Genomic DNA, 55,650 nt, shown 5'->3' with positions numbered 1-55,650 from the left:
CAACTGCATCAGACCGCCGATGGCGTTGCGCGCGCGGTCCAGCGAGCGCGCTTCGATAAGCTCGGCGACGGTGAAGAGGAACATGACCATGGCCGCTTCCGGCCACTGGCCGATCAGCACCGCGCCGGTCACGGCGATGCTCATCAGTGCGTTGATGTTGAGGTTGCCGTTCTTCAGGGCGATCCAGCCCTTTTTGTAGGTGCCCAGACCGCAACTGAGGATCGACACCAGGGCGACCAGGGCCACTACCCAGGACGGCGCTAGCTCGGCAAAGTGGATTGCTTCGGCGCCCAGTGCCGCAACACCGGCCAACGCCAGCGGCCACCAGTGTTTTTTCACCGGCGCAGGCGCAGCGCCAGCTTCTTCGCTGGCCTCGCTCAACGGGTCGGCCTGCATACCCAACGAGGCGACCGCCTGCTCGATGGCGACAGTGTCGGCATGGGTGTGGCGCACGCCGAGGATGCGGTTGATCAGGTTGAATTCCAGCTGCTCGACCCCGGCCAGCTTGCCCAGTTTGTTCTGGATCAGGGTCTGTTCGGTCGGGCAATCCATGGCCTCGATGCGAAAGCGGCTCAGGCGCGCACCGGCGCTGCTCGCCTCGCTCAGTTGCACCAGCGCCGGTGCGGCGTCGTGGGAACAGCAGCTGTGGGCGTGCTCGGCATGTTCATGCCTGGCGTGATCATGGCTGTGGTCATGATCGTGAGGAGCTTTACCGGGGGTGTGGCTGACAGGCTGATTCATGGGTTCATCCTTAAATGTCCTGTTGCCAAGTGAACACCCTGTAGCCACTATAGGGTCAAGCCACTTGTCGAGGTATTTGCAGATGAAGATCGGAGAACTGGCCAAGGCCACCGATTGCGCGGTGGAAACCATCCGTTACTACGAGCGGGAAAACCTGCTGCCGGAGCCGGCGCGCAGCGAAGGCAACTACCGGATGTACACCCAGGCCCACGTCGAGCGCCTGACCTTCATCCGTAACTGCCGCACCCTCGACATGACCCTGGAAGAAATCCGCAGCCTGCTGCGCCTGCGCGACAGCCCGGATGACCAGTGCGAAAGCGTCAATGCGTTGATCGACGAGCACATCCAGCACGTCAAGGCACGCATCGATGGGCTGCAGGCACTGCAGGCGCAACTGCTGGAACTGCGTCAGCACTGCCATCCCAAGGAGGTCCAGTGCTCGATCCTGCAGCATCTTGAGGTCAATGGCGCAGTAACGGCGCCAGAGGCGGAGCATTCACATGTGGGCAGAAGCCACGGGCACTGATTAAGGTACCTGTAGGAGCGGCGGTGCGGCGACCCGACTTGACCCGCGATGCGGTCTGTCAATCACATCGCATCGCGGGTCAAGCCCGCTCCTACAGGATCAGACCGCCATCGGCGCCGTCATTGGCGCGTGGTGCTCGTAGCCTTCGAGGCTGAAGTCGCTCGGTTCGATCTTCTCTAGCCACTCTGGCTCGTACACGCCAGTCTTGGCGAATTCCGGCACGCGATCACTGATCACCAGCTTCGGCGCAGCCAGCGGCTCGCGCTTGAGCTGTTCGCCCAGCATGTCCAGGTGGTTTTCGTAGACATGCGCATCACCGATGAAATAGGTGAACCAGCGCGGCGTGTAGCCGGTCAGGCGGCCCATCAGCGACAGCAGTGCGGCGCCTTCGGTGAGGTTGAACGGCGTGCCCAGGCCCAGGTCGTTGGAGCGGATGTAGAGGGTCAGGGAAATTTCCCTGGTCTCGACATTCGGGTGGAACTGGTACAGCAGGTGGCACGGCGGCAGGGCCATTTCGTCGAGCTGGGCGCAGTTCCAGCCGTGGAACAGGATGCGCCGGCTGCCCGGGTCGTTGTGGATGGTGTCGATGCACTGGCGGATCTGGTCGATGGCCTTGTACAGCACCACGAAGGCTTCGCCGTCTTCCTCGGCCTGGGCGATCTGCTGGAAGCCCTGGCTCTTGGCCAGTTCGATGGCCGCCGGGTTGCTCAGCGGGATGCGCTTGTAGGCCGGCCACTGGCGCCATTGCACGCCGTAGATCTCGCCGAGGTCGTCATGGCCCTGGCGAAACGGGTTGGCCAGCCACTGGGCGTTTTCGTTGGCGTTCTGATCCCAGACCTTGCAGCCCAGCTCACGGAACTCGCCGGCGTTCTTCACGCCACGCAGGAAGCCGACCATCTCGCCGATGGCCGACTTGAACGCCAGCTTGCGGGTGGTGATGGCCGGGAAGCCCTTCTGCAGGTCGAAGCGCAGCATGGCGCCAGGCAGGCTGATGGTGCGGATACCGGTACGGTTACCTTGAAGGGTGCCGTTTTCGATGACGTCGCGGACCAGATCTAGATACTGTTTCATGGCTTACCTGTAGCAAAGACGGCAGGGGATCGCCCTGCCGTGGAAATTCAAACGGCGGCCTTGACCGTGGGTTTGCGGTTGTAGGCCCACCAGATCAGGAAGATGCCACCGACAATCATCGGCACGCAGAGCAACTGACCCATGGTCAACCAGCCGAAGGCGATGTAGCCAAGCTGGGCATCGGGTACCCGCACGAACTCTACGATGAAACGGAAAATACCGTAGAACAGCGCGAACATGCCGGAAACGGCCATGGTCGGGCGCGGTTTGCGCGAGTACAGCCAAAGGATCAGGAATAATGCCACACCTTCCAGGGCGAACTGGTACAGCTGCGACGGGTGACGCGGCAACTGCGCCGGGTCGCTGAACGGCGGGAAGACCATCGCCCACGGCACATCAGTGGCCTTGCCCCACAACTCGGCGTTGATGAAGTTGCCGATACGCCCCGCACCAAGGCCGATCGGTACCAGTGGCGCAACGAAGTCCATCAGCTCGAAGAACGACTTGTTGTTGCGCTTGCCGAACCACAAGGCGGCGAGCATCACGCCGATAAAGCCGCCGTGGAACGACATGCCGCCCTTCCACACTTCGAGGATCAAGGTCGGGTTGGCCAGGTAGGCGTGCAGGTCATAAAACAGCACGTAGCCCAACCGCCCGCCGACAATTACGCCCATGGACAGCCAGAACACCAGGTCCGAGAGTTTTTCGCGGCTCCAGGTCGGGTCGAAGCGGTTCAGGCGACGCGAGGCCAGCAGCCAGGCGCCGCCGATGCCGACCAGGTACATCAGACCGTACCAATGGATTTTGATCCATTTCAGGTCAAGGGCTACTGGATCTATCTGCGGATAAGGCAGCATGGTGACTCCTCTCGTTAAAGCAAAAAGCTAAGACCGACGCAAAACAGCAGCGCGGCGAACAGCCGCTTGAGCAGGCGTGGCGACAGTTTATGTGCCAGGCGCGCGCCGAAGCGGGCGAAAAACATGCTGGTCAGGGCAATCCCCAGCAGCGCCGGCAGGTACACAAAACCCAGGCTATGGGCGGGCAGGTGCGGGTCGTGCCAGCCGAGCCAGATGAAACTCAGGGCGCTGGCCACCGCAATCGGAAAGCCGCAGGCCGACGAGGTTGCCACCGCCTGCTGCATCGGCAGGCTGCGCCAGGTCAGGAACGGCACGGTCAACGAACCGCCGCCAATGCCGAAGATCGCCGAGGCCCAGCCGATCACGCTGCCGGCGAGGGTCAGCCCGGGCTTGCCAGGGATGCCGCGGCTGGCCTTGGGCTTGAGGTCGAGGGCCATCTGCGCGGCGATCACCAGAGCGAACACGCCGATGATCTTTTGCAGCATTGGCCCCTGAATGGCCGAGGCGGTCTTGGCACCGATACCCGCACCGACCAGGATCCCCAGGGTCATCCAGACAAAGATCGGCCACTGCACCGCGCCCTTGCGGTGGTGCTCGCGGATGGCATTGACCGAGGTGAAGACAATGGTCGCCAGCGAGGTACCCACCGCCAGGTGGGTCAGCACCGACGCATCGAAGCCTTGCAGGGTGAAACTGAACACCAGCACCGGCACGATGATAATGCCGCCACCAACCCCAAACAGCCCGGCCAGCACGCCTGCGCAGGCGCCCAGCGCCAGATAGAGCACGAATTCCATTGTCGCCCCCGTAAATTCAGTCCGGCATGGTAACGGAAGGTAGGCCTGCGGCTCTAGTGAAGACACATTAAGTCGATGGATCGCGTCGGACGCTATCGGTAGAGTGGGCAAAAACACAGAGGTCCACCTATGTGTCTGATCGCCTTTGCCTGGCGGCCTGGGCATGCCCAGCCGCTGATCGTCGCGGCCAACCGTGATGAGTTCTACGCCCGCCCCAGCCGCGTACTGGGGGCCTGGGAAGATGCGCCCGGGGTTTACGCCGGGCGCGACCTGGAAGCCGGCGGCACCTGGCTGGGGGTCGGCCCCAACGGCCGCTTTGCCGCGCTGACCAATATCCGCGACCCGCAGCAACCCCAGGGCACGCGCTCGCGCGGCGAGCTGGTGGCGGCGTTTTTGCGCGGGGAGCTTGGGGTTGAGGCTTACCTGGATCAGGTGGCCAGCCGCAGCCAGCAATATTCGGGGTTCAACCTGCTGGTCGCCGACAGCACGCAACTGGGTTACCTGAATGCCCGGCAAGCCACGCCGCAGCTGCTGGGCGCCGGGGTTTACGGGTTGTCCAACGCCGGCCTGGATACGCCCTGGCCAAAGCTGGTCAAGGCGCGTGCGGGCTTGCAATTGCAACTGGCCGATCCACAGCCGCAGCGCTTGCTGGACTTACTTGGGGATAACCTGCCGGCGGCAGACAGCGAGCTGCCAGAGACCGGCGTCGGCCTGGGTACCGAGCGGTTATTGTCGAGCGTGTTTATTGCCAGCCAGAACTACGGGACGCGGGCCAGTACCGTGCTGATTGTCGAGGCCGATGGCCGGCGACATTTAGTGGAGCGCAGTTTTGGGCCGCTTGGCGGGCATCTGGGGGAGGTGTGTTTGCAGGTCTGACGCTATCGCTGGCAAGCCAGCGATGGGCTGCAAAGCAGCCCCCAAACCTCACAAAGGCTTGCCCACTCCTGGCCCGATCATCCGCGCAAGGCCCAGGTTCTTCAGGGCCAGCTGCAGCGAGCTGTGGATAACTTGCGGGTTGTCGATGCCCATGGCCTGGGCCAGCAGTTCCTTGGACTTGCTCATGCTGACCTGACGCAACATCCACTTCACCTTGGGCAGGTTGGTAGCGTTCATCGACAGGCTGTCGAAACCCATGGCCATCAGCAGCACCGCCGCCGCCGGGTCACCGGCCATCTCGCCGCAGATGCTCACCGGCTTACCTTCGGCGTGGGCATCGCGCACCACGTTCTGCAGGGCCTGGAGCACCGCCGGATGCAGGTAGTCATAGAGGTCGGCGACGCGCGGGTTGTTGCGGTCGACCGCCAGCAAATACTGGGTCAGGTCGTTTGAGCCGACCGAGAGGAAGTCCACCTGGCGCGCCAGCTCGCGGGTCTGGTACACCGCCGCAGGGATTTCGATCATCACCCCCACCGGCGGCATCGGCACGTCGGTGCCTTCGTCGCGCACTTCGCCCCAGGCCCGGTGGATCAGGTGCAGGGCTTCTTCGAGTTCGTGAATACCGGAAATCATCGGCAGCAGAATGCGCAGGTTGTTCAGGCCTTCACTGGCCTTGAGCATGGCGCGGGTCTGCACCAGGAAGATTTCCGGGTGGTCGAGGGTGACGCGAATACCGCGCCAGCCGAGGAACGGGTTGTCTTCCTTGATCGGGAAGTACGACAGCGCCTTGTCGCCGCCGATATCCAGGCTGCGCATGGTCACCGGCAGCGGGTGGAAGGCCGCCAGTTGCTCGCGATAGATCGCCAGCTGCTCCTTCTCACTGGGGAAGCGCTGGTTGATCATGAACGGCACTTCGGTGCGGTACAGGCCGACGCCTTCGGCGCCACGCTGCTGGGCGCGAGCGACATCGGCAAGCAGCCCGGTGTTGACCCACAGCGGCATGCGGTGGCCATCGAGGGTCACGCAAGGCAGTTCGCGCAGGGCGTCAAGGCCCTGGGCCAGCTGGCGTTCTTCTTCAACGACTTCGGCGTACTGCTTGCGCAGCACTTCGCTGGGGTTGGTGTAGACCTCGCCCTTGTAGCCATCGACGATCATGTCGATGCCGTCGACCTTGGAATACGGCAGGTCGACCAGGCCCATGACGGTCGGAATGCCCATGGCCCGGGCCAGGATGGCAACGTGGGAGTTGCCCGAGCCCAGTACCGAGACCAGGCCGACGAGTTTGCCTTCCGGCACTTCGCCGAGCATCGCCGGGGTGAGTTCTTCGCTGATGAGAATGGTGTTGTCGGGATAGACCAACGACAGCTGACGGGCCTCCTGCAGGTAGGCCAGCAGTCGCCGGCCCAGATCCTTCACGTCCGAAGCCCTCTCGCGCAGGTAGGCGTCGTCCATCAGTTCGAAGCGATTGACGTGCTCGCCGACCACCTGGCGCAGCGCGCCCTGGGCCCATTGGCCGGTCTTGATCACCTGCACCACTTCACCGCCCAGGGCCGCGTCTTCGAGCATCATCAGGTAGACGTCGAACAGCGCGCGCTCTTCCGGGCGCAACTGGGTGGCGAGTTTGGCGGAGAGGTTGCGCATGTCTTCGCGCACCCCTTCCAGGGCGTTGTTGAACAGTTTCAGTTCGGCGTCGATGTCATCAACGGTCTTGTCCGGCACCACATCGAGGTCGGCCGGTGGCAACATGACCACCGCCTTGCCCACCGCAGCGCCGGGTGAACCGGGCACACCGACGAACTTGGCCTCCTGGATACCCTTGCCCTGACGGCCCAGGCCACGGATCGAACCGGTGGCCTCGGCATGGGCGATAACCCCGGCCAGCTGCGCGCTCATGGTCACCAGGAAGGCTTCTTCGCCCTCGTCGAACTGGCGCCGCTCCTTTTGCTGGATGACCAACACCCCGACCACGCGACGGTGGTGGATGATCGGCGCACCGAGAAAGGAAGCAAAGCGCTCCTCGCCGGTTTCAGCAAAGTAGCGATAACGCGGGTGGTCGGCGGCGTTTTCCAGGTTCAGCGGCTCTTCGCGCGTGCCGACCAGGCCCACCAGGCCCTCGTTGGGGGCCATGCTGACCTTGCCGATCGAGCGCTTGTTCAGGCCCTCGGTGGCCATCAGCACGAAGCGGTTGGTCTCGGGGTCGAGCAGGTAGACGGAGCAGACCTGACTGCCCATGGCCTCTTTTACGCGCAATACAATGATCCCCAACGCCGTCTTGAGATCCTTGGCGGAGTTAACTTCCTGGACGATCTTGCGCAGCGTATTGAGCATGGCTCGGGGTCGAACTCCGTCGTCAGTCGCGCGCCAGCAGGCGCGGGGCAAGCTCTTTGAGAGCGCGGCGGTAAACCTCGCGCTTGAATGTCACCACCTGGCCCAGCGGATACCAATAGCTGACCCAGCGCCAGCCGTCGAACTCCGGTTTACCGGTCAAGTCCATCCGCACCCGTTGCTCGTTGGAGACCAGGCGCAGCAGGAACCATTTCTGTTTCTGGCCGATGCACAGCGGTTGGCTGTGGGTACGGACCAGGCGTTGGGGTAAACGATAACGCAACCAGCCGCGGGTGCAGGCAAGAATTTCAACATCATCTCGCTCCAGCCCCACTTCTTCGTTCAGCTCGCGGTACAGGGCATCTTCCGGCGTTTCCTCGGGGTTGATACCTCCCTGGGGAAACTGCCAGGCATCCTGGTTGATCCGTCGAGCCCATAGCACCTGCCCAAGATCATTCGTCAGAATGATCCCGACATTGGGGCGAAAACCATCGGGGTCGATCACGGCAGCAACCTCGCAAACGCATGTCACGGCATTGTTCCACAAAGGTCACAAGGCCAGCAACGCGCCTGTTTACCTTATGTGCACCGATGTGAAAAGTCCGTATTCTGTGGGACTTTTCAGATGTTATGCGAGTGACTTAAATGCGCCTGGCTTTATTCGATCTGGACAACACGCTCCTTGGTGGCGACAGCGACCACGCCTGGGGTGACTACCTGTGCGAACGCGGCATTCTCGACCCGGTCGAGTACCAGAACCGCAACGACGCCTTCTATCAGGACTATCTGGCCGGCAAGCTGGACCTGAACGCCTACCTGAACTTCAGCCTGGAAATCCTCGCGACCACGGAAATGGCGCAACTCGACGAATGGCATCGCGACTTCATGCGCGACTGCGTCGAGCCGATCATCCTGCCCAAGGCCCTGGCCCTGCTGAAAAAGCACCAGGATGCCGGCGACAAACTGGTGATCATCACCGCCACCAACCGTTTCATCACCGGCCCGATCGCCAAGCGCCTGGGCGTACAGACCCTGCTGGCGACCGAATGCGAAATGCTCGACGGCCGTTTCAGCGGGCGCAGTACCGATATACCCTGCTTCCGTGAAGGCAAAGTGACGCGTCTGAACCGCTGGTTGCTGGAAAACGGCTACAGCCTGGACGACAGCTACTTCTACAGCGACTCGATGAACGACCTGCCGCTGCTGGAGAAGGTGGCCAACCCGGTCGCCGTCGATCCGGACCCGAACCTGCGCGCCGAAGCTGAAAAGCGCGGTTGGCCGGTGATCAGCCTGCGCGATTGATCGCCGCTATGGGAGCGACTGCTCGCTCCCACCGAAGCCCGCATGATCAGACCGGCTTGGCACCCATCAGCCCGGCGATGGCGATAAAACAGACACCGCTGAACACCGCCAGCGCCAGGGTGAATTTCGGGTTGCCCACAGTCGGCGCCGTGCGCAGGCGGTTGACCCGCGCCAGCAGCCAGAACCAGCTGAACGCTGCGAAGGTGTAGATCACGCTGGACCCCAGCACCCAGGTCTGGCCCAGCGGCCAGCCGATCAGGTGCACCAGCCACCAGCCGGTAAAGGGCATGCTCACCAGGCAGATGCCCATCAACAGCCAGACAAACACCAGCGGCCGGGCCATCAGCCGGGTGTGGGCACTGGCATCGCCCTTGCGGCGCGCGATAAAGGTCCAGATCGCCAGCCCCAGGGCGCTGCCCAGCAGCAACACGGTGGCCAGGATGTGGGCGATTTTCAGGGTAGTCAGCAGTTCCATTTCTTATTTCTTCCTCAGGCGTTGCCCAACAGCGTAGACGCTCAGCCCAGGAACAGCCGGTACGCCGGGTTATCGGTTTCGTCCCAGTACGGGTAGCCAATCTTGGCCAGCGCCGCCGGCACCAGGTGGCGCTCATCATCCGGTACCTGCAGGCCGGCGACCACGCGACCATCGGCCGCGCCATGGTTGCGATAGTGGAACATCGAGATGTTCCAGCGCCCGCCGAGCTTGTTGAGGAAGTTGAACAGCGCCCCCGGACGCTCCGGGAACTCGAAACGCAGCACCAGCTCGTCGCTGACCCGCGCCGCATGGCCGCCGACCATGTGGCGGATATGCAGCTTGGCCAGCTCGTTGTCGGTCAGGTCGAGCACCGGGAAGCCTTGCTCGGTCAGGCTCTGGATCAGCGCGCTACGCGGGTCGGTATCCGGATGGGTCTGCACGCCGACAAAGATGTGTGCTTCGCCGTCGGCATGGTAGCGGTAGTTGAATTCGGTGATCTGGCGCTTGCCCACCGCCTCGCAGAAGGCCTTGAAGCTGCCCGGCTGCTCGGGGATGGTCACGGCGATGATGGCTTCGCGGCCCTCGCCCAGCTCGGCGCGCTCGGCAACATGGCGCAAGCGGTCGAAGTTGACGTTGGCGCCGGAGTCGATGGCCACCAGGGTCTGGCCGGCCACGCCATTGAGTTCGACGTACTTCTTGATCCCGGCAACACCCAGAGCCCCGGCAGGCTCGGTGATCGAGCGGGTATCGTCGTAGATATCCTTGATGGCTGCGCAGATCTCGTCGGTACTGACGGTAATCACCGCGTCGACGTAGTCCTTGCAGATGTCGAAGGTGTGCTGGCCGATCTGCGCCACCGCCACGCCATCGGCAAACAGCCCGACCTGCGGCAATACCACGCGTTCACCCGCAGCCATGGCGGCCTGCAGGCAGTTGGAGTCGTCCGGCTCGACGCCGATCACTTTGATTTCCGGGCGCAGGTACTTCACGTAGGCGGCGATGCCGGCGATCAGGCCGCCACCACCGACCGGGACGAAGATCGCGTCCAGCTGACCCGGGTGCTGACGAAGGATCTCCATGGCCACGGTGCCCTGCCCGGCGATGGTGTGCGGATCGTCATAGGGGTGGATGTAGACATAACCCTTCTCGTCCACCAGCTTCAGCGAATAAGCCAGCGCTTCCGGGAACGAGTCACCGTGCAGCACCACCTTGCCGCCGCGCGAACGCACGCCTTCGATCTTGATCTCGGGGGTGGTCTTGGGCATCACGATGGTGGCCTTGATCCCCAGCTCACGGGCCGCCAGGGCCACGCCCTGGGCGTGGTTGCCAGCCGATGCGGTGACCACGCCACGGGCCAGTTCCTCGGCGCTGAGCTGGGCCAGCTTGTTATAGGCACCGCGAATCTTGAACGAGAACACCGGCTGCAAGTCTTCACGCTTGAGCAGGATGTTGTTGCCCAGACGCTTGCTCAGCTGGCCGGCGGTCTGCAACGGAGTTTCGACGGCGACGTCGTAAACGCGCGAGGTGAGGATCTTCTTGACGTACTGTTCGAGCATCGGGAAAGCATCACTGAGCGGTTGGGCGGGGTTTGCGAGTCTACCCCAGCGCCCTGTCGGGCGACCACAGCAAGGCAGGGGTTTTAGCCGCTATACTACGCGCCTTCACGATACTCCTCCCCGCTTCGGAGCCCGCATGACCCAGGACCAACTCAAACAGGCTGTCGCCCAGGCCGCTGTCGATTTCATTCTGCCCAAGCTCGACGACAAGAGCATCGTCGGCGTCGGCACCGGCTCGACCGCCAACTGCTTCATTGACGCCCTGGCCAAGCACAAGACCGCCTTCGACGGCGCGGTCGCCAGCTCCGAAGCGACCGCGGCACGCCTGAAGGGTCATGGCATTCCGGTGTACGAGCTGAACACTGTCAGTGACCTGGAGTTCTACGTCGACGGCGCCGACGAAAGTGACGAGCACCTGAACCTGATCAAAGGTGGTGGCGCGGCCCTGACCCGCGAGAAGATCGTTGCCGCCGTGGCCAAGACCTTCATCTGCATCGCCGACGCCAGCAAGCTGGTACCGGTGCTGGGCGCCTTCCCGCTGCCGGTCGAAGTCATCCCCATGGCCCGCAGCCATGTGGCCCGCCAGCTGGTCAAGCTTGGCGGCGACCCGGTGTACCGCGAGGGTGTGCTGACCGATAACGGCAACATCATTCTCGATGTGCACAACCTGCAGATCACCAACCCGGTCGAGCTGGAAAGCCAGATCAACGCGATTGTCGGCGTGGTCACCAACGGCCTGTTCGCGGCGCGCCCGGCGGATCTGCTGTTGCTGGGGACTTCGGAAGGGGTCAAGAGCCTCAAGGCCTGATAGCATCGCGGGGCAAGCCCGCTCCTACAATGTAGGAGCGGGCTTGCCCCGCGATAATGCCTACTCGGTCGGCTTCTTGAACACGTAAAACAGGTTCGGCTCGCTGACCAGGTAAATGGTCCCGGCATCGTCCATGGCGATGCCTTCGGCCTGCGGCACACTCTTGTTCAAGCCCTGAAAACCCTTGCGCAGTGACAAGGTGCTCAACGGCTTGCCCTGCACATCCAGCTCCAGCACCAGTTGCGACTCATCCGACAGCGCCAGCAAGTGGCCGCTGCGCTCATCGAACTGCAAGCTCGACAGATCACGCACAAACAACCGCGAATCACGCTTCTGGTCCTGTACCACATGCACTGCATACGGCTGCTCGGGGTTGTCGTGGGGGAAGCCATGCACCTCGTAGATCAGCATCGGGTCGCGCTCCTTGGCGACGAACAGACGCTTGCCGGCCGAGTCGTAGGCCAGGCCCTCAAAGCCTTTGTTGCCATTGAGGCCAATGCCCAGGGTCAGCTGTTCGGCATCCTTGGCGTCGAGAAACGGCGTGTTGTCGGTCAGGCGCACGCGAATCAGGCGCTGCTCGCGCTCATCGGTAATCACGTAGCTGTTGGCGCCGACGTACTCCACCGCCTCCGGATCACCAAAGCCGGTCAACGGCACGCGCCTCAGGATACGCCCGTCCAGCGACAGCTCGATCAGCTCGGAACGCTTGTTGGTCACGGTGAACAGGCTGTTGCGGTCAGGGTCGAAGGTCAGCGCCGAGATATCGTCGTCCAGGCCTTCGATAGGTTGCGCCTCAAGCACCACCTGGTATTGATCCAGGCCGATGCTCTGCTCGAACGGCTGCCACCAGGTCTTGAGGTTGAACCAGCCGCGCTCGAACAAACGGTATTGCTGCCCGGCAACGGCGACCAGGAGCAAGGCGAGAAGGCTCGCAACCAGAAAAATCAGCGGCAGGCGGATGTAGCGACGCATTCAGGTGGACTCTTTGGGTGACAGCCTGAATCTTCCCACACTCAACTGAAGCGAAACTTAAATCCTGACGTAGGAAAAGTCTGAAATCACGGCTTTTTGAAACGATAGAACAAGTCCGGCTCACTGACGATGTACAGCGTGCCGTGTTCGTCCATCGCCACGCCTTCGGCGCGCGGAATTCGCTTCTTCAGGCCGTTGAAGCCGCCCAGCAGGGTCATGAAGCTGACCTGCTCGCCCTTCTCGTCCAGCTCCAGGAGCATGTTGGAGTCAGCCGACAGCACCAGCAGATGCCCGGTGCGCGGGTCGACACCCAGCGCCGAGAGGTTGCGCAGGTCCAGTTCGTCGCTTGGCAGCGGCTGCTTGTCGCCGGTCAGCGGGCTGTGGCCGTCGCTTTTCCAGGTGAACAATGCCGGCGGCCGCTCTTCGCCGAGGATGATGCGCTGCTGCAGAGGGTCCCAGGCCACGGCTTCGAAGGCCTTGTTCTGGTTTGCCGAGGGGCCGAGGTCGTATTGGGGGAAATCGGCGATGTTCAGCGACTTGGTGTCGGCAGCAAGGGTGACGATGGTCATCTTGTGATCGCGCTCGTCGACGATCGCCAGGCGCCCGCCTTCAAGCACGGCCACGCCCTCGGGGTTGCTCCAGCCCACCAGGGGCATCTTGCGCAGCACGTCGCCGTCAAGGGTCAGTTCGACCAGAAAGGGATTCTTGCCCATGACCGCGAACAGAGTTTTGCTCACCGGGTTGTAGGACAGGTCTGAAGCTTCATCGTCCTCCATGCCCGGCAATACCTTGGCATCGATATCGACCTGGTAGTCCGGCAACCAGATGCTCGCCTGTTGCTCGCTCTGGCTTTCGAAACGCTCCTGCAACCAGAGCAGGCCACGGTCATCCCAATGCATGGCGATCGCCACGCCATAGCCGATGATCGCCGCGGCCACCAGCCAGGTGGACCAGCGCAGGGCCAGGCCACGCTTGCGCGCAGGCGGCAGGGAATTGCTCGAAGGAAGAGGAGTGGCCATGGATTTGTGCTCTTTTTGCCAGTTGATAACACCGTACCGGCACATTTCGCAGAGCCAGGTCCGCAAGCATTATCCGGATCGATTGTGAAAAAAATGGCAAAAGCCGACGGGCAGTATGGCAGCCAGTATTTCTGGCTGCCACGTCGGTGGTTCAGAGCACCTGGCTTTCGAAACGGCTGACGCCTGGCAGTTCGAGCACCAGTTGGTCGTCGGGGTTGAGCGGGCCGACGCCAACCGGGGTACCGGTGAGGATCACGTCGCCGGCCAGCAGCGAGAATTGCGTGGCCATGTGCTGGATCATCGGCACGATCGGGTTGAGCATCAGCGCGCTGTTGCCGTCCTGGCGCACCTCACCGTTGAGGGTCAAGCGGATGCCGATGTCGGTCAGGTCCTCAAAGGCACCGACCGGCACGAACGGCGGCAGCACGCAGGCGCCATCGAAGCACTTGGAGCGCTCCCACGGCAGGCCCTTTTCCTTGAGTTGCGCCTGCAGGTCGCGCAGGGTCAGGTCCAGGGCCGGGGCAAAGCCGGAGATGGCGTCGAGCACTTCTTCTTCGGTGGGGCTGGTAGACAGCGACTTGCCGAGCAATACGGCAATTTCCGTCTCGTAGTGCACCGAGCCACGCTCGGTCGGGATCTTGAAGCCGCTGTCCAGCGGCACCACGCAACTGCCCGGCTTGATGAACAGTAGCGGCTCGCTCGGGATCGGGTTATCCAGCTCTTTGGCGTGCTCTGCATAGTTGCGCCCGATGCACACCACCTTGCCCAGCGGAAAGTGAATACGCGTGCCGTCTACATACTGGTGCTGATAGCTCATTACCGACTCCTGGCGCTATTGGATGCTCTTGTGCCTGTGGCTTACTCGACCGCGAAGATCTTGCCCGGGTTCATGATCCCGTTAGGATCGAACGCCGCCTTCACTGCTTTCATGTATTCGATTTCGACCGGCGAACGGCTGTAGGTCAAGTAGTCGCGCTTGGTCATGCCGACGCCATGCTCGGCAGAGATCGAGCCGTTGTACTTCTCGACGGTCTCGAACACCCACTTGTTGACCGTCGCGCACTTGGCAAAGAACTCGTCCTTGCTCAGGTTGTCGGGCTTGAGGATGTTCAGGTGCAGGTTGCCGTCGCCGATGTGGCCGTACCAGACCACTTCGAAGTCCGGGTAGTTATCGGCGACGATCGCGTCGATATCCTTGAGAAACGCCGGTACTTTCGACACGGTCACGGAAATGTCGTTCTTATACGGGGTCCAGTGCGAGATGGTCTCGGAGATGTACTCGCGCAACTTCCACAGGTTCTGCAGTTGCTGCTCGCTCTGGCTCATGACGCCGTCGAGCACCCAGCCCTGCTCGACGCAGTGCTCGAAAGTGGCCAGGGCATCATTGGCCACCTCTTCGTTGCTGGCTTCGAACTCCAGCAAGACATAGAACGGGCAGTCGGTTTCGAACGGTGCCGGCACGTCGCCACGGCCCATGATCTTGGCCAGGGCCTTGTCGGAAAAGAACTCGAAGGCTGTCAGGTCGAGCTTGGCGCGAAACGCGTGCAGCACCGGCATGATCGAGTCGAAATCCGGGGTACCGAGGACCATCGCCGTGAGGTTGTTCGGCGCCCGATCCAGGCGCATGGTCGCCTCGACCACAAAGCCCAGGGTGCCCTCGGCGCCGATGAACAGCTGGCGCAGGTCGTAGCCGGTGGCGTTCTTGATCAGGTCCTTGTTCAGCTCGAGCAGGTCGCCCTTGCCGGTGACGACCTTGAGGCCGGCCACCCAGTTGCGGGTCATGCCGTAGCGAATAACCTTGATCCCGCCGGCATTGGTGCCGATATTGCCGCCAATCTGGCTGGAACCTGCCGAGGCAAAGTCCACTGGGTAGTAGAGGCCCTTGTCTTCGGCAAAATCCTGTAGCTGCTGGGTAACCACCCCCGGCTGACAGACCACCGAGCGGTCGAACTCGTTGAAATCGAGAATCTGGTTCATGTAGTCGAATGCCACGACCACCTCGCCATTGGCCGCCACCGCTGCAGCTGATAGCCCGGTGCGACCGCCCGACGGCACCAGGGCGACCTTGTGCCGGTTGGCCCAGCGCACGATGGCCTGGACCTGGTCGATGCTCTTGGGGAAGACGATGGCCGAGGGCGCGGGGGCGAAGTGCTTGGTCCAGTCCTTGCCGTAAGCCTCAAGGGAGGCGGCATCGGTCAGCACCTTGCCGGGCTCTACCAGGGTCATCAGCTCATCAATCAGCGCAGAATCGGTCATCGATAGAACTCTCGAACTATTCATAGTCACCCTGAGCACTCTTCACGTCCCAGGGATGGGCGTATCGGGGGGTACTCATGCTAGCATACGCCCCCCGCTGATCGTGCTTCAGGCCGATGCTGCGAGAGCTTCACTTCCCTGCCATTTTTCTCCGGGACACAGGTTTACGCAGATGAGCAAGACTTCTCTCGATAAGAGCAAGATCAAGTTCCTTCTTCTCGAAGGCGTCCACCAATCCGCCGTGGACGTCCTCAAGGCCGCCGGGTATACCAGCATCGAGTACCTCACCGGTTCTCTGCCCGACGCTGAGCTGAAAGAAAAGATCGCTGATGCCCACTTCATCGGCATCCGCTCGCGCACTCAACTGACCGAAGAGGTTTTCGACTGCGCCAAGAAACTGGTCGCTGTCGGCTGTTTCTGCATCGGTACCAACCAGGTTGACCTGAACGCCGCTCGTGAGCGCGGTATCGCCGTGTTCAACGCGCCGTACTCCAACACCCGCTCGGTGGCCGAGCTGGTGCTGGCCGAAGCGATCCTGCTGCTGCGCGGCATCCCCGAGAAAAACGCTTCCTGCCACCGTGGCGGCTGGATCAAAAGCGCGGCCAACTCCTTCGAGATCCGCGGCAAGAAGCTGGGCATCGTCGGCTACGGCTCGATCGGCACGCAACTGTCGGTCCTGGCCGAGAGCCTGGGCATGCAGGTGTTTTTCTTCGACCCGCTGACCAAGCTGCCACTGGGCAACGCGACCCAGGTCACCAGCCTCAACGAACTGCTGGGCCTGGCCGACATCGTCTCGCTGCACGTGCCTGAGCTGCCATCCACCCAGTGGATGATCGGCGAGAAAGAAATCCGCGCGATGAAGAAGGGCTCGATCCTGATCAACGCCGCCCGCGGTACCGTGGTCGAACTGGATCACCTGGCTGCGGCGATCAAGGACAAGCACCTGATTGGCGCCGCCATCGACGTGTTCCCGGTCGAGCCGCGCTCCAACGACGAGCAATTCGAAAGCCCGCTGCGTGGCCTGGACAACGTGATCCTGACCCCGCACATCGGCGGTTCCACCGCTGAAGCCCAGGCCAACATTGGTCTGGAAGTGGCCGAAAAGCTGGTCAAGTACAGCGACAACGGTACTTCCGTGTCGTCGGTCAACTTCCCTGAAGTGGCCCTGCCGGCGCACCCGGGCAAACACCGCCTGCTGCACATCCACGAAAACATCCCGGGTGTACTCAGCGAAATCAACAAAGTGTTCGCCGAAAACGGGATCAACATCTCCGGTCAGTTCCTGCAGACCAACGAGAAAGTCGGTTACGTGGTGATCGACGTTGACGCCGAGTACTCGGACCTGGCGCAAGAAAAACTGCAACAGATCAAGGGCACCATCCGTTCCCGCGTTCTGTTCTAAGTTTTCCGTGCGACAAAAAAGGGAGGCCGTGATGGCCTCCCTTTTTTATGCCCGCCTTACTTGACGGTAACGGTGATCTTCTTCGACTCGACGCTTGGCTTGAACGGCACGTGGAACTTGTCGCCCAGCACCAGTTGCAGGGTGTGCTTGCCCGGGGTCAGGGTCAGTTTTACTTCAGTCTGTGCCTTGCCGAAGTGCAGCACTTGCGGGCCCGCCGCCAGCGGCGCGTTGTTTTCCGGCAGCAGGCTGGTTGGCAGTACCTGGTCGGCTGCAGGTTCTTGATCGACGTCCACCAGCAAGTGGTGGTGGCCGCTATGCGGGGTCTGATCACCCGCCGGCTTGAGCTCCATGCCCTCGATGCCGAATTTGACGGTGAAGGTCTGGTCGACCGTGGCGCCATCGGCCGGGGAAACGATGAAGACCTTGGCGGCTTTTGGCGGCTCCTGGCTTTTCAGGCCATCGGCGGCAGCGGCAAAGGCCGAGACCCCCATCAGCAATCCGGCGACGGCTGCACGCGAAAATAGGCTTTTCATTCACTTCTCCTGTGTTTTACTTCAATAACCCTTGCCACTGAACGAACGGCAACGGTGGATTACCATAGTCCAAATGCGTCAAAACATGTTTAACAACGGTGACAGAAAAATTTCGCCGCCCGTTAAACATCCTCCACCTGACGTGGTCTTAAGTTGTGTTCGACCGTGACAACACCAGAAAGTCGCGGCGACTCGATTTCACTGCCAAGCATTCAAGGGGCTTAAATGCGTTTTGCCATTGGGGTACTACTTGCCACCCTGCTCAGCCCATGGGCACAGGCCGAGCTGATCGACGACGTCAACGACCGCGGTGAACTGCGCATTGCCGTAGAAGCCAACATGGCGCCGTTCAATTTCAAGGAAAACGACAAGCTGAGCGGCTTCGAAGTCGAGCTTGGACAGTTGCTGGCCAACGAACTGGATGTGCGCGCCGAGTTTGTCGTGGTTGAAGCCAAAGACCTGCTGCAAGGCGTTGAAAGCGGCAGCTACGACATCGCCATCAACCACATCGCCGCTACCCCTGAGCTCAAGGAGCGCCTGGATTTCAGCGAGCCCTACGCGTATTCCAGTGCCCAACTGATCGTGCGCAAGGAAGAAAAGCGCCCGCTGGGTTCCCTCCAGGCCCTCAAGGGCCATAGCCTGGGCGTGGTCCAGGGCAGCCAGTTCGCCGAACAGGCGCGGGTGGTCGAAGGCGTGGACCTGCGCAGCTACGCGGATGCCATGCAGCCGATCAAAGACGTGGCCAGCGACCAGATCGATGCCGCCATCAGCGACCGTTTGCTGGTGCCCTATGCCATCCGCGACAGCCAGCAAGCGGTGAGCAAGGGGGCCACCGTTGGCCCGATCCTGACCCTGGCGATTCCGTTTCAGAAGGGAAACCCGGCGTTCCAGAGCGCTGTGGACAACGCCCTGCAGCGAATCAAGGCCGATGGCCGCTTGAGCGAGCTGTCGCAGAAGTGGTTCGGGATGGATGCGAGCAAGCCGCCGAAGTAACAAAAGCTTCGCGGGGCAAGCCCGCTCCCACCGGGCCCGGTAGGAGCGGGCTTGCCCCGCGATGGTGTTAAAGCTGTTTCAAGGCTTGCTCTGCCGCCTCAAGCTCCAGCTCACTGAACACCTGCACCCCTTCCCGGCGCAGTAACGCCACAGTCACCCCTTCGCCGGTGACTTTGGTGCCACTGAAGGTACCGTCATAAGTCAGCAGATTGCCACACGAAGGACTGCCTGACTTGAGCACCGCGATACGGATGCCATGCCGCCGCACCAGCTCCAGCGCCCGCTGCGCACCGGCCAGAAATTGCACACTGACATCCTCGCCCGTGACGGTCAGTACCTGCGTGTCACCTTCGAGCACCGCTGCGCCCTGGCCACCGGGGATCTCCGCCGGTGGCCGTGGCGTTGGCAAGCCGCCGGCCACTTCAGGGCACAAAGGCACGATGCGCCCCTGGTTTTGCCACTGCTGGAGCAATTCCGGATGGCCGCTGGCGCGTCCGTCATAGCGCACCGGCTGGCCGAGCAGGCAGGCACTGACCAGGACCTTGTGCATCTCAGAACGGCTCGTTGCCACGGCGGCGGAACCAGCCGGTCAACGACAGGCGGTCGCGATGGGCCGGCAGCACCTCATGGGGGACTTCGCCGGAAAGGAATATCACCAGGCAACCGCCAATCGGCGGCACGTCGTGCTCGACATCACCCTTGAGGGTCATGCGTAGCTGGCCGCCATGTTCGGGCTGCCAGCCTTCATTGAGGTAGATCACCGCCGAAACCATGCGCCGGTCGTCGTCGCGAAAGCGGTCAAGATGTTTGCGATAAAAGGCGCCCGGCGGATACAGGGCGAAGTGGCACTCGAAGTCCTCAAGACCGAGGAACAGCCCGCGATTGAGGGCCAGGCGCAGGCTGTCCATCAGTGCCAGGTAGTGGTCGCAAGGCTCGGCCTGGCCGGGCTCCAGCCACTGGATGCGGTCGCCGCGGATGCCCTCGCGGACCTCCTGGGCAACGCCCCGACCCACGGCTGCCGGTTCCAGCTCGCCCTCGGCGGCGCGTTTGCGGCACTCGGCCGCCAGCGCCAGGGTCAGAGGCTCTGGAAGAAAGGTATCTTGCTGCGACCAGCCACGGGTGGCCAGGTCGTCGACGATGCGCAACAGCAGGGGGTCATCAGGGGATATGTGCATGTCGCGCATAGTATCGATCTGCTGCGAAATCCGACAGCGCCACTTGGCCGAGAGTATGCAATGGCTTCTCGACAAAGCCCCGCCATGGCAAGGACAATAGCGCCCTGCCGACAGGAGTCCTGAATGCGCCGTTTGTTTTTACTGCTGATGATGATCTGCACCACGCCTGTCTGGGCAGACAGCCTCGACCAACTCTACAAGGTCGCCGGCTGGCCCGAGCAGCGCGCCCACTTTACCGATGCCCTCGATGCCGCCCAGCAGCGCTATCGCAACAGCCTGCCGCCTGCGGTTTACCAGGCGCTGGTCAATAACAGCAATCAGCGCTTCCAGGCCCAGGCCGTGGATAAACGCGCCGAGGCCCAATTGCGCGCCAATCTCAGCGATCCAGCGCCGGCCCTGGCGTTCTTCCAGTCGCCGCTGGGGCGCAAGATCGTCGCCGCCGAACTGCTCGCCACCCGTCGCGACCAGCTGGCCAAGAATGCCAAGGGCCTGCCCAAGGTCCAGGCCAGCGACAACCGCCTGCTGATCATCGGCCACCTGGCCCAGGCCCTGCCGGCCCGTGAAGCCGGTGCCGAAGTGAGCCTGGCGATTGCCGGGGTCGCCGCCGACAGCCTTAGCCAGATGATCCCCGGCCTGCTCGGTGGCGGCCAGGCCCAGGGCCTGCTCGACGGCCAGCGCCAGCGTTTGATGGAGCAGATCGGCAGCGAGCTGAACAACACCTTGCTGTACGTCTATCGAGACCTGTCCGACGCCGAGCTTGAAGAGTTCGCCACCTTTGCCGAATCCGCTGAAGGCAAGGCTTACTACAAGGCGGCCCTGGCGGCGATCCGCGCCGGCCTTGCGGTGGGCCAGGAAACCTCGCAGCTGAAGTGATCAGCCCAGGCGCTGGTCGATGAACTCGAAATAGCGCGCGCGAATCGCCGGCAGCTCGTTGGCCAGGTGATGCCGCGCTTCGGGGATCATCAGGATCCGCGGCGCGGCGAACTTCTCCCCCAGCACCTTGAGGTTGTACGGCCAGTCGACGGTCATGTCGCATTCGCCCTGGATGATCAGCGGCTGGCGCGGGCTGAGCGGCGCCGCCTCGATACGCTTGACCCAATCGAGCAGCGCCCCGACCCAGGCCGTCGGCAGGCGCCTTGGCTGCAGCGGATCGGCCAGCAGGAACGGCAAGAAGGTCGGGTCGTTGCTGTTCTCGCTAAAGCGCCGTTCGATGCCGTTGACGAACGGCTTGAGCACCCGGTAGCTGAACTTCGACCAGCGCCAGGCCCGTGGCCGTACCAGCGGCGCCAGCAGGATCACCTCGCCCTGGGCCGGGCTCTGGGCGCCGTGATGCAGCAGATGGTCGACGACGATGGCGCCACCGGTGCTCTGCCCGAACAGGTGCCAGGGCTGCGGCAACTCAAGGCTGCGGGCCTGCTCGAACAACGCATGCAGCACCTGCTGGTAGGCGCTGAAATCATCGATGCTGGCCCGCTCGCCGCTGGACAGCCCGTGCCCCGGCAGGTCGCAGGAAATCACCGCATAGTGCTGGTCCAGCGCCCAGTCGATGACATGCCGGTACAGGCCCATGTGATCGTAAAAGCCATGCAGCAGAATCAGCGTTGCCACTGGCGCTGCCGGCAGCCACACCTGGCCGACCACCTCGAAACCTGCGGCGTCGAAGCGCCCGAGCCAGCTCTGCGGGGCCTCTTCGCGGGCGGGCAGATCCAGCCCGTAGAAGCGCTGATAGGCCTGGCCCTGCGTCGACAGCGGCTGCCGCGCCGCCAGGGAGGTCAGGCTGGCACGTAGGGAGTCGGGCTGAAATGACGCGGGCATAAAAGAATTCCAGACACAAAAGCGGGTTATTGACCTGTGATATTCATCTGTCGCCGCCGGCATGGCAAGCTAAGCGACTTTTTTCGGACACTGCCGACATGCCCCGCTCGCCCCTGCGTACCCTGCTTGGCCTGTTGCTCGCCGCCCTCTGCGGCGCCGGCCTGTGGTGGGCCTACGACAGTTTTCAGAGCCGCTACCTGCGCACCTTCGACAACCAGACCGCGCTGTTCTCCGGCGACCGCCTGCAACTGCCGGCGGGCATTGCCGGCCCCGGCCCGATCCGCCTGGTGCACTTCTGGGACCCGGCCTGCCCGTGCAACGTCGGCAACCAGCAGCACCTGGGCGAGCTGATCGAGCACTTCGCCCCCCAAGGCGTGGAGTTCTACGTGGTGCAAAAACCCGGCACCCGCGGCCAACTGCCTGCCACCCTCAGTGCGCTCAAACCGCTGGGCGAGCTGCCCGGCGCCGAACACCTGCCGGCCACCCCCGGCGTGGCGATCTGGGACCGTAACGGCCAACTGGCCTACTTCGGCCCCTACAGCGAAGGCGCCACCTGCAACTCCAGCAACAGCTTCATCGAGCCGATCCTGCTCGCCCTGAGCCAGGGCCGCGCCGTCAGCGCCACGCACACCATGGCGGTGGGCTGCTACTGCCCCTGGCAGCCCTAGCGCACCCGCGCAGGGTTGCCCACCACGGTGGCACCCGCCGGCACATCGCGGGTGACCACGCTGCCGGCGCCGATCACCGCGTTGTCGCCCACCGTCACCCCCGGCAGGATGATCGCGCCGCCGCCGATCCACACATTGCTGCCGATCTTCACCGGCCGCCCGCTTTCCAGGCCGCTGCGGCGTAGCGCCGGGTCCAGCGGGTGGTCGGCGGTGTAGATCTGCACCGCCGGGCCGATCTGGCAGTCATCGCCGATGCTTACCGGGGTGACGTCGAGGATCACGCAGTTGAAGTTCATGAACACATTGGCGCCGACACTGATGTTGTAGCCGTAGTCGCAATAGAACGGTGGGCGAATCACCGCGCCGTCACCGACCTTGCCGAAATGCTCGACCAGCAAACCATGGCGCTGCTCATTGAGCAGCTCGGCGCTGTTGTTGTAGCGCTGCATCCAGTGCTTGTTGGCGATCTGTTCGGCCTGCAGCTGCGGGCAGCTGGCGTGATAGAGCTGGCCGCTGAGCATCTTCTGCTTTTCACTGAGACTCATCTTCCCTCCTTTGGGGCTATCCTCTGTCCGACTTTACCTCGATGATCGGACCACACGATCCGCTAAAAAGCACAAGGAGTCACGATGAAGCGCAGCCTGACCTTCCTCGCCGTGGTCATCGCCGCGGCCGCCGGCGGCGGTTACTGGTACGTGCACGGCAAGCTGCCGCAACGCCAGGGCGAGGTTACCCTGAGCAGCCTGCAGGCACCGGTCAATGTGCGCTACGACGCCCGCGGCGTGCCACATATCCAGGCGCAGAACGAGGCCGACCTGTACCGTGCCCTGGGCTATGTGCATGCCCAGGATCGCCTGTTCCAGATGGAGATCATCCGCCGCCTGGCCCGTGGCGAGCTGGCCGAGATCCTTGGCAGCAAACTGGTCGCTACCGACACCCTGTTCCGCAGCCTGCGCATTCGCGAGCAGGCCGAGCTTTACGTCGAACGCCAGGACAAAACCTCGCCCGCCTGGCTGGCCCTGCAGGCCTACCTTGAGGGCGTCAACGCCTGGCAGGACAGCCATCCCAAGCCGATGGAGTTCGACGTGCTGGGCATCTCGCCACGGCCCTTTACCGCCCAGGACACCATCAGCATCGCCGGCTACATGGCCTACAGCTTTGCCGCAGCGTTCCGCACCGAGCCTGCGCTGACCTATATCCGTGACCAGCTGGGCGCCGACTACCTGAAGATCTTCGACCTCGACTGGAACCCGCAAGGCGCCCTGGCCAGCACGCCAGCCCTGGCCGCCAGCGACTGGCAAAGCCTGCAGCAGCTTGCGCAGCTCAGCCAGCAAGCCCTGGGCGATGCCGGCATTCCCCAATACGAAGGCAGCAATGCCTGGGCCATTGCCGGCAGCCGCACGCGCAGCGGCAAGCCGCTGCTGGCCGGCGACCCGCATATCAGTTTCGCCGTGCCATCGGTGTGGTACGAGGCGGAACTGAGCGCGCCCGGCTTCAACCTCTACGGCTATCACCAGGCGCTGAACCCCTTCGCATCACTCGGGCACAATCGCGACTTCGGCTGGAGCCTGACCATGTTCCAGAACGATGACGTCGACCTGATCGCCGAACAGGTCAACCCCGACAACCCCGAGCAAGTGAAGATCAACGGCCAGTGGCAAACCCTGAGCCAGACCCACGAACAGATCGCGGTGAAGAATGAGGCGCCGGTGGACATCACCCTGCGCCGCTCGCCCCATGGGCCGATCGTCAACACGGTACTGGGCGACATGGCGGGCCCGACGCCGATTGCCGTGTGGTGGGCGTTCCTGGAGACCGAGAACCCGATCCTCGATGGCTTCTACCAGGTCAACCGTGCCGACACCCTCGACAAGATGCGCGCCGCGGCGGCGAAGATCCAGGCACCCGGGCTCAACCTGATCTGGGCCAACGCCCGTGGCGATATCGGCTGGTGGGCGGCGGCGCAGTTGCCGATTCGCCCTGCCGGAGTCAACCCGGGCTTCATTCTCGATGGCAGTACGGCGCAGGCCGACAAGCTCGGTTTCTATCCTTTCAGCGCCAACCCGCAGGCGCAGAACCCGGCCAGCGGCTACATCGTCTCGGCCAACTTCCAGCCGCCAGCGAACATACCGGTGCCGGGCTATTACAACCTGGCCGACCGTGGCCAGCGCCTGAACCAGCACCTGGCCGACCCGCAGATCAAGTGGGACCAGCAAAACAGCCAGGCGCTGCAACTGGACACCGCCACCGATTACGGCCCGCGCACCCTGGCGCCGCTACTGGCAGTGCTACGCGAAGTGGCCGAGGGCGATCAGGAGAAGGAACTGGTCGAGCAACTGGCGGCGTGGAATGGTGACTATCCGGTGGACTCGGTCAGTGCCACGCTGTTCAACCAGTTCCTCTACGAACTGGCCTACGCGGCGCTGCACGACGAGCTGGGCGACACCTGGTTCCAGACCCTGATCAGCACCCGCGCCATCGACGCCGCATTGCCGCGCCTGGCGGCCGACGTCGCTTCACCCTGGTGGGGCAAACAGGGCAGCAGCGAGCAAGGCGATCGCACCGCAGCGGTGAAGCAGGCCTGGGGCAACACCCTGGCGCACCTGCGCGAGACCTTCGGCAACGACCCGGCAGGCTGGCAATGGGGCAAGGCACACACCCTGACCCACAACCACCCATTGGGGCTGCAGAAGCCGCTCAACCTGTTGTTCAACGTCGGCCCGTTCGCCGCGCCGGGCAGCCATGAAGTGCCCAACAACCTGTCGGCGAAAATCGGCCCGGCGCCATGGCCGGTGACCTATGGGCCATCGACCCGGCGCCTGATCGACTTTGCCGATGCCGGCCAGGCCCTGACCATCAACCCGGTCGGGCAAAGCGGGGTGTTGTTTGACCGCCACTATGGCGACCAGGCCAAGGACTATATCGAGGGCCGCTACCACAAGGCGCAGATGGGGGTGATTCCGGCGCAGAGCACCTTGAAGCTGGTGCCTTGAAAGCTTCGCGGGGCAAGTCGGGTCGCCGCACCGCCGCTCCTACCGACACTGATGGGAGCGGCGGTGCGGCGACCCGACTTGCCCCGCGATTGATCAGCCCTGCCAGTTACCGCCTTCGACAATCACGCTCTCAGGCTTGGTGTCATCGCTCAGTTCCTTGCGCACATACTGGTCATACAGCTTGAGCAGGTACTTCTGCTCGCCCAGGCGCGCCAGTTCGGCGTTGACCCAGTCGCGCAGCTCGATGTTGCCCTTCTTCACCGCCGGTGCAATCGGCGCTTCCTCACCGAGTTTTTCTTCCAGCACGCGGTAGCCCGGGTTCTGTTTCGACCAGCTGAACAGGATCAGGTTGTCCTGGGCATAGGCATCACCACGACCACTGGCCAGGGCCTGCAGCGACTCGGTGTTCTTCTCGAACTTGAGCAGCTTCCAGTCCGGATGGTTCTTGGTCAGCCAGATATCGGCGGTGGTGCCGGTGGTGACGATGGTGGTCTTGTCGGCCAGGTCATCGAGTTTTTTCACGCTGCTGCCTTCCGGCACCAGGGCCTGCACGGCCACCCGCAGGTTGGGGTTGGTGAACTCCACCGCTTCCTTGCGCTCCGGGGTCACGGTCATGTTGGCCAGGATCAGGTCGACCTTGTCGCTTTGCAGGAACGGAATACGGCTGGCAGGCTCGACCGCCACGAACTCGACCTTGTTCTCGTCGCCGAGCAGGTCCTTGGCAAACTGGCGGCCGATGTCGGTATCAAAACCGACATAGCGCCCGGCCTCATCGACAAAGCCGAATGGCGGCTTGTCGGTGAAGACGCCGACGATCAGCTTGTCGCGGGCCTTGATGGTTTCCAGGTAGCTGGTGGCTGGGGCGGCGCCAGCGGCGGCCGGCTTGCCCGGTTCTTCAGCCTTGTTGCAGCCGGCCAGCAAGGCCAGGCCGAGTAGGGACAACAGCAGTTTCGACGTCTTGGCAGTTTTCATGACAATTCCTTTGCGGGTGTTTTGGGCAGGCTTTCAACAAAGGAGAATTTCTCCAGGAACTGCTGCGCGCGTGCGCTCTGCGGGTTCGTAAAGAAGCTCTCGGGGTCGCGCTGTTCAAGGATCCTGCCGGCCTCCATGAACACGATGCGGTCGGCCACCGCGCGGGCGAAGGCCATTTCATGGGTGACGATGAGCAGGGTCATGCCGTCGCGCGCCAGGCCCTGGATTACTTGCAGCACTTCCTTGACCATTTCCGGGTCGAGCGCTGCGGTGACTTCATCGAACAGCATCACTTGCGGGTTCATGCACAGCGAGCGGACGATGGCGATGCGTTGCTGCTGGCCCCCGGAAAGCTGGCGCGGGAAGGCGTCGCGCTTGTCCAGCAGGCCAACCCGGGCCAGCAGGGCTTCGGCCTGGGCCTGGGCCTCGCGGCGCTCGCGCTTTTGCACCTTGAGCGGGCCGAGCAGCAGGTTGTCGATCACCCTCATGTGGCCGAACAGGTGATAACTCTGGAACACCATGCCGACCTGCTGGCGCACCTGGCGCCAGTCGGTGCCAGGCGTCAGCAGCTCTTCACCGGCCAGGCGCAGGCTGCCGCTGTGGGCGCTTTCCAGGCCATTGAGGCAACGCAGCAAAGTGCTCTTGCCGCAGCCGCTGGGGCCGAGGATCACCACCACTTCACCGCTGCGCACCTGCAGGTCGACGTGGTCGAGCACCTGCTGCTCGCCGAAGAATTTATTGAAGCCCTTGAACTCGATCAGTGCGCTCATGCGTGTGTCCAGCGACGCTCCAGCGCGCGCGAGGCGGCTGACAGCGGGTAGCAAATGAAGAAGAAGAACAGGAACAGCGCGCCGTAGATCAGCACCGACTCGTAGGTGCGTTCGATGATCTGCTGGCCGACCTTGATCACATCGACCACGCCGATCAGCACCGCCAGCGAGCTGGTCTTGATGATCCGCGTGTAGATGTTGATGGTCGGCGGGGTCATGCGCTTGAGCGCCTGGGGCAGCAGCACGTAGCCATACAGCTGCGCGCCGGACAGGCCGATCGACAGCCCCGCTTCACGCTGCCCGCGCGGCAACGACTGCAGCGCCCCGCGCACCACCTCGCCCACTTCGCTGGCGCCCCACAACGACAGCACCAGCACCGCACACCAGAAGCTTGGGATGCTCACGGCAAAGAAAATCGGCAGGCCGAAGAACAGCAGGTACAACCAGACCAGCACCGGAATCGCCCGGAACAGCTCCAGGTAGATGCGCAGCAGCAGGTTCACACTGCGTTTGCCCAAGGTCGCCAGCACGCCGTAGAGCACGCCGCCGAGGGTGGCAAAGAGGATGCTCAGCGCCGAAATCGCCAGGGTTTGCGCAGCGCCCTTGCCCAGTTGCGGCAAAGACACCAGCAACAACTCAAGACCCGAACTGGCCATGTTGCAGCCTCCGTTCCAGGCGGCTGAGCAGCAGCGACAAAGGCAGGAACAACAGCACGCAGATCAGCGTCAGCACCGCGAGCATCTCGTAAGTCTTGTAATACAGGGCGATGTAGCTCTTGGTGGTGTAGAGGATCTCTGGCACCGCCACCGCCGAGACCACGGTGGTTTCCTTGAGCAAAAAGATGAAGTTGGCAAACAGCGCCGGCAGGCTGAGGATCCCCGCCTGCGGCAGGATCACATGGCGCAGCAACTGGCCTTCCGACAGGCCGATCGAGCGGCCGGACTCCAGTTGCGCCACCGGCACCGCCTCGACACCGGCGCGCAGCACCTCGGTGAGGTAGGCGCCGCCGAGGAAGGTCATGGTGATGATCGCCGCGGCGAACCCGGAAATCTTCAGGCCCAGTTCCGGCAAGGCGAAGTAAACGAAGAACAGCTGGATCAGCAGCGGCGTGTTGCGCGCCAGCTCCACGTAGAGTTTGACCAGGCGCTGCAGGTACGGCGTGCGGTAAACCAGAATCGCGGCGTTGACCAGCGCCACCAGCAGCGAAGTACCGATGGCGATCAGGCCGACTTGCAGTGTGACGCCCACCGCCTTGAGAAAGGCTGGCAATGTGCTAAGGATAAAGGCGAAGTCGAAGCTCATGGAGTGAGCCTCGGCAGACGATGACGATGCGACATGGACAGGATCTCGGACCGGCCCGAGGGTAAACGGGCGGCTCTACACAGGGGTTGTCAGTGCGGGTGAGCACAATAGGTAGACTCTAAAGGTATAAAAATATTTCTTTAAATACCTTTATTGCATATTGATATCACCCAAACAGCTAACCTGCGAAATCCTTGGCGGTGACGGGATCTTTCTGCTGAAAATGCCATCCAAGCGCTGTCGACCCATCACACCAACAAGGAAGACAAAGGATGAATAGCGCCCCCACTCTCGATGCAAAAGAACTGATCAAGTGGCTGACGGCATTGCGCCGGGCGGTCAATGCGGGGAATTGAAAGCACTGTGGGAGCACGGTTGACCCGCGATGCGATTTGACTGGTAGATCGCATCGCGCAAGCCCGCTCCCACAGGATGTGTGTGTGTGTAGCCTCTTAGAACGCCGGCAGTACCGCGCCGCTGTATTTCTTCTCGATGAAGGTCTTCACTTCAGGGCTGGTCAGGGCCTTGGCCAGCTTCTGGATGGCGTCGCTGTTCTTGTTGTCCGGACGGGCCACCAGGAAGTTCACGTACGGCGAGTCGGCGCCTTCGATCACCAGGGCGTCCTTGGCCGGGTTCAGGCCGGCTTCCAGGGCGTAGTTGGTGTTGATCATGTCCAGGTCGACCTGATCGAGCACACGCGGCAGCATGGCCGATTCAAGCTCGCGGAACTTCAGCTTCTTCGGGTTCTCGGCGATGTCTTTCGGGGTCGCCAGGGCGTTCTTCGGATCCTTCAGGGTGATCAGGCCAGCCTTCTGCAACAGCAGCAGGGCACGACCGCTGTTGCTGCCTTCGTTAGGAATGGCAACGGTAGCGCCTTCCTTCAGTTCGCTCAGGCTCTTGACCTTCTTCGAGTAGCCGCCGAAGGGTTCGACGTGCACGCCGATCACGGTTTCCAGGTGGGTGCCTTTGCCTTCGTTGAAGTTCTTCAGGTACGGCAGGGTCTGGAAGTAGTTGGCGTCCAGGCGCTTCTGGTCGACCTGCACGTTAGGCTGCACGTAGTCGGTGAATACCTTGATCTCCAGGTCCACACCTTCCTTGGCCAGGGTCGGCTTGATCAGCTCGAGGATTTCCGCGTGCGGTACCGGGGTAGCGGCAACTACCAGCTTCTCGCCCGCCTGGGCAAAACCTGCAACCGACAGAGCGGCCGCCAGAGCAGTCAACAACAGAGCCTTTTTCATGCGCAGTCCTTATTCGAATACATGGCCATCGGGCGACGGCGAAGATGGGGGTTGCCAGCACTTTGCTAGCTGGCTTGAAGCGGACAATACCTAGATTTTTTATACCAGAACAATATCTTTTATTTTGCTGCTTATGCCATTTTCAACGGACGCCGCCATGCACCCCATACATGGCATCAGGCAGCGGGTTGCGTCAGACGCAACAGAGTCTTCTCCAGCAATTGTTGCAGAGCACTGCGCTCACCCGGCTCACCAAGGCTCAGAAGCTGCTCCAGCTGGCTGGCCAGAGCGCTCAAGGGTGTCGGCAGGTTCAAATGCTCGGGGAGGATTTCTTCACCGCTGCTGACCAGCAGGGCAAAGTGAATGACGTTCTCAAGCTCACGGGTATTGCCCGGCCAGCTGTGCAGCTCCAATACCCGCTGCGCCGCTTCGCTGATCAACGGCACCGGCAGGTTCAGGCGCGGGCTATAGATACCAACGAAATACTCGGCCAACGGCAGGATATCGCCGACCCGTTCACGCAAGGCCGGCAGCTCCAGCTGGCCTTCGCGCAGGTAGTGGTACAGGCGGTCGTGGAACTTGCCGGCGCTCACCGCCTCGGCCAGGTCGATGCTCGAGGCGGCGACCAGGCGCACGTCCACCGGGTTTGGTTGCTGGGCACCGACGCGGGTGACTTCGCGGTTTTCCAGCGCCGAGAGCAGCTTGATCTGGATCGGCAGCGGCAGGTCGGCGATTTCGTCCAGGTACAGGGTGCCGCCGTTGGCCGAGCCGAACCATCCGGCCCGGCTGCTGGCCGCGCCGCTGTGAGCACCGGCGCTGTAGCCAAACAACTCGGCGTCGGCATAGGTCGGGCTGATCGCCCCGCAGTTGACCGAAACAAACAAGCCGCCGCGATCACTGGCGCGATGAATCTGGCGGGCCAGCAATTCCTTGCCAGTCCCGGTTTCGCCGCGGATCAGCACTGGCAGGGCCAGGGGCGCTAGCAGCTCGAGCTCTTCGCGCAATTGCCGCGACCGCGGATCGACGAACACCAGCGCCTTGGCGCGGATGCTCAGCGGGCTCTTGTCCAGCTCGGGAAACGTCAACAAAGGCTGGCCGAAGGTGTCGTGATTACTCATGGCAAACTCCCGCCCTTGGCGCTTTCCGGCCGGGCGTTCGAATCAAGGCAAATAGTCAGCGCCTGAAGCTCAGGCGCGGCGTAGAGCGTGCTGTTCCAGACGGTTCTGCAGGCGGTACAGGTAAGCGAAGCCCTGCTCCCAGCGACGGTGCCCGGACTTGACGTTGATATGCCCGGCACCGGCCAGAAAACCGGTCTCGGCGCCCCAGGCACGGGCCAGCTGCATGGCCCGCGGGACACTGACAGCCGGGTCGTTGTCGGAGCTGACCACCTGGCTTGGGAACGGCAGCAGCAGCTGCGGAATCGGTGCAAAGTTGCGCAGTGCCGGCGCACAGGTCGGCCGCTCGACGTCAGCCGGCGCCACCAACAAGGCACCGCGTACCCGGCGCAACAGGGTAGCGCTGGCTTGCGCGGCCCAATGGGCAACGGTGATGCAACCCAGGCTGTGGGCGATCAGGATCACCGGCGACTCATCGGCGGCCACCGCTTGCTCGAGAGTTGCGACCCAGTCCTGGCGCTGCGGGTTCAACCAGTCGGCCTGCTCGACCCGGGCGCTGTTGGGCAGCACCTGCTGCCAGTGGGTTTGCCAATGCTCGTCTGGCGAACCTTGCCAGCCCGGCACAATCAGGTAACGGATCGACTCGTTGCGCATGGAACGCCTCCTGCTGCGTTTGCGTGCATGAGGCCAAGTATAGGGGGGTGGTTATATTCGTAAAGGAATAAGAAGCTATTTATTAATAACCAAAATATAAATTTTCCATAAAAAAAGGGACCACCCCCTGCCGAAGGACCGGTCCCTGAAGCATTGCCTGAGAGATGTTGCTCAACGGGCGGTGATCACCGACAACTTGGTGATACCGGCACGTTCGATCGAGGCCATGGCGCGCGCCACCTCCCCATAATTAACGCCATCGTCGGCCTGCAGCTGTACGCGCAGCTCCGGGTCTTTGGCCTTGGCCGCCTGCAGGTTGGTTTCCAGCAGATCCGGCTGGATCTCGTCCTTGTTGATAAACAGCTTGCCGCCGCCGTCGATGCTCACCACCAGCGGATCCTTCTGTTCCACCGGAGCCACGGCCTCGGTCTTGGGCAAGTTGATCGGGATGGCGTTGGTCAGCAGTGGCGCGGTGACGATGAACACCACCAGCAGCACCAGCATCACGTCCACCAGCGGCGTCACGTTGATCTCGCTGAGTACTTCGTCACTGTCCTGGGTCGAGAAGGCCATATCAGGATGCCTCCTTCACTTTCTGGGTGTGCTGGCCAGCGGCGGCCTTGTAGGCAGTCGGGTGCACCAGTACCCGGAACGCGCTCTTCTGCGCCAGGCTGTAGAAGTCGTGGGCAAAGTCATCGAGGTCGGCGGCGGTCAGCTTCAGGCGGCGCAGGAAGTAGTTGTAGACCAGCACCGCCGGCACCGCGACGGCGATACCGACGCCGGTGGCGACCAGCGCCGCACCGATCGGCCCGGCCACGGTTTCCAGGCTCGCCGAACCTGCGGCGCTGATGCCCTTGAGCGCTTCCATGATGCCCCAGACGGTGCCGAACAGGCCGATGAAGGGCGAGGTGCTGCCGATACTGGCGACTACCGCCAGGCCGGTTTCCAGCGAGCGGCGCTCACGCACGATCTGCTGGCGAAGGGCACGTTCGAGGCGGTCCTGATGGTTGATCGCCTGGCTCAGGTCGCTGGCTTGCTGGCCTGGCTCGCCGACCGCGATAGCGGCGTAACCGGCCTGGGCGACCCGGGCTGCGGCGCCGGGTTGTGCATGGCTGAGCTCGGCAGCGGAATCCAGGCTTGAAGCCGCCCAGAATTGTTTGTGAAAGCGTTTGTCCTGGTTCTTCAGGCGCACGAACTGCACGCCCTTGACCAGGGCCAGGCCCCAGGTGACGACGGAGAAGCCCACCAGCAGCCAGATCACCGCGCTTTCGATGGATTCGAGGGGGGATGCCAATACAGTCATGATCAATACTCTCTTCTGTTAGCGCGAATTAGCGGATCTTGAAGTCGATGGGTACGCTGACCCAGCCGTCCTGGGCCACGTCGCCCTGCTTGGCCGGGACGAAGCTCCAACGCTTGACCGCAGCCAGGGCGGCGTCGTCGAGCTGCTGGCGGCCACTGCTTTTCTGAATCTGGATGTCACCCGGCTTGCCGCTGGCCAGTACCCGCACCCGCAACAACACCGTGCCTTCCCAGCCGCGACGCTGGGCCAGCGACGGGTACTCCGGCGCCGGGTTCTTCAGGTACGCGGCGTTGGCCGACGCCGGGGTCACCGGCGCTGGTGCCGGCGGTGCCGGGGGCGCTGGTGGTGCTGCCGGTTGTGGCGGTGCGGGCGGTTGCTCGACCGCCTTGGGCGCAGGCTTGGGTACCGGTTTGGGCACAGGTTTAGGCTTGGGCTTGGGTACCGGCTTGGGCGCAGGCTTGGCGGCCAGCTCATCAACCACCGGTGGCGGCGGCTCGACCACTGCCGGTGGCGGTGGCGGTGGCGGCTCGACGGCCGGCGGCGCTGGCTGGGAAAACTCGATGGTCATCGGCGGGATTTCCGGCGGCACCACCGGCAACACCGGGGTCGGCGCCTGGCTCACCCAGTACGCCAGCGCACCGTGCAAGGCCAGGGCAAACACCCCGAGCAGAATCTTCTCCCGACGGCTCAGCGCGCTTTTCGGCGTGCTTTGCAGACGCAACTGCGCCAGCGGCAACCGCAGCGGGCGACCGAGGTCGACCAGCTCGCCGCTCGGCGACTGGCGCCAAAGCACATCGTGAGCACTGGCGGCGGTCTGGACATTACCCATTGATCAACTCCTGGGACGTGAGTGCGTTTCGTCGAAGGCAGGTCAATTGCCTTCGCTGGGTTGGATCATCAACTTCTGTTACTTATGTCTTAAAGTAATTTTTAAGGTTATGGATAGAACCAAAACACATATATAAATGAGCCGAACCGCTCTAAGCCGCGCCCTTCAAGGGCTGGCGCCAACGCCCTGAAACGCCATGCCTGCAGGGCATGAAAAATATTCGCCAAAGGCATCGAAAAACGCCGTTTCAGAAGTCGTAGCGGCCGGTCACACCCAAGGTCCGCGGGGTACCGAGCAGGCCCTCATAGCCGCCGTTGGCCGCGCTCCAGAGGGTGGTGTAGTAGGTTTTGTCAAAAGCGTTCTTCAGCCACAGCGAGACATCCCACTGGCCCTGGCCAAGGTCACCACGCAGGCCGGTGGAGAGGTTGACCACGGCGTAGCTGGGGATTTGCGCGAAGTCAGAGTCCTCGACCGTGCCTACGGCCTTGGAGCGGAAGGCGTAACTGGCGGTGAGGTAAGGTTGCAGGCCGTTGTCCAGATCCCACTGGTACTGGCCGTTGGCGTTGGCGATCCATTTCGACGCGCCGACTACCTGGTGGCCACTGAGGTCGCAGGCCGCCGGCGCCCCCGGTTGCAGGGCGACTTCCGGCGCGCACGGGGCATCCTTGTAAGACAGATACCGCACGTCGTTGTAGGAGCCGTTGATGTTCAGGGTCAGGCCACGTACCGGGATCAGCGTGCTTTCCAGCTCCACCCCGCGTGAGCGCACGGAGCCGGCATTGGTCAGATACTGCACGCGGTTGGCGTCGTCGTAGGCGTTGGTCTGGTAGCCGTGCACCTCGGTCCAGAACAGGTTGGCGTTGAGCTGCAGGCGACGGTCCCAGAGGGTGCTCTTCAAGCCCAGCTCGGCGTTGTTGGCGCGCTCGGTGCCGATCAGCAGCGAGTCGGCGCCGGCAACCGGGGCGGTACCGACCGCCAGGTTGACGCCACCGGACTTCTCGCCGTGGGACAAGGTGGCGTAGCCAAGCAGGTCATCGCTGAAGCGATAACTCAGGTTGAGCAAGCCCGAAGGGCTGGTGCTGTACTGGTTGAGGTCGCCCGAGTCATAAGCACCCACCCGGCCCTGGCGCGCGGTTGCCGCAGCGCCTGCAACCGCCGCACCACCGACGGGCGCGGCGCGATCGACCCAGGCGCTTTTCTCCTCATAGGTGCCGCGTACCCCGGCAGTGAAATCCAGGCGCTCGGTCAGGTGCCAGGTGCCCTGGGCGAACAAGGCAAAGCTGTCAGTCTTGATATGGCCCTTGCCGACGCTGCTGACATTGGCCAGAGCCCCGGCTGGCGTACCATTCCAGATATCCGCCTGGGGCCCGTAATGGACGAAGGATTTGTTGTCCAGGTCGGAGCCGAAGTAATAGGCACCCAGTACATAGTCGAAGAAGCCGCCGGTTGGCGAGGCCAGGCGAAATTCCTGCGAGTACTGTTTATCACGCACCGACACCCCGGCGTTGTAGGCCGCCGGCACGTTCAGGCCATCATCGTTGCGCGGGGTGAAGTCCCACCAGCGGTAGGCGCTTACCGAGGTCAGGGTGAAGTCGTTGTCCAGGGTCCAGTTGGCTTCCAGGGAAGTCCCGCCCTGGAACACCGTGACCTGCTGATCGTCATCGAGGTTGACCTTGCGCTTGCTGCCATCGACCAGCGTCGCCCCGGCCGCCTGGGCCCGCGCTTCATAGCGGTTGACGCCATTGATGGTCGGCCCGGTGCTGTACAGCAGGCGAGTGCCGGCGCTGGAATCTTCTTCGTTGTAGTCGCCGATCCAGCGCAGGTTGAACTGCTCGTTGGGCTTGTACAGCAGCTGGCCGCGAAAGCCCTGGCGCGAACCGCCGTTGAGGGTATGGCCGTCGAATTCGTTCTTGATGTCGCCATCGTTGCGCGTGCGGTAGGCCGAAATGCGCCCGGCCAGGGTCTCGCTCAAGGGCCCGGACAGGGTGCCCTTGGTCTGCAAGTAGCCATCCTCGCCCACCGAGGTTTCGATGCTGCGCTCGGGGGTGAAGCTCGGCGCACGGGTGCTGATGTTGATCACCCCGGCGGTGGTGTTCTTGCCAAACAGCGTGCCCTGCGGGCCGCGCAGCACTTCCAGTTGCTCGATGTCCATGAGGTCGAACACGGCCATGCCCGGGCGGCCGAGGTAGACGTTGTCCAGGTACAGGCCGACGCTGCCTTCCAGGCCGTCGCTGGCCGGGTTGTTGCCCAGGCCGCGAATCGACACGCTGGACTGGCGCGCGTGCATATAGGCGACGTTGACGCTGGGCACCAGCTGCTGCAGGTCCTGAATGCGATACACCCGCTGGCTTTCCAGGGCCTGGCCGTCAAGCACGCTGATCGGCGTTGGCACATCCTGGGCGCTCTCTTCGCGGCGCCGGGCGGTGACGGTGACGGTCTTGAGCTGGCTGTCGCTGGCCTTGACCTCAGGCTTTGCCGAGTCGGCGGCCTGAGCCGGCAACCAGTGCGCGCTGCCAGCCAGCAGCAAGGCCAGGGGCAGGCGCTGGAGCCGCCGTGAAGACAAGGGTGCAGCGCGAAGGGTCGGGCTCATGGGCGGCTCCTGGCAAAGGAATTTATATTCCTTTAAGTTATTTATTTATGATTCGACATACATTTACTGCATAAGAGATTGCCTTTATAAGGAGTGCACCAGAGGCAGAGCAAATGCATTTGCCCGATACTTTTTATGTGAAAAATGCATATAGACCTGCGCCAACTCCGCCACCTGATTGCCCTTGCCGAGCACCGCAGCTTCGTCGCCGCGGCGACCGCGGTGAACCTCTCGCAATCGGCCTTCAGCCGCAGCATCCAGGCCCTGGAGCACAGCGCCGGCTGCCAGTTGGTGGACCGCTCACACAAAGAACTGCCACCGACCAAGCAGGGCCTGGTGGTGCTCGAACACGCGCGCCGGCTGATCAGCGGCGCGCGCCAGTTGAGCAACGAGATCAGCCAGTTCAATGGCCTGGAAGCCGGCGAACTGCGCTTCGGCTGCGGCCCGGCGCCCGCTGCGGGCCTGGTGCCACGGGCAATTGGCGGCTTCATCGGCCGCTACCCCAAGTCGCGGGTGCAGTTTCAGGTCGATGACTGGCAGAGCCTGAACAAGCGCCTGCTGGCCGAGGAGTTCGAATTTTTCGTCGCCGACACCCGCAGCTTCGAGGCCGACCCGCAATACCAGACCCTGCGCCTGCGGCCTCGACGCTGGCATTTTTGCTGCCGCGCCGGGCACCCGCTGGCGGCGCTATCGAGCGTCAGCGCCGAGCAACTGTTGCACTACCCCTTGGCCGTCACCCTGCGCCCACCCAACCTGCGCAAGGTGATCGCCGACCTCAGCGGCCGCCCGGATTTCGTCGCCAACGTCGAGTGCGAGAACAGCTACAGCCTGCTTGGGGTGGTGCTCAGTTCCGATGCCATCGGCATCTGCGGCGCCTACAGCGACGCCCTGCACAACGCCAACGGCAAACTGGTGCGGCTGAGCATCGATGGCCTGGCGGACGACTGCGAAGAGCTCTACACCCGCTACGGCATCGTCAGCCAGGCGCGCCTGCGCCTGTCGCCGCTGGCCGAGGCGATGATCGAACAGATCATCCTCACTGATCAGGCCGACCGCGCCCTCGACGCCTGCAACCTGGAGCAACTGGCGATCTGAGCCATTGCGCAAAACGCATCGACTGCATTCGGCAAATGCGCTTGTGATGCGCGCCCCGGGCGGCGAAAACAGTCAGCTGAAATCTGCCCAGGTGACTGCCATGCCCCACCCCACTGCCGTGCGCAACGTGCTGTACATCATGTGCGACCAACTGCGTCGCGATTACCTCTCGTGCTATGGCCACCGCCATCTGCACACGCCGAACATCGACCGCCTGGCCGCCGCCGGGGTGCGCTTCAGCCGCGCCTACACCCAGGGCACCATCTGCGGCCCGTCGCGGATGTCGGCCTACACCGGGCGTTATGTCAGCAGCCACCAGGTGGCCTGGAACGGCGTGCCGCTGCCGCTGGATGAACTGACCCTCGGTGACTACCTGCGCCCTGCCGGCATCCGCACCGCGCTGGTGGGCAAGACCCACGCCACGCCGAACCAGGACGCCTTGCAACAGCTGGCCATCGACCCGCTGATGGCCGAGCAGCTCAACGAGGTGGGGTTCGAACCGGTTGCCCGCCACGATGGCATCTTCCCCGACGACCCGCTGTTCGCCGACAAGCGCGAAAGCGCGCCCTACACCCGCTACCTGCGCGACCACGGCTTTACCGGCGACAACCCCTGGCACAGCTGGGCCAATGCCGCCGCAGGCGAAAACGGTGAAATTCTCAGCGGCTGGCACATGCGCAACGCCGACCTGCCCACACGCCTGCCCGAGCAGCACTCCGAGACGGTCTACAGCACCGACCGCGCCATCGACTTCATCCAGGCCCAGGGCGAGCAGCCCTGGTGCCTGCACCTGTCGTACATCAAGCCGCACTGGCCCTACATCGCCCCGGCGCCTTACCACGCGCTGTACAACGCCAGCCAGGTGCAGGCGCCGATAGCTGTTCAGCCAGGCAACGACCATCCGGTGTATGTCGCGTTCCGCCAGCACCAGGAAAGCCTCAACTTCTCTCGCGAAGAAGTGCGCCTGAAAGTGATCCCCACCTACATGGGCCTGATCAAACAGATCGACGACCAGCTCGGGCGCCTGTTCGATGTGCTGCAAAGCAATGGCCGCTGGGATGACACCCTGATCGTGTTCACCAGTGATCACGGTGATTTTCTCGGCGACCATGGCCTGGGTGAAAAGGAGTTTTTGCTAGAGCCTGCGGTGGGCGTACCGCTGATTGTGCGTGATCCACGGGCGGCGGCGGATGTCAGCCGCGGCACGGTGGATGAGCGATTGGTTGAGACCATCGATGCGCTGCCGACCTTCCTCGACGCGCTGGGGTTGCCGAGTGCCGAGCATCGGCTGGAGGGGCGTTCGCTGATTCCGCTGTTGCATGGCACCGCCAGCGCCTGGCGCAGCTATGCCATCGCCGAATACGACTACGCCTTTCAGGCCCCGGCCCGCGAGCGCCTGGGCCAGCCGATCGACCTTTGCCGGATGACCATGGTGCGCAGCGAGCGCTGGAAGTACCTGGCCTATGACGGCTTTCGCGCACAGCTATTCGACCTGCTCAACGACCCGCAAGAGCTGCACGACCTGGGTGCGGACCCGGCCTATGCCAGCGTGCGCGAAGCCCACCAGGGTTATCTGTTCGAATGGCTCAGGAGCTTGAAGCGGCGGACCACCATCAGCCATGCCGAGATCGAGCGGCGTGGGCAATGGTTTCGCTATGGCGAACCGCGCGAGGACAGCGTGGTGAAGATCGGGGTGTGGTAGGGGCTGCTTTGCAGCCCATCGCTGGCAAGCCAGCTCCCACAGGGTTCAGTGTATGCAGTACCTGTGGGAGCGGGCTTGACCCGCGATGAGGCCCTCAGATATTGGCCACTTTCTGCCAGACCTTGGGCTTGAAGAACAAGGTCTCGCCACGCGCCAGACCGCTCAGGCTGTCATGGTCCTTGACCACCTCGGCCTCGATCAGCTCGCTCTGCCCTTCGACCTTCAAGGTCACCCGGGTCGTCGCCCCCAGCGGACGGATATCGCGCACCTGCGCCGCGTGATGGCCCTCGATCTCGTGACGCGACAGCGACACTTCATGCGGGCGGAACATCACGTGCTGGCCTTCGCTCAGGTGCAGGCGGTTGGAATCGCCAAGGAAGTGATAAACGAAGTCGCTGGCCGGGTTCTCGTAGACCTCGCCCGGCGAGCCGATCTGCTCGATCACGCCCTTGTTCATCACCACGATACGGTCGGCGACTTCCATGGCCTCTTCCTGGTCGTGGGTAACGAACACCGAGGTCAGGTTGATGTCTTCGTGCAGGCGCGCCAGCCAGCGACGCAGCTCTTTGCGTACCTTGGCATCCAGGGCACCGAACGGCTCGTCGAGCAGCAGTACCTTGGGCTCCACCGCCAGGGCGCGGGCCAGGGCGATACGCTGGCGCTGGCCGCCCGACAGTTGCTCGGGGTAACGGTCGCTGAGCCAGTCGAGCTGGACCATGTTCAGAAGCTCGTGGACCTTCTCGGCAATCTTGCTTTCGTTCGGGCGCTCGCCCTTGGGCTTCATGCGCAGGCCGAAGGCGACGTTGTCGAACACGCTCATGTGGCGAAACAGCGCGTAGTGCTGGAACACGAAACCGACGTTGCGATCACGCACATCGTGGCCCGAGACATCTTCGCCGTGGAAGACGATGCTGCCCTGGTCGGGGGTTTCCAGCCCGGCGATGATCCGCAGCAGGGTGGTCTTGCCGCAGCCGGACGGGCCGAGCAAAGCCACCAGCTCGCCGCTGTGGATATCCAGGTTGATGCTGTCCAGAGCCTGGAAAGCGTTGAAGCGCTTGCTGACGTTACGAACTTCGATCGACATGAATTATTCCTCCGCCGCGTTATGGCGCAGACGGTTAATACGGGACTCGCTCCACTGCTTGAGCAGCAGGATGAAGAGCGCCAGGATCAGCAACAGGCTGGCGACGCTGAAGGCCGCAACGTGGTTGTATTCGTTGTAGAGAATCTCGACGTGCAGCGGCAAGGTGTTGGTGACCCCGCGAATATGCCCGGACACCACCGACACCGCACCGAACTCGCCCATCGCCCGCGCGGTACACAGCACCACGCCGTAGATCAGGCCCCATTTGATGTTGGGCAGGGTCACGTGCCAGAACATCTGCCAGCCGTTGGCGCCGAGCAGGCGCGCGGCCTCCTCTTCCTGGGTGCCCTGCTCCTGCATCAGCGGGATCAGTTCACGGGCCACGAACGGCACGGTGACGAAGATGGTCGCCAGAACGATACCCGGCAAGGCGAAGACGATCTGGATGTCGTGATCCTGCAACCACGGCCCGAACAGGCCCTGGGCGCCGAACATCAACACATAGACCAGGCCCGCGATCACCGGCGACACCGAGAATGGCAGGTCGATCAGCGTGACCAGGATGCTCTTGCCACGGAAGTTGTATTTGCTCACACACCAGGCAGCGCTGACCCCGAACACCAGGTTCAGCGGCACCGAGATGGCCACGGCGATCAGGGTCAGCTTTAACGCCGACAGGGCGTCGGGCTCGAAGATCGCCTCGAAGAACGTGCCCAGGCCCATTTTCAGGCCCTGGGACACCACGATCACCAGCGGCAGCAGCAGGAACAGGGCGAAGATCAACCAGCCAAGGCTGATCAGGATACGCCGTGAAGTGGCGCTGCCACGGCGGGCGGCATTGGCCGAAGCGGCCGCGCCAATAGAAGTCGCAGACATGGACGTGGCCTCCTTCAAGGGGTTTCGATGCGCCGCTGCAGCAAGTTGATCAGCAGCAACAGGATGAAGGAAACCACCAGCATCAACACGCCGATGGCGGTGGCGCCGGTGTAGTCGTACTGGTCGAGCTTGACCATGATCAGCAGCGGCAGGATTTCGGTCTTCATCGGCATGTTGCCGGCAATGAAGATCACCGAACCGTACTCGCCAACGCCACGGGCAAAGGCCAGGGCAAAGCCGGTCAGCCAGGCCGGCAACAGCGCCGGCGCCAGCACGTAGCGGAACACCTGCAGCGGCTTGGCGCCCAGGCAGGCGGCGGCCTCTTCGACTTCACGGGGAATGTCAGCCAGCACCGGCTGCACCGTGCGCACCACGAACGGCAGGGTCACGAAAGTCAGCGCCAGGGTGATGCCCAAGGGGGTGTAGGCGATCTTGAAACCGAGGTCGGTGGCGAACTGGCCGACCAGGCCGGCTGGTGCGTACAGCGCGGTCAGGGCAATGCCGGCAACCGCAGTAGGCAGGGCGAACGGCAGGTCGATCATCGCATCGATGATCTTGCGCCCGGGAAAGGTGTAGCGCACCAGCACCCAGGCCAGCAGGGTGCCGATGATGCCGTTGATGATGGCAGCGTAGAGGGCAGTGCCGAAGCTCAGCTTCAGCGCCGCAAGCACCCGCGGGGCACTGACGATGGCCCAGAACTGCTCCCAGGTGAGCTGGGCGGCATGTATGAACATGGCGGCCAGCGGTATCAGCACAATCAGGCTGAGGTACACCAAGGTGTAGCCCAGCGTCAGCCCGAAGCCGGGTATGACGGGGGAAATACGACGTGACATAAAGGTCCCTGGTTGAACGCACGAAGCCCGGGACGAATCCCGGGCCCATGCTGGCTACTGAACGGCGATTATCCTGCCGGGCATCACTGCGCCGTGTAGATCTGGTCGAACACGCCACCATCGTTGAAGAACTTGGGTTGGGCAGTTTTCCAGCCACCGAAGTCTTTGTCGATAGTCACCAGGTCCAGTTTAGGGAACTGCTTGGCGTATTCGGCGGCGACTTTCGGATCACGCGGACGGTAGAAGTTCTCGGCGGCAATCTTCTGCCCGGCCGGGCTGTACAGGTGCTTGAGGTACGCCTCGGCGATCTGCTCGTTGCCCTTTTTCTGCGCGTTCTTGTCGACCACCGCCACTGGCGGCTCGGCGAGGATCGACAGCGACGGCACGACGATGTCGAACTTGTCGGCGCCACCGTCTTCCTTGAGGGCCAGGAAGGCTTCGTTTTCCCAGGCCAGCAACACGTCACCCTGACCGTTGTTGACGAAGGTGATGGTCGAGCCACGGGCGCCGGTGTCCAGTACCGGTACGTGCTTGAACAGCTCTTTCACGTACTCCTGGGCCTTGGCTTCGCTGCCGCCGGCTTTCAGGCCGTAGGCCCAGGCGGCGAGGAAGTTCCAGCGGGCGCCGCCGGAAGTTTTCGGGTTCGGGGTAATGACCGAGACGTCCTTCTTGATCAGGTCGCCCCAGTCCTTGATGCCTTTCGGGTTGCCCTTGCGCACCAGGAAGACGATGGTCGAGGTGTACGGGGTGCTGGCGTCCGGCAGGCGGGTCTGCCAGTTGTCCGGCAGGGTCTTGCCAAGCTTGGCCACTTCGTCGATGTCGCCGGCCAGGGCCAGGGTCACCACGTCGGCACGCAGGCCGTCGATCACCGCGCGGGCCTGCTTGCCCGAACCCCCGTGGGACTGCTGGATCTTCACCTTGTCGTCCGGGTGAGCCTGCTGCCAGTGCTTGATGAACTCGGCGTTGTACTGCTGATACAACTCGCGGGTCGGATCATAGGACACGTTCAGCAGTTCGTAGTCCTTGGCGATTGCGGAACCGGCAAAAACGGCGCTGGCGAGTGCAGCCAGGGCATAACGGCGGATGGACATGGTGAAGCTCCCGATTGGCGTATTTTTCTAATTAGGTGGCGCGATAATCAGCTGGGCTTGTTGCCGGGGTTCTGCAGGCGGAACTTTTCCTTGCGTTCGATCTGGACGACCTGGGCGTTGTGCACGGTGATTTCCACCGCGCCAAACCGCAGGTCGCGCAGGGCGCTCTGGATTTCGCGCAGAATGGTGGCTTCGTCCTGACCGTCAACGCTACGCAGAGATGCGCTCATGCTCGTGCTCCTGTGATATGGGTGCCGTGCAGTGCGTGAGGGGGAGCGACTGCGCCTGGCTTGAGGGCAATCTTAGGGGGGCGCGAATATTCTTAAAAATACTATTTAAGAATTTTTATATAACTGAAATAGAGTTTCGCGGGACAAGTCGGATCGCCGCCCCGCCGCACCTGCACTTGTAGGAGCGGGCTTGCCCCGCGATAGGGCCCTCAAGCCCAGCGCAATTGCTGCGCCGGCACCGGCCGGCCAAACCAGTAGCCCTGGCCCAGCTGGCATTGCTGCTCCAGCAGAAAGCGCGCCTGCTCGGCCTGCTCGATACCCTCGGCATGCACCAGCATGCCCATGCTCCGAGCCAGAGCAATGATCACCCGGACGATCGCCACATCGTCTTCATCACAAGGCAAGCCGGCGACAAAGCCCTGGTCGATCTTGAGCTTCTGCACCGGCAGGCGCTTGAGCCGCAGCAGCGACGAATAACCGGTGCCAAAGTCATCGATGGCCAGGCGCAAGCCCAGTTCACGCAAGCGATGCAGTTGCTCGAGCGCCACCTCGGGGTCTTCCATCACCGCGCTTTCGGTCACTTCCAGCTCCAGCAGGGCGGGGTCCAGCGCAGTGTCGTGCAGCACCTGCGCGACCTGCTGATAGAGGTCGCGATGGCCAAACAGACGGCTGGATATATTCACCGCGACAAACTCCAGCGCCCGCCCCTCGGCCTGCCACTTAACCATCTGCAGGCAGGCCTGGCGCAGCACCCAGGTGTCGATATCGGCAATCAGCCCGGTGCGTTCGGCAATCGGGATAAACTCCCCGGGCGGCACCAGCCCGCGCTGCGGATGCTGCCAGCGCACCAGGGCCTCGACGCCAATCATCTTGCTGCTGAACAGGTCGTGCACCGGCTGGTAATAGACCCGCAGCTCTTCCTGCTCCAGGGCGCGGCGCAGCTCACCAGCGGTTTCGACCCGCTGCTGGGCATGGGCGGTCAGCTCCTCGGTGTACAGCGCATAACCGGCGCGCCCGCAGGTCTTGGCCTTGAACAGCGCCGAGTCGGCATTGCGCAGCAATTGCTCGGCGCTCAGGGCGTCGCTGGGGAACAGGCTGATGCCGATGCTGACGCTGATGAACAGGCGCTGGCGGTCGACTTCGAACGGCGCCTTCATGCCGTCGATGATGCTCTGGGCCAAGGCCGCGGCCTGGCCGACCTGCGGGCAGTTCTCGGCCAGCACGGCGAACTCGTCACCGCCCAGGCGCGCCAGGGTCACGCCGTTGCCCAGCAGCGCCTTCAAGCGCTCGCCGACCACCTTGAGCAACTGGTCGCCGATGTTGTGACCGAGGCTGTCGTTGATGCTCTGGAAATGATCGAGGTCGAGCAGCAGCAAGGCGCAACCGCGCTTGTTGCTCTGCGCTGCGGCCAGGGCCTGCTGGGTGCGGTCGTTGAACAGCAGGCGGTTGGGCAGGTCGGTGAGCGGATCGTGATGGGCAAGATAGGCCAGCTCGCGCTCGGAATGCTTGATCGCGCTGATGTCGCTGAATACCGCAACGTAATGGCTCAACTCGCCGCTGTCATCGCTGATGGCGCAGATGGTCTGCCATTGCGGATACACCTCGCCGCTTTTGCGCCGGTTCCAGATCTCGCCGCTCCACTCACCCTTTTCGGCCAGGGTGGCGTAGATCTGCTGGTAGAACGCTGCACCGTGGCGGCCGGACTTGAACTTGCTCGGGCGCTGGCCGAGCACTTCGTCCTTGTCGTAGCCGGTGATCTGCATGAACGCCCGGTTGACGTGCACGATCAGGCCATCGCGGTCGGTGACCAATACCCCTTCAAGGGTGCTGTCGAACACCGCCGCCGCCATGCGCAGGCGCTCGCGGTCCTCGCGGCGCAAGCGCACGCCGACGCCAATGAAGTTGAGCAAACGGGCGCGCGAGACAAAAATCAGCAAGGCGCTGCACAGCACCCAGAAGTGCGCGCTGATCAGTTGCCAGCGGGCAATTTGCTCGGGAGCATCGAAAAGACTGTTCAATAATTGATCAGACAGAGCCAGCCACAGTACCGACAGCACGAGGTAGAGCGCCGCCATGCGCATGGCGTCTCGAATGGAAGCAGACATAAGGTCCCGGGCAAACCCACAAAAATTTGTGGGGGATTATAGGGTAGAAACATCCGGTGACCTCCTATCTAAAAGGCCGACTGGTTTTATTTGCTGGCGCAGGGATAATGTTTCCCGCTGTTCCCTATGTTTTTGAGGGCCATTTAGCCTATGTGGTACGAAGGTTTGCTCAACTTGTCAGTGTGGCAATTGCTGGCAGTTACCCTGGTAATGACGCATGTGACCATCGTCAGTGTCACCGTTTACCTGCACCGTTACTCTGCCCACCGCTCGCTGGAACTCAATGCCGGGCTCAAGCACTTTTTCCGTTTCTGGCTGTGGCTGACCACGGCGCAGAACACCCGCGAGTGGACTGCCATCCACCGCAAGCACCACGCCAAATGCGAAACCGTCGATGACCCGCACAGCCCGGTGATCAAAGGCCTGTCCACGGTGCTGCGCAAGGGCGCCGAGCTGTACCGCGAAGAGGCACAGAACCCGGAAACCTTGCGTATCTACGGCAAGAACTGCCCGGAAGACTGGATCGAACGCAACCTCTACAGCCGCTACAAGCTCGGTGGCATCGCCCTCATGGCGTTGATCGACCTGCTGCTGTTCGGCACCGCCGGCATCACCATCTGGGCGGTGCAGATGATGTGGATTCCGTTCTGGGCCGCCGGCGTGGTCAACGGTCTGGGCCATGCGGTCGGCTATCGCAACTTCGAATGCCGCGACGCCGCCACCAACCTGGTGCCCTGGGGCATCATCATTGGTGGTGAAGAACTGCACAACAACCACCACACCTACCCCAACTCGGCCAAGCTCTCGGTCAAGCGTTGGGAGTTTGACATGGGCTGGGCCTGGATCAAGCTGTTCTGCTGGCTGCGCCTGGCCAAGGTGCAGCGCGTCGCGCCCATCGCCCACCGGGTCGAAGGCAAGGGGCAGCTGGACATGGACACCGCCATGGCGATCCTCAACAACCGCTTCCAGATCATGGCCCAGTACCGCAAGCTGGTGATCGCGCCGCTGGTCAAGCAGGAGCTGGCCCGCGTCGACGACTCGGTGCGCCACCAGTTCCGCCGCGCCAAGCGCTTGCTGTCGCGGGAGACCAGCCTGCTGGAAGACCGTCATCACCTGCGCATCCAGACCATGCTCGAGCACAGCCAGGCACTCAAGACCATCTACGAAAAACGCCTGGCCCTGCAGCAAATCTGGGTACGTACCAGCGCCAACGGCCACGACATGCTCGCGGCCATGAAAGACTGGGTGCACGAGGCCGAAGCCAGCGGTATCCAGTCGCTGCGCGACTTCGCCGCCCAGCTCAAGACCTACTCGCTGCGCCCTGCCCTGGCCTGATGCCGTTGATCGGCGCGCCCGTCCCGCGGCGCGCCGACCGGAACTTAGCCGCCTAATCTCACTCTGACAGGCATATCGCCCGCGTGGCGGGCCGGGTCGTGGCCGCACGCCCCCGTCGTGAGAATTTCCGCGCAAATGGTCAAGAACAAACCAACAACCCTGGCCTGCAATCCGCCACCTGAAGCCGCCCAGACCCTGCTGGCCCTGATGCACGCCCAAGGCGAAGTCGCGCGCCTGAGCGAGCGTGAACAGCTGTTCAGCTCGTTGCTCGACAGCGTTAACGCCGTGCTCTGGGCCTTCGACTGGGAAAGCCGCCAGGTGCTTTACGTCAGCCCCGCCTACGAGCGCATTTTTGGCCGCCCGGCCGGCCTGCTGCTGGCCGACTTCAATGAGTGGCGCGACAGCATCTACCCCGACGACCTCGACTACGCCGAACGCAGCCTGGCCGAAGTGCTGGTCAAAGGCGCAGTGGAAGACCGCGAATACCGCATCATCGCCGCCGACGGCCAGGTGCGCTGGATCAGCGACAAATGCTTCATCAACCAGCAAGCCGACCCCAGCCAGCGGGTGATCATCGTTGGCATGGCCGAGGACATCACCGAAAAGAAGCAGCTCGAAGGCGAGCTGCAGCGCCTGGCCACCACCGACGTCCTGACCCAGAGCAGCAACCGCCGGCACTTTTTCGAGTGCGCCCAGCACGCTTTCGAAACCGCGCGACTGGAGCAGACGCCGTTGGCGTTCCTGCTGCTCGACATCGATGACTTCAAGCAGATCAACGACACCTACGGCCATCAGGAAGGCGACTATGTGCTGCAGCGCATCGCCGACACCGGCAAGGCGGTGTTGCGCCGTGGTGATCAGTTCGGGCGCATTGGCGGTGAAGAATTCGCCGCAGTGTTTCCGGGTTGCACCCCAGAGATCGCCCAGCAGATTGCCGAACGCCTGCAGCGCGAGATCCAGCGCTTGAGCTTCAGCCATGACGACAAGGTATTTGGAGTGACGGTGAGCCAGGGGCTGACCGGGATTACTGAAGAAGATGAGTCGCTGGACAGCCTGTTCGCCCGGGCGGATGCGGCCATGTACCAGGCCAAGCGCCAGGGCAAGAATCAGATTGTAAGAGGCTGAAAAGCATCGCTGGCCTTGCCAGCGATTGGGCCGCACAGCGGCCCCAGAGTCTCAAACCTTGCGCAACCTGCCCAGCTCCGCCATCCCCACCTTGAGCAAGCGCGCCGTCTTGCTTTCAGCCAGGCCTTCGAGCCCCTGATCCGCCGGCAGGCGCGCCAGTTGCCCGGCCAGGTTCATCACCAGCGCATCGCGTGAATACACGCCGCCGCCCAACTGGTAGATCGCTGCAATCAGCTCACGCAGCTCCAGCGGCAAGCGCCAGCGGGTGCGCAGCGCCGAGCCGAACGCCGCGCCAAACTCGTTGAGCGACAGCTCCACCGAGTCTTCATCCAGCTCACCGCCGGCCTGCTGCCATTCCTGCAAACAACGCAACAGCGCCAGATCGCCCAGGCAATGCAGCAAGCCGGCGCAATAGCAGCGCTCCTGATCGAGCTCGAGCATGCGGGCCAGGGTTCGCGCGTATTCGGCAGTGTGCAGTGACAACTCCCAGAAATGCTCGGCATGACGCGACAGGATCGGATGACTGAGTTTGGCGCTGCGCTTGAGCGCAAGCCCCAGTATCAAGTTCATGCTCTGGGTGGTGCCCAGCTTGTTCAGCGCCTGCATCAGGCTCTGCACCGCGCCATCGCGATGCAATGCGGCGCTGTTGGCGGCGGCAATGAGCACGGCGGTAACCTGCGGGTCATTGCGGATCTCGGCCTCCAGCACCTTGAGGTCCAGGCCCTGGGGTTGCAGGCTGCGCTTGATCGCCAGTTTCACGTCGGCAAACAGCGGGCCGCCATCGGAATTGGCGCGACGCCCTTCGAGAAAACGCGGCAAGGTCGAGCCCGGCTGCAACGGCGGCACCGGACAGGCAACCTCCTCGCCGGCGCTGAGCAGCAGGTCTTCCAGGCGCTGACGCAGCGAATCCATGTTCAACGGCTTGCTCAGGTAAGCGGTGGGTGCGAACGGCAGCACCTCGCGGACACTGGCGGCATCGCTGCGGTTGCTCATGAGAATGAACGGCAGTGCCGGCTGGCGACCTTTGGCCCGTACGTTGCGCAGCAAGTCGAGGCCGTCGCCGCCGGGCAGCTCGCGCGCGGCGATGATCAGGTCCGGCTTGCTGGCCAGCGCTGCCAGCGCCTGCGAGCCATCGGCACACACCTGCAAACGCGCATCGCAGCGCACGCTCAGTAGCATCTGGCTCAGCATGTCCCGCACCCAGGGGTCGCCTTCGGCAATCAGCACACAAGGTGCCTGGGCGGGCTCTACAACGCTCATACACAATCTCCCGATATTCCGCTACACGCAATCCTGTGCACCTTCCAAGGTGTCTCCTTACAGGCAACCTTAGCCGCCTGGCCTTCCTTTGGGCGAAAAAAAACCCGCCGAAGCGGGTTTTTCTTCTAATGCGTCACAGTTTACGCAAGTTCTGCGAAGCACTCTTCGATGATTGCCAGACCTTGGTCCAGTTGCTCATCAGGCGAGGTCAGCGGAACCAGGATACGCAGGACGTTGCCGTAAGTGCCACACGACAGCAGGATCAGGCCCTTGTCACGCGCCTTGGCCACAACCGAGGCTACAGCGGCAGCGTTAGGGGTGTGGGAACCGGCTTTGTCGAACACTTCAATAGCGATCATCGAACCCAGGGCACGCACGTCACCGATGATCGGGTGCTTGTCCTGGATCTTGCGCAGGCCGGCGACCAGGCGCTCGCCAACGGCCTTGCTGCGGTCCAGCAGTTTTTCTTCTTCGAACACTTCCATCACGGCCAGGGCCGCGGCGCAAGCGATCGGGCTACCAGCGTAGGTGCCGCCCAGGCCGCCTGGAGCGATGGCGTCCATGTACTCGGCCTTGCCGCACACACCGGCCAGCGGGAAGCCGCCAGCGATGGACTTGGCGAAGGTGGTCAGGTCTGGAGCAACGCCCATCTGTTCCATGGCGAAGAAGGTACCGGTACGGCCAGCGCCGGTCTGAACTTCGTCGGCGATCAGGAGGATGCCGTGCTGGTCGCACAGGGCACGCAGGCGCTTCATGAACTCTTTCGGCGCAACGTAGAAACCACCTTCGCCCTGAACTGGCTCGAGGATGATTGCGGCGATGTCACGGGCTTCGGCGTCGTTCTTGAAGATGCGTTCGATGGATGCGATCGAGTCGTCGATGCTCACGCCGTGCAGTTCGTTCGGGTAGATGGCGCGGAAGATGCCGCCTGGCATCAGGCCCATGCCGGCCGAGTAAGGCACGACTTTACCGGTCAGGCCCAGGGTCATCATGGTGCGACCGTGGTAGGCACCGGTGAAGGCGATTACGCCGGCACGGCCAGTGGCGGCACGGGCGATCTTGATGGCGTTCTCAACGGCTTCGGAACCGGTGGTAACCAGCAGGGTTTTCTTGGCGAAGTCGCCTGGCACCTTGGCGTTGATCTTTTCGCACAGCTCGACGTAAGGCTCGTAGGCCAGTACCTGGAAGCAGGTGTGGGTCAGCTTGTGCAGTTGGGCTTCAACGGCAGCGATGATCTTCGGGTGCACGTGACCGGTGTTCAGTACCGCGATACCGCCGGCGAAGTCGATGAACTCGCGGCCTTCGACGTCAGTGACGGTGGCGTTTTTTGCCGACTCGGCGAAGATCGGGTGGATCTGGCCAACACCGCGTGGAACAGCGGCGACACGACGTTGCATCAAAGATTCGTTGGTCTTGCTCATAATGTCCTCAATTCGCCACACACAAGGTGGCGCGATTCAAGTCGGAGTGGCCGGTATTCAACTGCAGGCAGCATGCGTTGATCGACTGCTGCAGGGGCCCAGGCCACTGGATGTACGGTGTAAAAAAGGCCAGCGAGACGTCGCTCTCGCGCCCCGCTGGCAGAGGTAAAGCTTTACGCTGCGATCAGACGCTGATGCACAGGTATTTGATTTCCAGGTAGTCCTCGATGCCGTACTTGGAGCCTTCGCGGCCCAGGCCCGAAGCCTTGATACCGCCAAACGGCGCGACTTCGTTGGAGATCAGACCGGTGTTGATACCGACCATGCCGTATTCCAGGGCTTCGGCGACACGGAACACGCGGCTCATGTCACGGGCATAGAAGTACGAGGCCAGGCCGAACTCGGTGTCGTTGGACATGGCGATGACTTCGGCCTCGTCCTTGAAACGGAACAGTGGCGCCAGCGGGCCGAAGGTTTCTTCCTTGGCCACGGCGGCGTTCTTCGGTACGTCGACCAGAATGGTCGGCTCGAAGAAGTTGCCTTCGATCAGCTTGCCGCCGCTGAGCACCTTGGCGCCCTTGGCGACTGCGTCTTCGATGTGTTCCTGGACCTTGGCCACGGCCTTGCCGTCGATCAGCGGGCCGGTAGTGGTGCCGTCTTCCAGGCCGTTGCCGATTTTCAGCTTGGCCACTGCGGCCTTGAGCTTCTCGGCGAAGGCATCGTAGACACCGTCCTGAACGTAGATACGGTTGGCGCAGACGCAGGTCTGGCCGTTGTTGCGGTACTTGGAGATGATCGCGCCGTCGACGGCCTTGTCCAGGTCAGCGTCGTCGAACACGATGAACGGCGCGTTGCCGCCCAGCTCCAGGGAAACCTTCTTGATGTCTTTGGCGCATTCGGCCATCAGCTGGCGACCGATCTCGGTGGAGCCGGTGAACGACAGCTTGCGCACGATCGGGTTGCCGGTCAGCTCGCTGCCGATGTCGCCGGCGCTGCCGGTGACTACGCTGAGCACGCCAGCCGGGATACCGGCACGGGTGGCCAGCTCAACCAGGGCCAGGGCCGAGTACGGGGTTTGCGAAGCAGGCTTGAGCACCATGGTGCAGCCAGCGGCCAGGGCCGGGCCGGCTTTACGGGTGATCATCGCCGCCGGGAAGTTCCACGGGGTGATGGCTGCGGTCACGCCGATCGGCTGCTTGATCACGATCAGGCGCTTGTCTGGCTGGTGACCCGGGATGGTGTCGCCGTACACGCGCTTGGCTTCTTCGGCGAACCACTCGATAAAGGAAGCGGCATAGGCGATTTCGCCCTTGGCTTCGGCCAGTGGCTTGCCCTGCTCGGTGGTCATCAGGCGGGCCAGGTCATCCTGGTGCTCGATCATCAGCTCGAACCAGCGACGCAGCTTGCCAGCACGTTCTTTGGCGGTCAGCGCACGCCAGGCCGGCAGCGCCTTGTCGGCGGCCTCGATGGCACGGCGGGTTTCAGCGGCGCCCATCTTCGGCACAGTGCCGATGATCTCGCCCGTTGCCGGGTTGTTGACCTTGATCGTCTGGCCGTTGTCCGCGTCCAGCCACTCTCCATTAATGAAGGCTTGCTGGCGGAACAACTGGGCGTCTTTAAGCTGCATGTCGGGCTTCCTTAACTGCACCGTGCAGGCACGGAGCGAATTATTGATTGTAGAAAAAGGAGAGCGTTTGAAATCTCAAACGAATCCTAGGATCAACGACGAGAAAGGACAATAGGGTGTTCGAAAAAAAGAACAAAAAGCGCTGTGCGGCGGATTTTTTCGGATCAACGTCACTTATAGCCCCTGGAGTGTGCGAAATCGACCACAGCCATTTCGACGATGGACGCCGCCAGCCTAGATGGGTATTATGGCGCCCGCGTTGCACTCGTAGCTCAGCTGGATAGAGTACTGCCCTCCGAAGGCAGGGGTCGTGGGTTCGAATCCCGCCGAGTGCGCCATATCGATCAAGGCTCAGGTGAATACCTGGGCCTTTTTTGTTTTCCGGCCCAGTTACTCCCTGTGTGGGAGCGGGCTTGCCCCGCGATCCGATACGGCAGGCAGACCGCAATCGCGGGGCAAGTCGGGTCGCCGCACCGCCGCACCTACCGGGTTAGAAACTCAGGCGCGCACCGGCATACAGCGTGCGCCCAGGCCCCGGTTCGTAGTAACGCCCGGCGCCATCGTTGATGCGCAGGTTGTCGTAGTACTGGCGGTCACTGAGGTTATCCACACCCAGGTACGGCTCCAGGGTCTGGCCGCCAAGATCAAACTGCTTGCCAAGGCGCAAGTTGAGCAAAGCGACCCCGGCCACCCGCGCGCTGTTGGCGTTGTCGGCGTACTGCGGGCCGTAGGCATTCATGTTCACGCGCGCATAAAAGCCATCACGCTCGTAAGCCACTTCGCTAAACAACGTCTGACGCGGGATGCCCGGCAGGCGGTTGTCGTCAAAGCCGTTGAAGTCGGTGTAGCGGTAGTTGTTGAAGCTGTAGGCCATGGACAGACGCCAGTGCTCCAGCACCTGGTAGTCGGCGCTCAGCTCAACGCCGTCGCGGCGCGACTTGCCGGCGTTGCGGTAGAAGGTCTGGCCGCCGTCGACGTAAGGCACCAGCTCATCCTCAAGCGCGATGCTGTAAAGCACCGCCTCGGCGCGCACGTCGCTCCATTCGCCTTTGATTCCCAGCTCACGGTTGAGCGCCCTGGCCGGTTGCAGGCCCGGGTTGAAGCCGCCACCTGCCGGGTTGGCCAGTTCGTTGACCGTGGGCGTTTCGAACGAGGTGGCGACGCGGGCATAGACCAGGTAATGCTCGCTCAGGCGATAGCTGAGGCCGGCGCTGTAGTTCCAGTCATCCAGCGTGCGCGAGCCGGAGTCGTCGCCGTCACGCTCGAAGCGGTCGTCCACCGCCAGGCGCATGCTGTCGTAGCGCCCGCCCAGGGTCAGTTGCCAGCGCTCGCTGAGGTCGATGCTGTCTTGCAGGTACAGGCCAACGCTGCCGGCCTTCTCTTGCTGACGCAGGGTCAGCGCCCCGGTGCCACCGCCGATCTGGTTGTTGTGGCGTTCACGCTCATCGCGCTGCTGTTCAAGATCGACACCGGCGGTGACGTGTTGATCCAGGCCGAACCAGCTGGCCTTATGGGTGTACTGCCCGCCTACCCCGGCGAACAGCCGGGTGTAGGAGGTCTGCCCGCCATTGGCGTAAGGCAGGCGATTGCCAAACTCGCGCCGCCCCAGCCAACTGCGCACTTGATAACTGTCGGCCTCGCCAAGATCGCCGGTCCAGTTCAGCGCCAGACGCTGCTGGGTGATGTCTTCGTCGGAGTTGTACAACAGGCTCTGGGCGCGGGCCTGGTCACGTTTGGCGTGCACTTCGGCGAGGGTCAGGGCGCCAGGGTCTTCGGAACGGTTGTCGAGCGCCTGGAACGTTACCCCCAGTTGCCCGGCATCGCCCTGCCAGCGCAGCTTGCCGGTGAGGTTGCGCGCCTCGGAGCTGGAGTGCTGGCGATAGCCGTCGAGGTTGGTGACATTGAGCGCCAGCAGGCCGCCAAGGTTGCCGGAGGTGCCGCTGGTTTCCGCACGCAGGCGTTGGTAGCCATACTCGCCACCACTGACATCGATGGACGATTGCGGTGTCAGCGACGGCTCTCGGGTCTGGATTGCCAATACCCCGCCTGCACCGTTGCCATAAAGCGTCGAGGCCGAGCCGCGGATCACTTCGATGCGCTCCACCAGGCCCAGGTCAACGCCGTCCATTTCGGTCTGGCCATCGGGCATGGTCAGCGGTACGCCGTCGACCATCACGCGAATTCCGCGCATGCCGAAGCTCGAACGCGCACCAAAGCCACGAATCGACAGGCGCATGCCCTGGGCCATGTTGTAGCGGCTCTGCGACACGGTGCCGGGCACGGCCGAAAGCAGGCCATCGAGGGTCAGCAGTTGCTCGCCGGGCTTCTCGGCGATGTCCACGGCGCTTACCGAAGCCGGGGTCTGCAACCAGGCGGAATTGACCCGGGTCGAGGTCACTTCCAGCGGCGCCAGTTCGACGCTGTCGGCACAGGCGCTACCGGCGCCGAGCAACAGGAGGGTCATGACGGAGTGCCGCCTGGTAAACATGCTGAATCCTTGAATCGATAGGGACAGAAAACGCAGGAAAACCTGCGCTGAAAAAATTGGCGCAGCAGCAACAGCCAGTTATAAGGCAAAATGCTACTAACTGATTCGCATTTAACGAGTCAGACCCCTGGAATACACCAGCAAGAAGGATCTTTATGAAGCGGTTCGCTGTGACCCCGGCCCGGTGGGTCGGGATGTTGTGCTGCCTGTTCGCCTTGAACATCGCACAGGCCAAGGACGACGGTACCGACCCCTCCGTCACCATCGAAAAGGACATTCTACGCACCGTGGTGGCCGAAGACGGCAGCTACGCCGCCACCCAGGACCTGGTCCTGCTGATCAATGAAGAACGCGCGATCCAGGCCAAGGCCCAGCAGTCGTTGTACTACAACCGCACCCTGGAAACCCTCGAGGTGACCCAGGCCTACACCCAGAAGCCCGATGGCCGCAAAGTGCAGGTCAGCCCCGAGCAGATCAAGGAGCAACAGGAGCAGCAATCGTCCCAGGCGCCGATGTTCCATGACAGCCTGGTCAAGGTAGTGATCTTCCCCGAAGTCGCCGTCGGCGATCGCCTGGTGCTGAGCTTCAAGAAACAGCGCAAGACCCCGCTGTTCCCTGGCCAGTTCGAAGACCTGGCGATGCCGCAGTTCCACCCGACCCAGCAGTTCACCCTGATCTACGACCTGCCGAAGAACCTCAAGCTCAATGCCGAGGCCAAGGGCTTCAAGGCGTCCAGCCCGAAGGCCGAGCCTGGGCGCAAGGTCTACCAGTGGGATTATGTGCAGGGTGACAACGCCCGTACAGAACTGGGCGCAGTAGCCTACTCGGACTACGGCAAGTACCTGGCGGTTTCCACCTTCGCTGACTACAGCGAGTTCGCCAAAGCCTACGCGGCGCGCGCCAACAGCGAAGTGACGCCCGCCATCCGCGAACTGGCGGAAAAGCTCACGGCCAAGATCGACGACCCGCGCGACAAGGCCCTGGCCCTGGGTGACTGGGTGCGCCGCAACATTCGCTACGTGGCGGTTTACATCGGTGCTGGCGGCGTGGTGCCGCATGCCGCCGATACCGTGCTGAGCAACCGTTATGGCGACTGCAAGGACCACGTGGCCCTGCTCGAAGCGCTGCTGGCCGCAGTCAATATCGACAGCACCCCGGCGCTGATCAACCTCGGCAATGCCTACGCCCTGCCCAAGGTGCCGACCCTGGGCGTGATCAACCATGTGGTCACCTACATCCCGAGCTTGGACCTGTACCTGGACTCCACCGCCGAAGCCATTGCCAGCGGCTACCTGCCCGCTCCGGTGCTGGACAAACCCACCGTGCTGACCCGCTCCGGCAAGCTCGGCCACACTCCGGCCACCCAAACAGGCCTGGTGCACAACAGCACCACCTACACCGTGGCCAGCAGCGGCGCCGCCGACTTCAGTCACGCTTCGAAAATC

General features: G+C 62.9%; 52 protein-coding genes and 1 tRNA gene (2 of these 53 running past the window's edge). 15 read left to right on the top strand and 38 right to left on the bottom strand.

The genetic code is table 11. The annotated features are described in order from the left end of the window. Positions 1–741, bottom strand: the beginning of a protein-coding gene (locus ACZ9A3_RS24985; RefSeq protein WP_476253227.1) for a heavy metal translocating P-type ATPase. 1,521 nt of this gene lie to the left of the window's left edge; the window shows 741 of its 2,262 coding nt (coding positions 1–741); it begins with the start codon at positions 739–741; the stop codon falls past the left edge of the window. Positions 742–823: 82 nt separating this feature from the next. Between ACZ9A3_RS24985 and cadR the strand changes: the two genes are divergently transcribed. Further along, the gene (gene cadR / locus ACZ9A3_RS24980) at positions 824–1,267 is read left to right on the top strand and encodes a Cd(II)/Pb(II)-responsive transcriptional regulator (protein ID WP_038997693.1); all 444 of its coding nucleotides are present in this window, start codon (positions 824–826) and stop codon (positions 1,265–1,267) included. 99 nt (positions 1,268–1,366) lie between these two features. Here the strand turns inward: cadR and ACZ9A3_RS24975 are convergent, their stop codons facing one another. From ACZ9A3_RS24975 to ACZ9A3_RS24965, 3 genes are read right to left on the bottom strand one after another with little or no spacing between them, the layout of a single operon-like run. Beyond that, positions 1,367–2,338, bottom strand: coding sequence for a thymidylate synthase (locus ACZ9A3_RS24975; protein WP_045201834.1), 972 nt, complete (start codon positions 2,336–2,338; stop codon positions 1,367–1,369). A 47-nt stretch (positions 2,339–2,385) separates the two neighbouring features. After that, on the bottom strand, positions 2,386–3,195 hold the full coding sequence (gene lgt / locus ACZ9A3_RS24970; RefSeq protein ID WP_045201832.1) for a prolipoprotein diacylglyceryl transferase: 810 nt from the start codon (positions 3,193–3,195) through the stop codon (positions 2,386–2,388). A gap of 14 nt (positions 3,196–3,209) precedes the next feature. Further along, the gene (locus ACZ9A3_RS24965) at positions 3,210–3,992 is read right to left on the bottom strand and encodes a sulfite exporter TauE/SafE family protein (RefSeq protein ID WP_045201826.1); all 783 of its coding nucleotides are present in this window, start codon (positions 3,990–3,992) and stop codon (positions 3,210–3,212) included. Positions 3,993–4,121: 129 nt separating this feature from the next. On the opposite strand from ACZ9A3_RS24965, the gene ACZ9A3_RS24960 reads away from it, so the two are divergent. Beyond that, a complete protein-coding gene (locus ACZ9A3_RS24960; RefSeq protein ID WP_476253226.1) occupies positions 4,122–4,868 on the top strand; it encodes an NRDE family protein in 747 nt (248 codons plus the stop codon). 48 nt (positions 4,869–4,916) lie between these two features. On the opposite strand, the gene ptsP is transcribed toward ACZ9A3_RS24960, so the two are convergent. Then, positions 4,917–7,196, bottom strand: coding sequence for a phosphoenolpyruvate--protein phosphotransferase (gene ptsP, locus ACZ9A3_RS24955; protein ID WP_045201822.1), 2,280 nt, complete (start codon positions 7,194–7,196; stop codon positions 4,917–4,919). Between the two features lie 22 nt (positions 7,197–7,218). Further along, entirely contained in the window at positions 7,219–7,698 is a 480-nt protein-coding gene (locus ACZ9A3_RS24950) for an RNA pyrophosphohydrolase (RefSeq protein WP_010222140.1), read from the bottom strand. Between the two features lie 140 nt (positions 7,699–7,838). Here ACZ9A3_RS24950 and ACZ9A3_RS24945 point away from each other — a divergent pair, with 140 nt between their 5' ends. After that, on the top strand, positions 7,839–8,495 hold the full coding sequence (locus ACZ9A3_RS24945; RefSeq protein ID WP_045201820.1) for a histidinol-phosphatase: 657 nt from the start codon (positions 7,839–7,841) through the stop codon (positions 8,493–8,495). 46 nt (positions 8,496–8,541) lie between these two features. Here the strand turns inward: ACZ9A3_RS24945 and ACZ9A3_RS24940 are convergent, their stop codons facing one another. Beyond that, positions 8,542–8,970: a DUF2269 family protein gene (locus ACZ9A3_RS24940; protein ID WP_093377338.1), complete on the bottom strand. Its 429-nt coding sequence runs from the start codon at positions 8,968–8,970 to the stop codon at positions 8,542–8,544. Positions 8,971–9,011: 41 nt separating this feature from the next. Then, positions 9,012–10,526, bottom strand: coding sequence for a threonine ammonia-lyase, biosynthetic (gene ilvA / locus ACZ9A3_RS24935; RefSeq protein WP_045201818.1), 1,515 nt, complete (start codon positions 10,524–10,526; stop codon positions 9,012–9,014). A 136-nt stretch (positions 10,527–10,662) separates the two neighbouring features. Here ilvA and rpiA point away from each other — a divergent pair, with 136 nt between their 5' ends. After that, a complete protein-coding gene (rpiA, locus tag ACZ9A3_RS24930) occupies positions 10,663–11,334 on the top strand; it encodes a ribose-5-phosphate isomerase RpiA (RefSeq protein ID WP_010222132.1) in 672 nt (223 codons plus the stop codon). A 60-nt stretch (positions 11,335–11,394) separates the two neighbouring features. Here rpiA and ACZ9A3_RS24925 read toward each other — a convergent pair whose 3' ends face one another. The 4 genes from ACZ9A3_RS24925 to ACZ9A3_RS24910 all read right to left on the bottom strand — a co-directional run bounded on the left by ACZ9A3_RS24925 (position 11,395) and on the right by ACZ9A3_RS24910 (position 15,581). Next, on the bottom strand, positions 11,395–12,306 hold the full coding sequence (locus ACZ9A3_RS24925; protein ID WP_195885432.1) for an SdiA-regulated domain-containing protein: 912 nt from the start codon (positions 12,304–12,306) through the stop codon (positions 11,395–11,397). Positions 12,307–12,392: 86 nt separating this feature from the next. Further along, a complete protein-coding gene (locus ACZ9A3_RS24920; protein ID WP_213602750.1) occupies positions 12,393–13,325 on the bottom strand; it encodes an SdiA-regulated domain-containing protein in 933 nt (310 codons plus the stop codon). A gap of 151 nt (positions 13,326–13,476) precedes the next feature. After that, the gene (locus ACZ9A3_RS24915) at positions 13,477–14,142 is read right to left on the bottom strand and encodes a fumarylacetoacetate hydrolase family protein (RefSeq protein WP_476253225.1); all 666 of its coding nucleotides are present in this window, start codon (positions 14,140–14,142) and stop codon (positions 13,477–13,479) included. A 41-nt stretch (positions 14,143–14,183) separates the two neighbouring features. Beyond that, on the bottom strand, positions 14,184–15,581 hold the full coding sequence (locus tag ACZ9A3_RS24910; RefSeq protein WP_045201810.1) for an FAD-binding oxidoreductase: 1,398 nt from the start codon (positions 15,579–15,581) through the stop codon (positions 14,184–14,186). A 172-nt stretch (positions 15,582–15,753) separates the two neighbouring features. On the opposite strand from ACZ9A3_RS24910, the gene serA reads away from it, so the two are divergent. Then, positions 15,754–16,983, top strand: a complete 1,230-nt coding sequence (gene serA / locus ACZ9A3_RS24905) for a phosphoglycerate dehydrogenase (RefSeq protein WP_045201808.1) — start codon at positions 15,754–15,756, stop codon at positions 16,981–16,983. A gap of 56 nt (positions 16,984–17,039) precedes the next feature. Here serA and ACZ9A3_RS24900 read toward each other — a convergent pair whose 3' ends face one another. After that, positions 17,040–17,516 (bottom strand): DUF4399 domain-containing protein, encoded by a 477-nt coding sequence (locus ACZ9A3_RS24900; RefSeq protein ID WP_045201806.1) that lies wholly within the window; start codon positions 17,514–17,516, stop codon positions 17,040–17,042. A 225-nt stretch (positions 17,517–17,741) separates the two neighbouring features. Here ACZ9A3_RS24900 and ACZ9A3_RS24895 point away from each other — a divergent pair, with 225 nt between their 5' ends. Then, positions 17,742–18,509 (top strand): transporter substrate-binding domain-containing protein, encoded by a 768-nt coding sequence (locus ACZ9A3_RS24895; protein WP_045201800.1) that lies wholly within the window; start codon positions 17,742–17,744, stop codon positions 18,507–18,509. A 67-nt stretch (positions 18,510–18,576) separates the two neighbouring features. Here the strand turns inward: ACZ9A3_RS24895 and ACZ9A3_RS24890 are convergent, their stop codons facing one another. Continuing rightward, positions 18,577–19,059: a 2-thiouracil desulfurase family protein gene (locus ACZ9A3_RS24890; protein ID WP_195885429.1), complete on the bottom strand. Its 483-nt coding sequence runs from the start codon at positions 19,057–19,059 to the stop codon at positions 18,577–18,579. A gap of 1 nt (position 19,060) precedes the next feature. Next, positions 19,061–19,693, bottom strand: a complete 633-nt coding sequence (locus ACZ9A3_RS24885; protein WP_045201793.1) for a 2OG-Fe(II) oxygenase — start codon at positions 19,691–19,693, stop codon at positions 19,061–19,063. A 114-nt stretch (positions 19,694–19,807) separates the two neighbouring features. On the opposite strand from ACZ9A3_RS24885, the gene ACZ9A3_RS24880 reads away from it, so the two are divergent. Next, positions 19,808–20,557 (top strand): DUF2059 domain-containing protein, encoded by a 750-nt coding sequence (locus ACZ9A3_RS24880; RefSeq protein ID WP_045201792.1) that lies wholly within the window; start codon positions 19,808–19,810, stop codon positions 20,555–20,557. Here ACZ9A3_RS24880 and bipL read toward each other — a convergent pair whose 3' ends face one another. Beyond that, positions 20,558–21,499, bottom strand: coding sequence for a phospholipase BipL (gene bipL, locus ACZ9A3_RS24875; RefSeq protein WP_195885428.1), 942 nt, complete (start codon positions 21,497–21,499; stop codon positions 20,558–20,560). A gap of 98 nt (positions 21,500–21,597) precedes the next feature. On the opposite strand from bipL, the gene ACZ9A3_RS24870 reads away from it, so the two are divergent. Then, complete coding sequence (locus tag ACZ9A3_RS24870) at positions 21,598–22,167, top strand: DUF6436 domain-containing protein (protein WP_093377366.1); 570 nt, start codon at positions 21,598–21,600, stop codon at positions 22,165–22,167. On the opposite strand, the gene ACZ9A3_RS24865 is transcribed toward ACZ9A3_RS24870, so the two are convergent. Further along, entirely contained in the window at positions 22,164–22,712 is a 549-nt protein-coding gene (locus tag ACZ9A3_RS24865; RefSeq protein WP_093377375.1) for a sugar O-acetyltransferase, read from the bottom strand. The genes ACZ9A3_RS24870 and ACZ9A3_RS24865 overlap by 4 nt on opposite strands. Before the next feature lie 84 nt (positions 22,713–22,796). Between ACZ9A3_RS24865 and ACZ9A3_RS24860 the strand changes: the two genes are divergently transcribed. After that, positions 22,797–25,160: a penicillin acylase family protein gene (locus ACZ9A3_RS24860; RefSeq protein WP_258595819.1), complete on the top strand. Its 2,364-nt coding sequence runs from the start codon at positions 22,797–22,799 to the stop codon at positions 25,158–25,160. A gap of 93 nt (positions 25,161–25,253) precedes the next feature. Here ACZ9A3_RS24860 and ACZ9A3_RS24855 read toward each other — a convergent pair whose 3' ends face one another. The 11 genes from ACZ9A3_RS24855 to ACZ9A3_RS24805 form a co-directional block, all read right to left on the bottom strand. Next, on the bottom strand, positions 25,254–26,132 hold the full coding sequence (locus ACZ9A3_RS24855) for a transporter substrate-binding domain-containing protein (RefSeq protein ID WP_045201781.1): 879 nt from the start codon (positions 26,130–26,132) through the stop codon (positions 25,254–25,256). Beyond that, positions 26,129–26,902, bottom strand: coding sequence for an amino acid ABC transporter ATP-binding protein (locus ACZ9A3_RS24850; RefSeq protein ID WP_258595817.1), 774 nt, complete (start codon positions 26,900–26,902; stop codon positions 26,129–26,131). Before ACZ9A3_RS24850 ends, ACZ9A3_RS24855 begins: the two co-directional genes overlap by 4 nt. After that, entirely contained in the window at positions 26,899–27,558 is a 660-nt protein-coding gene (locus tag ACZ9A3_RS24845) for an amino acid ABC transporter permease (RefSeq protein WP_093377382.1), read from the bottom strand. Before ACZ9A3_RS24845 ends, ACZ9A3_RS24850 begins: the two co-directional genes overlap by 4 nt. Continuing rightward, positions 27,539–28,204 carry an amino acid ABC transporter permease gene (locus ACZ9A3_RS24840; RefSeq protein ID WP_038997719.1) on the bottom strand — a complete coding sequence of 222 codons (666 nt, stop codon included), beginning with the start codon at positions 28,202–28,204 and terminating at the stop codon, positions 27,539–27,541. Before ACZ9A3_RS24840 ends, ACZ9A3_RS24845 begins: the two co-directional genes overlap by 20 nt. 452 nt (positions 28,205–28,656) lie before the next feature. Further along, a complete protein-coding gene (locus ACZ9A3_RS24835) occupies positions 28,657–29,442 on the bottom strand; it encodes a MetQ/NlpA family ABC transporter substrate-binding protein (RefSeq protein ID WP_045201774.1) in 786 nt (261 codons plus the stop codon). Positions 29,443–29,618: 176 nt separating this feature from the next. Continuing rightward, on the bottom strand, positions 29,619–30,560 hold the full coding sequence (locus ACZ9A3_RS24830) for a sigma 54-interacting transcriptional regulator (RefSeq protein WP_213602761.1): 942 nt from the start codon (positions 30,558–30,560) through the stop codon (positions 29,619–29,621). Between the two features lie 69 nt (positions 30,561–30,629). After that, positions 30,630–31,211, bottom strand: a complete 582-nt coding sequence (locus ACZ9A3_RS24825) for an alpha/beta hydrolase (RefSeq protein ID WP_258595807.1) — start codon at positions 31,209–31,211, stop codon at positions 30,630–30,632. Positions 31,212–31,382: 171 nt separating this feature from the next. Beyond that, the gene (locus tag ACZ9A3_RS24820; protein WP_045201768.1) at positions 31,383–31,784 is read right to left on the bottom strand and encodes an ExbD/TolR family protein; all 402 of its coding nucleotides are present in this window, start codon (positions 31,782–31,784) and stop codon (positions 31,383–31,385) included. 1 nt (position 31,785) lies between these two features. Beyond that, positions 31,786–32,514, bottom strand: coding sequence for a MotA/TolQ/ExbB proton channel family protein (locus ACZ9A3_RS24815; RefSeq protein ID WP_038997727.1), 729 nt, complete (start codon positions 32,512–32,514; stop codon positions 31,786–31,788). 28 nt (positions 32,515–32,542) lie between these two features. Then, positions 32,543–33,343: an energy transducer TonB gene (locus ACZ9A3_RS24810; protein WP_045201766.1), complete on the bottom strand. Its 801-nt coding sequence runs from the start codon at positions 33,341–33,343 to the stop codon at positions 32,543–32,545. A 247-nt stretch (positions 33,344–33,590) separates the two neighbouring features. Next, positions 33,591–35,933 (bottom strand): TonB-dependent receptor, encoded by a 2,343-nt coding sequence (locus tag ACZ9A3_RS24805; RefSeq protein ID WP_476253224.1) that lies wholly within the window; start codon positions 35,931–35,933, stop codon positions 33,591–33,593. Between the two features lie 144 nt (positions 35,934–36,077). Here ACZ9A3_RS24805 and ACZ9A3_RS24800 point away from each other — a divergent pair, with 144 nt between their 5' ends. Beyond that, positions 36,078–37,028: a LysR family transcriptional regulator gene (locus tag ACZ9A3_RS24800; RefSeq protein ID WP_476253223.1), complete on the top strand. Its 951-nt coding sequence runs from the start codon at positions 36,078–36,080 to the stop codon at positions 37,026–37,028. Positions 37,029–37,128: 100 nt separating this feature from the next. Then, positions 37,129–38,730: an alkaline phosphatase family protein gene (locus ACZ9A3_RS24795; protein ID WP_476253222.1), complete on the top strand. Its 1,602-nt coding sequence runs from the start codon at positions 37,129–37,131 to the stop codon at positions 38,728–38,730. 94 nt (positions 38,731–38,824) lie between these two features. Here the strand turns inward: ACZ9A3_RS24795 and ACZ9A3_RS24790 are convergent, their stop codons facing one another. The 6 genes from ACZ9A3_RS24790 to dibA all read right to left on the bottom strand — a co-directional run bounded on the left by ACZ9A3_RS24790 (position 38,825) and on the right by dibA (position 44,949). Next, entirely contained in the window at positions 38,825–39,814 is a 990-nt protein-coding gene (locus tag ACZ9A3_RS24790) for a sulfate/molybdate ABC transporter ATP-binding protein (protein WP_045201760.1), read from the bottom strand. A gap of 3 nt (positions 39,815–39,817) precedes the next feature. Further along, positions 39,818–40,690 carry a sulfate ABC transporter permease subunit CysW gene (gene cysW, locus ACZ9A3_RS24785; RefSeq protein ID WP_045201758.1) on the bottom strand — a complete coding sequence of 291 codons (873 nt, stop codon included), beginning with the start codon at positions 40,688–40,690 and terminating at the stop codon, positions 39,818–39,820. 14 nt (positions 40,691–40,704) lie between these two features. Next, positions 40,705–41,523 (bottom strand): sulfate ABC transporter permease subunit CysT, encoded by an 819-nt coding sequence (gene cysT / locus ACZ9A3_RS24780; protein ID WP_010222098.1) that lies wholly within the window; start codon positions 41,521–41,523, stop codon positions 40,705–40,707. Between the two features lie 83 nt (positions 41,524–41,606). Beyond that, a complete protein-coding gene (locus ACZ9A3_RS24775; protein WP_093377409.1) occupies positions 41,607–42,614 on the bottom strand; it encodes a sulfate ABC transporter substrate-binding protein in 1,008 nt (335 codons plus the stop codon). Between the two features lie 47 nt (positions 42,615–42,661). Next, positions 42,662–42,844: a sulfur starvation response protein OscA gene (gene oscA, locus ACZ9A3_RS24770; protein WP_007941032.1), complete on the bottom strand. Its 183-nt coding sequence runs from the start codon at positions 42,842–42,844 to the stop codon at positions 42,662–42,664. Between the two features lie 209 nt (positions 42,845–43,053). Then, positions 43,054–44,949 (bottom strand): phosphodiesterase DibA, encoded by a 1,896-nt coding sequence (gene dibA, locus ACZ9A3_RS24765; RefSeq protein WP_213602765.1) that lies wholly within the window; start codon positions 44,947–44,949, stop codon positions 43,054–43,056. Between the two features lie 150 nt (positions 44,950–45,099). On the opposite strand from dibA, the gene desA reads away from it, so the two are divergent. Then, positions 45,100–46,284 (top strand): delta-9 fatty acid desaturase DesA, encoded by a 1,185-nt coding sequence (gene desA / locus ACZ9A3_RS24760; protein ID WP_258595796.1) that lies wholly within the window; start codon positions 45,100–45,102, stop codon positions 46,282–46,284. 135 nt (positions 46,285–46,419) lie between these two features. After that, positions 46,420–47,409, top strand: coding sequence for a GGDEF domain-containing protein (locus ACZ9A3_RS24755; RefSeq protein WP_045201752.1), 990 nt, complete (start codon positions 46,420–46,422; stop codon positions 47,407–47,409). A 51-nt stretch (positions 47,410–47,460) separates the two neighbouring features. Here ACZ9A3_RS24755 and ACZ9A3_RS24750 read toward each other — a convergent pair whose 3' ends face one another. The 3 genes from ACZ9A3_RS24750 to gabD form a co-directional block, all read right to left on the bottom strand. Next, positions 47,461–48,669: an HDOD domain-containing protein gene (locus tag ACZ9A3_RS24750; RefSeq protein ID WP_476253221.1), complete on the bottom strand. Its 1,209-nt coding sequence runs from the start codon at positions 48,667–48,669 to the stop codon at positions 47,461–47,463. Positions 48,670–48,809: 140 nt separating this feature from the next. Continuing rightward, the gene (gabT, locus tag ACZ9A3_RS24745) at positions 48,810–50,090 is read right to left on the bottom strand and encodes a 4-aminobutyrate--2-oxoglutarate transaminase (RefSeq protein ID WP_038997739.1); all 1,281 of its coding nucleotides are present in this window, start codon (positions 50,088–50,090) and stop codon (positions 48,810–48,812) included. 184 nt (positions 50,091–50,274) lie between these two features. After that, on the bottom strand, positions 50,275–51,717 hold the full coding sequence (gene gabD / locus ACZ9A3_RS24740; protein ID WP_045201748.1) for an NADP-dependent succinate-semialdehyde dehydrogenase: 1,443 nt from the start codon (positions 51,715–51,717) through the stop codon (positions 50,275–50,277). 261 nt (positions 51,718–51,978) lie between these two features. Here gabD and ACZ9A3_RS24735 point away from each other — a divergent pair. Further along, a tRNA-Arg gene (locus tag ACZ9A3_RS24735) sits at positions 51,979–52,055 on the top strand. Between the two features lie 152 nt (positions 52,056–52,207). Here the strand turns inward: ACZ9A3_RS24735 and ACZ9A3_RS24730 are convergent. Then, complete coding sequence (locus ACZ9A3_RS24730; protein ID WP_476253220.1) at positions 52,208–54,181, bottom strand: TonB-dependent receptor family protein; 1,974 nt, start codon at positions 54,179–54,181, stop codon at positions 52,208–52,210. Positions 54,182–54,360: 179 nt separating this feature from the next. Here ACZ9A3_RS24730 and ACZ9A3_RS24725 point away from each other — a divergent pair, with 179 nt between their 5' ends. Beyond that, positions 54,361–55,650, top strand: partial view of a DUF3857 domain-containing transglutaminase family protein gene (locus tag ACZ9A3_RS24725; protein WP_093377423.1) — the 5' portion only. The gene runs 567 nt beyond the window's last position; only the first 1,290 of its 1,857 coding nucleotides appear in the window; it begins with the start codon at positions 54,361–54,363; the stop codon falls past the right edge of the window.

This window comes from Pseudomonas sp. TE4620, assembly GCF_056279045.1.
The sequence above is the reverse complement of the archived record's forward strand: the minus strand, read 5'-3'. Positions and strand labels throughout refer to the sequence as shown.

Excerpts from the sequence above, each read along its gene's own strand:
- desA (WP_258595796.1), top strand. The coding sequence starts at position 45,100 with ATGTGGTACGAAGGTTTGCTCAACTTGTCAGTGTGGCAATTGCTGGCA.
- ACZ9A3_RS24945 (WP_045201820.1), top strand. The coding sequence starts at position 7,839 with ATGCGCCTGGCTTTATTCGATCTGGACAACACGCTCCTTGGTGGCGAC.
- ACZ9A3_RS24965 (WP_045201826.1), bottom strand. The coding sequence starts at position 3,992 with ATGGAATTCGTGCTCTATCTGGCGCTGGGCGCCTGCGCAGGCGTGCTG.
- cadR (WP_038997693.1), top strand. The coding sequence starts at position 824 with ATGAAGATCGGAGAACTGGCCAAGGCCACCGATTGCGCGGTGGAAACC.
- ACZ9A3_RS24925 (WP_195885432.1), bottom strand. The coding sequence starts at position 12,306 with ATGCGTCGCTACATCCGCCTGCCGCTGATTTTTCTGGTTGCGAGCCTT.
- ACZ9A3_RS24820 (WP_045201768.1), bottom strand. The coding sequence starts at position 31,784 with ATGGCCTTCTCGACCCAGGACAGTGACGAAGTACTCAGCGAGATCAAC.
- ACZ9A3_RS24940 (WP_093377338.1), bottom strand. The coding sequence starts at position 8,970 with ATGGAACTGCTGACTACCCTGAAAATCGCCCACATCCTGGCCACCGTG.
- bipL (WP_195885428.1), bottom strand. The coding sequence starts at position 21,499 with ATGCCCGCGTCATTTCAGCCCGACTCCCTACGTGCCAGCCTGACCTCC.
- ACZ9A3_RS24835 (WP_045201774.1), bottom strand. The coding sequence starts at position 29,442 with ATGAAAAAGGCTCTGTTGTTGACTGCTCTGGCGGCCGCTCTGTCGGTT.
- ACZ9A3_RS24860 (WP_258595819.1), top strand. The coding sequence starts at position 22,797 with ATGAAGCGCAGCCTGACCTTCCTCGCCGTGGTCATCGCCGCGGCCGCC.
- ACZ9A3_RS24830 (WP_213602761.1), bottom strand. The coding sequence starts at position 30,560 with ATGAGTAATCACGACACCTTCGGCCAGCCTTTGTTGACGTTTCCCGAG.
- ACZ9A3_RS24730 (WP_476253220.1), bottom strand. The coding sequence starts at position 54,181 with ATGACCCTCCTGTTGCTCGGCGCCGGTAGCGCCTGTGCCGACAGCGTC.
- lgt (WP_045201832.1), bottom strand. The coding sequence starts at position 3,195 with ATGCTGCCTTATCCGCAGATAGATCCAGTAGCCCTTGACCTGAAATGG.
- ACZ9A3_RS24915 (WP_476253225.1), bottom strand. The coding sequence starts at position 14,142 with ATGAGCTATCAGCACCAGTATGTAGACGGCACGCGTATTCACTTTCCG.
- rpiA (WP_010222132.1), top strand. The coding sequence starts at position 10,663 with ATGACCCAGGACCAACTCAAACAGGCTGTCGCCCAGGCCGCTGTCGAT.
- ACZ9A3_RS24805 (WP_476253224.1), bottom strand. The coding sequence starts at position 35,933 with ATGAGCCCGACCCTTCGCGCTGCACCCTTGTCTTCACGGCGGCTCCAG.
- ACZ9A3_RS24795 (WP_476253222.1), top strand. The coding sequence starts at position 37,129 with ATGCCCCACCCCACTGCCGTGCGCAACGTGCTGTACATCATGTGCGAC.
- ACZ9A3_RS24855 (WP_045201781.1), bottom strand. The coding sequence starts at position 26,132 with ATGAAAACTGCCAAGACGTCGAAACTGCTGTTGTCCCTACTCGGCCTG.
- ilvA (WP_045201818.1), bottom strand. The coding sequence starts at position 10,526 with ATGCTCGAACAGTACGTCAAGAAGATCCTCACCTCGCGCGTTTACGAC.
- dibA (WP_213602765.1), bottom strand. The coding sequence starts at position 44,949 with ATGTCTGCTTCCATTCGAGACGCCATGCGCATGGCGGCGCTCTACCTC.
- ACZ9A3_RS24865 (WP_093377375.1), bottom strand. The coding sequence starts at position 22,712 with ATGAGTCTCAGTGAAAAGCAGAAGATGCTCAGCGGCCAGCTCTATCAC.
- ACZ9A3_RS24750 (WP_476253221.1), bottom strand. The coding sequence starts at position 48,669 with ATGAGCGTTGTAGAGCCCGCCCAGGCACCTTGTGTGCTGATTGCCGAA.
- ACZ9A3_RS24790 (WP_045201760.1), bottom strand. The coding sequence starts at position 39,814 with ATGTCGATCGAAGTTCGTAACGTCAGCAAGCGCTTCAACGCTTTCCAG.
- ACZ9A3_RS24800 (WP_476253223.1), top strand. The coding sequence starts at position 36,078 with ATGCATATAGACCTGCGCCAACTCCGCCACCTGATTGCCCTTGCCGAG.
- gabD (WP_045201748.1), bottom strand. The coding sequence starts at position 51,717 with ATGCAGCTTAAAGACGCCCAGTTGTTCCGCCAGCAAGCCTTCATTAAT.
- ACZ9A3_RS24895 (WP_045201800.1), top strand. The coding sequence starts at position 17,742 with ATGCGTTTTGCCATTGGGGTACTACTTGCCACCCTGCTCAGCCCATGG.
- ACZ9A3_RS24755 (WP_045201752.1), top strand. The coding sequence starts at position 46,420 with ATGGTCAAGAACAAACCAACAACCCTGGCCTGCAATCCGCCACCTGAA.
- ACZ9A3_RS24810 (WP_045201766.1), bottom strand. The coding sequence starts at position 33,343 with ATGGGTAATGTCCAGACCGCCGCCAGTGCTCACGATGTGCTTTGGCGC.
- ACZ9A3_RS24775 (WP_093377409.1), bottom strand. The coding sequence starts at position 42,614 with ATGTCCATCCGCCGTTATGCCCTGGCTGCACTCGCCAGCGCCGTTTTT.
- ACZ9A3_RS24890 (WP_195885429.1), bottom strand. The coding sequence starts at position 19,059 with ATGCACAAGGTCCTGGTCAGTGCCTGCCTGCTCGGCCAGCCGGTGCGC.
- gabT (WP_038997739.1), bottom strand. The coding sequence starts at position 50,090 with ATGAGCAAGACCAACGAATCTTTGATGCAACGTCGTGTCGCCGCTGTT.
- cysT (WP_010222098.1), bottom strand. The coding sequence starts at position 41,523 with ATGTCACGTCGTATTTCCCCCGTCATACCCGGCTTCGGGCTGACGCTG.
- ACZ9A3_RS24815 (WP_038997727.1), bottom strand. The coding sequence starts at position 32,514 with ATGACTGTATTGGCATCCCCCCTCGAATCCATCGAAAGCGCGGTGATC.
- ACZ9A3_RS24870 (WP_093377366.1), top strand. The coding sequence starts at position 21,598 with ATGCCCCGCTCGCCCCTGCGTACCCTGCTTGGCCTGTTGCTCGCCGCC.
- ACZ9A3_RS24900 (WP_045201806.1), bottom strand. The coding sequence starts at position 17,516 with ATGAAAAGCCTATTTTCGCGTGCAGCCGTCGCCGGATTGCTGATGGGG.
- ACZ9A3_RS24885 (WP_045201793.1), bottom strand. The coding sequence starts at position 19,693 with ATGCGCGACATGCACATATCCCCTGATGACCCCCTGCTGTTGCGCATC.
- ACZ9A3_RS24850 (WP_258595817.1), bottom strand. The coding sequence starts at position 26,902 with ATGAGCGCACTGATCGAGTTCAAGGGCTTCAATAAATTCTTCGGCGAG.
- ACZ9A3_RS24920 (WP_213602750.1), bottom strand. The coding sequence starts at position 13,325 with ATGGCCACTCCTCTTCCTTCGAGCAATTCCCTGCCGCCTGCGCGCAAG.
- ACZ9A3_RS24825 (WP_258595807.1), bottom strand. The coding sequence starts at position 31,211 with ATGCGCAACGAGTCGATCCGTTACCTGATTGTGCCGGGCTGGCAAGGT.
- cysW (WP_045201758.1), bottom strand. The coding sequence starts at position 40,690 with ATGTCTGCGACTTCTATTGGCGCGGCCGCTTCGGCCAATGCCGCCCGC.
- ptsP (WP_045201822.1), bottom strand. The coding sequence starts at position 7,196 with ATGCTCAATACGCTGCGCAAGATCGTCCAGGAAGTTAACTCCGCCAAG.
- ACZ9A3_RS24975 (WP_045201834.1), bottom strand. The coding sequence starts at position 2,338 with ATGAAACAGTATCTAGATCTGGTCCGCGACGTCATCGAAAACGGCACC.
- ACZ9A3_RS24840 (WP_038997719.1), bottom strand. The coding sequence starts at position 28,204 with ATGAGCTTCGACTTCGCCTTTATCCTTAGCACATTGCCAGCCTTTCTC.
- ACZ9A3_RS24845 (WP_093377382.1), bottom strand. The coding sequence starts at position 27,558 with ATGGCCAGTTCGGGTCTTGAGTTGTTGCTGGTGTCTTTGCCGCAACTG.
- oscA (WP_007941032.1), bottom strand. The coding sequence starts at position 42,844 with ATGAGCGCATCTCTGCGTAGCGTTGACGGTCAGGACGAAGCCACCATT.
- serA (WP_045201808.1), top strand. The coding sequence starts at position 15,754 with ATGAGCAAGACTTCTCTCGATAAGAGCAAGATCAAGTTCCTTCTTCTC.
- ACZ9A3_RS24880 (WP_045201792.1), top strand. The coding sequence starts at position 19,808 with ATGCGCCGTTTGTTTTTACTGCTGATGATGATCTGCACCACGCCTGTC.
- ACZ9A3_RS24960 (WP_476253226.1), top strand. The coding sequence starts at position 4,122 with ATGTGTCTGATCGCCTTTGCCTGGCGGCCTGGGCATGCCCAGCCGCTG.
- ACZ9A3_RS24910 (WP_045201810.1), bottom strand. The coding sequence starts at position 15,581 with ATGACCGATTCTGCGCTGATTGATGAGCTGATGACCCTGGTAGAGCCC.